Below are 54,676 nucleotides of genomic sequence, written 5' to 3'. Positions count from 1 at the left end.
CAAATACCTGACTGGCATCTGGGCATGCATGCATGGGGATAAGCCATTTGAAACGGCCAAGCTTTTCAGCGCTGAGCACCTCAGAAAAGCTTGACCGCGAACAGAGTATCTACAACGGATCGTATAAACCTATTTGGCCATGACGGCCTTGAACAGGTCCGAAGCCAACCAGCCCTGCAGCCAGCTCCGCAGCCGCGGATAAGCCGCCTCGGCGAACCACTGCGGTTCGACCCCGGCAAACTGGCGCATCAGGGGCAGCAGCGCGGCATCGGCAATGCTCGGGTGATCGGCCAGCAGGTAAGGCCGGCCGACGAGCAAGCCTTCAAGCTCCGCCAGCCAGGTTTCGGCCTGTTGCCGGTAATGTGCGCGTGAGTGCGCCGGGTAGCGCTCGGCGTACTTGTACAGGTTCACCTGCGCCTTGAACGTGCTGTCGTTGCGCGCAATCAGTGATTCAGCCTGCTGCGCCGCGGTAGTGTCGGCTTGCAGCTGCCAATCCTGCGGGTCGTTGCGTGCCAGCGCCCAGCGCATGATGTCCAGGCTCTCTTCCAGCACCTCGGTACCGGTATCCAGCACTGGCACCGTGCCCTTGGGTGACAAGGCCAGCAGTTCTGCCGGCTTGTTCTTCATCGCCACTTCGCGGATTTCCACCTCGCAACCGGCATAGCGCAGGGCCAGGCGCGCACGCATGGCCCAGGGGCAGCGGCGGAACGAGTAGAGAATCACCCGCACACCTCCACATCGCTAAGGCCGTTACCCTGCCGGCGCACCTGGATCTGCACCGGGATGCGTTCGTGCATTTCCTGCACGTGGGAAATCACCGCCACCTTGCGGCCCTGGGCTTGCAGGCCGTCGAGGGCATCCATGGCCAGTTGCAGCGATTCCGGGTCGAGGCTGCCGAAGCCCTCGTCGATGAACAGCGATTCGATGCGCAGGGTACTGGAGGCCATCGAGGCCAGGCCCAGGGCCAGGGCCAGCGACACGAGGAAGGTTTCCCCGCCCGACAGCGAGTGCACCGAACGCAGCTCGTCGCCCATCTCGGTATCCAGCACCAGCAGGCCAAGGGCGCTGCCGCCGCGCTTGAGGCGGTAGCGACGGGCCAGCTGGCGCAGCTGGGCGTTGGCGTGGTGCAGCAACAGGTCGAGGTTGTAGCCCTGGGCGATCTTGCGGAACACGTCGCCCGAGGCCGAGCCGATCAGGGCGTTCAGGCGGGCCCAGCGCTGCCATTGCTGGTGGGCCTGCTCGATTTCTGCCGCCAGCGCCTGGTGCGCCTGTTGGCGACGCTGGTCGTCGGCCTGCTGGGCGCGCAGTTCGGCACACTGCTGCTCATGCCCGACCAGGCGTTCACGCAATTCGGCCAAGGCCTGTTCCACGGTTTCGACCGAGGTCTCCACGGCCATCTGCGCAGCATGCTGCTGCAAGCGTTGCTCACGTTCCTGCAGCAGCACGCGGCCTTGTTCAATGGCTTTTTCGGCGCCTTGCAGGCGCTGGCGCAGTTCATTCACCTGGGCCTCGTCGATGCCCAGCAGGCGATCCAGGCCGGCATCATCGAGTTCCGGGTGTGCGCTGCGCCATTGCGCGATCTGCGCCTGCAACTGCTGGCGCTCGGCATCCAGTGCCTGCTGCTGGCGGACGTTGGCATTGAGTTCGCTGGCCAGCTGCACGCCCTGGTTGCGCAGCTCCTGCAGGCGCTGGACAGTGTCCGCTTCAAAGGCACGGGCCTGTTCCAGCGTGGCGTCCATGTGCTGTTGCCAGGCTTCGGCGCTGGCGTGTTCGCCCAGCAGTTCGCCGAGCGAGGCCCGGGCGTGCTGGCGCTGTGCGTCGAGGGCGGCGAGCTGTTGCTGCAACTGCTGCTGGGTTTGCACGCGCGCCTGGTGCTGGTCGCGCAGCTTGTCCAGCTGGGCCTGGCGGGCTTGCTGTTCCTGATGTTCGTCCTTGCGTTGCTCGAGCAGCTGCAGGCGCTGGGCGATCTGTTGGTCCAAGGCCAGGAAGGCATTGGCCGGGTCGTCGCTGAGGGCCTTGAGAACCTCGTCGGGCAACACGCTGGCCAGGTCATTCAGGCTCTGCTGCAATTGCTGCTCGTCGCTGGCCAGGGCCTGGTGCTGGTGTTCGAGGTGGCGCTGGGCTTGCTGTTGCGCCTCGTGGGCGGCCTGCAGTTGCTGGCTGCGGCGGGCGGCCTCCTTCTGCAAGGCGAGCAGGGCGCTCTGGCGCTGCTCGTCGTGGCCGATTTCCTGCTCCAGGCGCCGCAGCTGACCGTCCAGCCAGGCGCTGCGGGCCTTGTCGTCCTGCGGCGCCATGGCCGGCCACAGGCTGTGCGCCTGCACCTGGGCCACCTGGGCTTGCAGCTGCTCGCCCAATTGCTGCTGTTGCTGCTGATAGTCCTTGAGCTGGGCGTTGACCACGCCCAGCTCGGTGCGCAATTCCACCAGCTTGCTGTTGAAGGTATCGACCTGCTGCTGTGCGGCGTCTTCTTCGGCCTGGTCATGCCGGCCCAGGCTCTGCAGCAACGCTTCCGGGTGATGGAACGGATGCTCGACGCTGCCGCACACCGGGCAGGGTTCGCCGTCGCGCAGTTGCTCGCGCAGTGCTTCGACGCTGGTGTTGCGCGCCAGGCGCTGGCGCTCCAGCAACTGCCGGGTGAGGTTGAGCGCCTGCTCGGCAGCTTGCAGCTCGGCCTTGGCGGCGGTGCCCTCGGTAATCAGTTGCTGGCGCTGTTGCATGGCCTGCTGTTGCCGCTCGCGCACAAGCGCCAGCTGCTCGCGCAGTTCCAGTTCACGACCATGCAGGCGCGACAGCTCTTCCACGGCACGCTGCTGCTTGCGGTTGTCCTGCAGCATGCCGCCCAGCAGGTCGATCTGCTCCGCCAGCGCCTGTGGCTCGGCCTTGGCTTCGCGGAACAGCAGGTCGAAGGCATCGCGCTCGGCCTGCAGGTGAGCGTTGGCCTGGCTGGCCTGGGCCTGCAGGCCGGGCAGTTCCTCGCGACCTTTGGCCAGACGGGCACCGGTGAGCATCACCTGCTTCAATTGCGGCAGGTAGGCATGCCAGGCGTCGGCCAGGCCCGCCAGGTGCTGGCTGTCAGCGAGGGCAGTGTCGATCTGCGTCAATTGCTGCAGGCTGCGCTGCTGGTGCTCCTCCAGCTGCTGTACCTGCTGCTGGCCTTCGGCAACCTGCTGGTCGGCCTGCTGGCTGGCGCTGCGCTGTGCCGTCAGCTCCTGATCCAGGCGGGCCAGTTTGTCTTGGGCGGCGAACGCCTGGCGCAGGCGTGGGGCGTTTTCGCCGTGTTGTGTCTGGCTGTCGGCCAGTGCCTGGCGTGCCGCCTGCAGAGCCTGTTCGAGCTCGCCGGTACGGCTCTGCAGCTCAGCTTGCTGGCGCTGTTGGCTGGCAATGCTTTCTGCCAGCGGCAGCAGTTGCGCATCCAGCATCTGCTGGCGATGGAACTGGTGCCGCTGCGGCGCCAGGCGCTCCAGGCGCACGAGGTCCAGACGCTGCTCGGCCAGTTGCTGCCAGCCCTGTTCGGCAGCCTGCAGGGCGCTGCTGGCTTCGGCGTGCTGGGCTTGCAACTGGCATTGTTCATTCAGCCAGTTGCGTTGCTGTTCCAGCTGGCGCTCGGCGGCCTGGTCGGCCTTGAACTGCTGCTGTGCCAGCTCCAGGCGCTGGTCGAGTTCGGCACGGGCTTCGGCGGCCATCGGCAGCAGGTGGCTGGCACGCTCCTTGAGGGCGTTGTGGGCTTCGCCGGCCTCGCGCGCCTTGCTGAAGGCGCGTTGGCCCAGGCGGGTATAGATGGCGGTGTTGGTGAGCTTTTCCAGCAGCTCGCTGCGCTCTTTGTCGTCGGCCTTGAGGAAGGCGCCGAACTCGCTCTGGGCCAGCATCACCGCGCGGGTGAACTGCTCGAAGTTCAGGCCCAGGCGGGCTTCGACCAGTTGCTTGTATTCGTTCTTGCCGCTGGCCAGCACCTGCTCGCTGTCCAGGTCGTAGAAGCTCTGGCGGCTGGGCTGCAGCTTGCCGTTGGCCTTGTCGCGGGCGCGGTTGGCTTCCCAGCGGGCCCGGTAGCGGCGGCCATCGATACCGACGAAGTCGACTTCGGCAAAGCCGCTGCCGGTACCCCGGCGCAGCAGGTTGCGCGGGTCGGAGGTGGGGATGTCGCCGTCGGCGTCCGGCACCTTGGCCTCGCGGCCGATGTCGTTGAGCCGCGGCACGCTGCCGAACAGGGCCAGGCACAGGGCGTCGAGCAGGGTACTCTTGCCGGCACCGGTGGGGCCGGTGATGGCGAACAGGCCGGCGCTGGCCAGCGGCTCGGCGGTGAAGTCGATGTCGATCGGGCCGGCCAGCGATGCCAGGTTCTTCAGGCGGATGGCGAGAATCTTCATGGCTGTTCCTCTTCCTGCTGCACGTCCTGCAACAGCAGGGCAAAGTCGGCCAGCGCCTGCTCGTCGACCGGATTGCCGTAGGCCTGCTCCCAGGCGCGGCTGAACAGATCCTGCGGGGTCATCCGGGCCAGTTCGACGAAGGCCAGGCCATCGTCTTCGGCGTTGTTGCGGCCGGCGTATTCGGCACTGATGCGCACCAGGCGCACGGCCTTGCCTTGCAGGGCGCCTTCGATCTGCTGGCGCAGGTCGGGTTGCGGCTCGTCGAGGATCACCCGCACTTCCAGCCAGGGCTGGCGGTTGGGGTCTTCGAGCAGGTCGATCACCGGCAGGTCGCCGAGTTGCGCCAGCAGTTCGCCCAGCGGTGCCGGGCCAACCCGTTGCAGGGCCACCGCGCGCGGTACCGGGCGCGGCTCGACGCTGACCAGGCCGCTGCCATCCAGCTCCACTTCCAGTACCTGGTGCGGGTAGTTGATTTCGGCGAACGACAGCGGGATCGGCGAGCCGCTGTAGCGAATGCGTTCTTCGCGGTTGACCTTCTGCGGCTTGTGCAGGTGGCCCAGGGCGACGTAGCTGATGGCCTTGTCGAACAGCCTGGCCGGCAGCGCCTCGGCGTTGCCGATGATCAGGCTGCGTTCGGAGTCCTCCGACACTGCGCCACCGGCCATGTGCGCGTGGCTGATGGCGATCAGCGCCTGGTCTTTCTTGCGCTTCTTCTGCGCAGCGGCGATCAGTTGCTGGTGTACCTGGGTGATGCCTTGCAGGTAATCGTCGCCCAGTTGCGGGCCGGTCACCTCGGCCGGGCGCAGGAAGGGCAGGGCCAGGCACCAGGCGGCGACCTTGCCGCGGCCATTGGTCAGCGGGATCAGCAGGCGCTCGGCGTCCAGCTGGCCCTCGTCCAGCCAGTGCACGCGGCCCAGGGCATGGGTACGCAGGCGGCGCATGAGGGCGGCGGGCAACTCGATGCGCGAGCCGGAGTCGTGGTTGCCGGCGATCATCACGATGTCCAGCTTGGGCAGCTGCTCATGGGCCTGGACGATGAAGTCGTAGAGGCGCTCCTGGGCTTTGACCGGCGGGTTGACCGTGTCGAAGATATCCCCGGCGATCAGCAGCGCATCCGGCTGGCGCAGGCGCAGCTGGCCGAGCAGCCATTCGAGGAAGCAGGCGTGTTCGAAATCGCGTTCCTGGCCGTGCAGGCTTTGGCCCAGGTGCCAGTCGGAGGTATGAAACAGACGCATGGATGACCTGTTGGTGTCGAGTCGAGCAAGCGAGGGCTTGGCTTGGGTGATGGGCGTTGCGCAAGGGCGGTATGGTAACCCAAGCGTGGGGCCGCTGGGCGGCCCGATCGCCGGCAAGCCTCAAGGCCGCTCCTTCAATGATTGTGCTGCCCTTGGGCAGGCAGCCGCTTACTTGGGATAGAGCGGCGGCAGGCTGCCGTTCTCGCCAGCCGGCAACAACACCTGCTCAGCCGGCGGAATGGTCCCGATCGCCCGCCACAAATCCTCACCCTGCCAATACTGCCCGCTCTCGCTGTACAACGCCCCGTTCAAGCCATCCAGCGCATCCGACAGCGGTACGAAGCGCGCCGCCATCTCGGCCAGGGTTTCCGGCTGCTGCCGGGCCCAGGCGTCCAGTGCCTGGCGAGTGGCCTGCGGATCGTTGGCCTGGCAGGCGCGCTTGAGGTCATCCAGCAAGGTACGTGGGCTCGGCCCGCTCTGTGCGGCGCGCAGCACGGCCGGTTGCGAACGCGCGCGCCACCACAGGGCGAAGCCCAGCACGCTGGTCAGGGCAAACAGCAGGGTGGCCAGCTGCCATGGCCATAGCAGGCTGCTGGCGCTGCTGCTGTCGCCCACCGGGGTGTCGGCGCTCAGTGCCGGGTTGTCCTGCACGTTCAGCGTGCGCGCCGGCAGGCTGCTGTGCTCCAGGTGGTCTTCGCGGGTGTTCCACCAGGCCACCTCCAGCACCGGCAACGCCAGCGCGCCACTGTGGGTCGGCACCAGCGCTTCGCGCTCTTCGCGGTTGGCGGTCATGCCACGCTCGCCGATCTCGTTGCGCAGCAGCGGCTGGTCGGGGTAGCGGCGCAGCCCGGTGATTTCGGTGGCTGGCAGCGGCGGCAACTGGGTGCTGGACAAGCCTTCGGCACGCAAGGTGATGTTGCGGGTCAGTGAGTCGCCAATCTGTACCTGCTGGCTGCCGGGGTCGGGGTTCCAGTGCTCTTCCAGGCTCAGGCTGCGGGCCGGCAGCCACGCCAGGCCAGCCGGCCAGGCAGGTGGGATCGGCCGCACGGCCAGGCGCAGTGGCAGCGAGCTGACCTGCACCTGGCGGCCGGCCCGGGCCGTACCGTTGGCGGCCGCGGCGTCGTCCGGGCTGGCGACCGCGGTGGCGGTGAATGTCAGCGACGGAATATCGAGGGTGCCGCTTTGCTGGGCATAGATGGCATAGCGGGTTTCGATCACGCCATGGCGAACACCGTTGATTTCCTTTTCATAGGTGCGTGATTCACCCAGCGGTTCGACCTTGGCATTCTCCAGTTGCAGCGGGCTCAGGCTGCTGTCGTCGTACAGTGCCACCGAGTGGTAGATGCGCAGGGTCAGCACGGCCTGGGCCTGGACATAGACGTCGGCAGTGTCGAGGCTCGCTTCGATGAACACCTGGGAAGCGCTGTCCTGGCGGCTGGCGTCGGCTTGCAGGACTTGCAGGTCGATGGCCTGGCTGTGCGACTGGCCCAGTTGCAGTTCGGGGATGCGCAGGCTGCCACTGCGCCGTGGCAACAGGGTGATGATCCAGCGGGTGCTGGCGCGGGTTTCGCCATCCAGGCTGTGCAGGCTGTTCAGCTGGCGCGTGCCGCGCACCTCGAAGTCGTTTTCCAGCGCGCGCAGGTCGGGCTTGCCAAACTCGGTGACGTCCTGGCTTTCCAGGGTCAGCTCGAGGCTTTCGCCGGCCTCCACGCGGGTACGGTCAACGCTGGCGCGCAGCAGCGGTTCGGCCTGGGCCAGCACGGCCCATAGCAGGCAGAGTAGAAAGACGCCGAAGCGACTCATTGGGGGTTTTCCTGTTGCAATTGCTGTTCATACCAGAATTTGCGCCGCAGCAGCTCGGCCGGGTTGTCGGGGATCTCCCGCAGCCATTGTTCCAGGGCCTGGCGTTGCTCGGCATCGAGGCTGGTCGACAGCGGGCGCTGCGGCGGCTGGATCACGCCGTCATCTGCGCCCGCCTGGTTGCCCGACGCGGCCTGGCTGTTGCCGCTGCCTTCCCCGGGCTGTTCGCTGCCAGGCTGTTCATCAGCGCCGGGTGCGCCCTGGGCCGGGCTGCTGGCCGAGCTGCTGTTGCCTTCGGTTTCGCTGCCGGGGGTGCCCTGGGCATCGCTGTTGGCCGGTTGCTGGTCGGCCTTGGCCGTCCGCTGTTGCAGCAGTTGCTGCACCAGCGCCTGGTTGTCCAGCGCTGCTTGCAGGTCGGGCTGGCGTTCCAGGGCTTGTTCATAGGCGTCCAGCGCAGCCTCCAGTTCGCCGCTGCGGGCCAGCGCATTGCCTCGATTGTAGTGGGCTGCGGCCGTATCGCCCTGGGAAAACGCTTCGGCGGCAGCGGCATAGTCGCCGGCCTGGTACAAGGCCATGCCGCGCCATTGTGGGTCGTGGAAGTGGCGCGCGGCGCTGGCCGGGCGGTTCTGCTCGAGCAGGCGCTGGCCTTGCTGGTCGGGGCGCAGCCACAGGTCATTGAATTCGAAGGCGTGGCTTGGCTGTGGCAGGGCCAGGAGCAAGGGCAGGCAGAACAGCCAGCCGCGGCGGCCGGCACAGGCGGCCAGCAGCAACAGTGGCAGCAACAGCCAGTACCCTTGGTCGGCCCAGCTGTCCAGTTGCAAGGTCTGGCCGTCATTGCGCCCGCTGCGCGGGCTGTCGAACAGGCCCAGGCCGCGCAGGTCGAGGTCGTCGATCCGGGCATGCCGGTAGCGCCCGCCGGTGCCGCTGATGAAGCCCTTGAGGCTGGCGCTGTCCAACCGTGGCAGGAGGATGCCGCCTTGGTCGTCCTTGAGGTATTCACCGTTGGCCTGGCGCACCGGCGCACCCTCGCGGCTGCCGATGCCCAGCATCAGCAAGCTCGGGCCCTGGCGGCCAAGGGCCTGGGCGATACCCTGGCGCTCCGGCGCACTCAGCGCAGAACCGATCAGCAGCAGGCGGCCTTGGCCGAGGCCGCTCTGGGCCAGCAAGGCCAGGCCTTTCTGCACGGCGAGATCGGCGCGTTGGCCGGGCTTGGGCATGATCGACGGGTCGAGCGCCTCCAGCAGGTTGCGGGTGGTCGCCAGGTCGTCGGACAGCGGGACCAGGGTATGCGCCGAGCCGGCATAGACCACCAGTGCGGTCTGGCTGTCGCGGCGGTGCTCCAGCAGGTCGAGGATCTTGCGCCGCGCCTGCTCCAGGCGGTTGGGGGGGCTGTCCTCGGCGAGCATCTGCGGGGTCAGTTCGAGCAGGATCACCAGCGGGTCGGCCGGGCGCTGGCGGCTTTCTTCCACGCGCTGCCAGCTGGGCCCGAGCAGGGCCAGGATCACCAGCGCCCAGGCCAGGCCCAGCGCTACCCAGGGCAGCTTGCTGGTGCTGCCACTGCCACCGCCGAGCAGCACGCCATGGAACGCCGGTGGCAGAATCATCTGCCAGCGCCCGGCGCGCTTGCGCCGGTGCCACAGCTTGTATAGCAGCCAGCCGAGCAATGGCACGGCCAGCAGCCACAGCGGGCGCAACCACTCAGGCCACAGTTCGCTCATCGCCGCCTCCTCAGGCGCAGGCGCTTCAGGCGTTGGCGCCACTCCGGGTGCGGCTGCAGGAAGCGCGGCTTGCGCAACACCCGCTGCAGCAGGTTGTCGGGCCATTGCACGGCGACCACCAACAGCACGCTCAACAACAGCGCCAGGGCCAGCGGCCAGGCATAAAGGGCTTGCGCGGTGCGCGACTGGGTCGGTTGCTGGGCCACCGGTTCAAGCTGGTCGAGGGTGTCGCCAATGGCGTCCAGTTCGGCGCCGTCATGCGCGCGGAAGTAGCTGCCATGGGTGATCTCGGCGATTTCCTTGAGCGAGGCTTCGTCCAGGTCGAGGCTCGGGTTGAGGCCGAGCAGGCCCGGGGTGCCACTGGCTTCGGGGTTGGCGCCGATGCCGATGGTGTAGATCCGCACGCCTTCCTGGGCGGCCAGGCGGGCAGCGGTCAGCGGGTGGATCTGCCCGCCGTTGTTGGCGCCGTCGGTAATCAGCACCAGCACCCGGCTTTGTGCCGGGCGCTGGCGCAGGCGCTTGACCGCCAGGCCAATGGCGTCGCCGATCGCGGTGTTCTTGCCGGCGATGCCGATCTGGGCTTCGTCGAGGAAGGTGCGCACGGTGCGCCGGTCGAAGGTGAGCGGAGCCTGCAGATAAGCCTGGCTGCCGAACAGGATCAGGCCCACGCGGTCGCCTTCACGGTCCTGCAGGAAGTCGCCGAGCAGCGCCTTGACCAGGTCGAGGCGGCTGATGTCTTCGTTTTGCCACTGCATGTCGGGGAAGTCCATCGACCCGGACACGTCCACTGCCACCAGCAGGTCGCGGCCGCTGGCGGCCACCGGGACCGGGTCCCCCAGCCACTGCGGGCGGGCGGCGGCGCACAGCAACAGCAGCCAGATGACGACGAACGGCGCCTGCTGGCGCCAGGTCGGCAGGTTCAGCCGCGCGCGGCGCCCGGCCAGGCTTTCCAGTTCGTTGAGGAAGCCGACCTTGAGCACCGGTTCGCCGCTGTCGGCAGCCGGCAACACCAGGCGCGCCAGCCACGGCAACGGCAACAGGGCGAAGACCCACGGCCAGGCCAGTTCAAACATGCTTGCGAATCCAGGTTTCGACGGCTTGGCTGAGCCCGGCGATGGCCTTGTCGTCGAGCTTGCACTCGGGTTTGTAGGCGCCTTCGACCAGCACCATCCAGCGGGTCAGGCCGGCGGCCGGGCAGCGGTTGTCGAGAAACGCCAGCCACTGGCGGCCATTGAGGGTATGGCTGTTGGCCCCCGGGTAGTGGCTGCGGCACAGGCGCTTGAGCAGCGCATTGATCTGTTGCAGCCAGGCACCCGCCGGGGCGCCGTCATAGGGGCGTGGCAGGCGGGCCAGCTCGGCCAGGGCCTCTGCGCGTACCGGGTCCAGCGGTTGCTCGGCGCGCACCACGCGGCGTTTGCCCGGGCGCCAGCGGCGTAGCCGCCACAGGCCCCAGGCCAGCAGCGGCAGCACGGCCAGCAACACCCACCAGCCTGGGGCCGGCGGCCACAGGCCGATCGGCGCCGGGGCGATCAGCGGTTGCAATTGGTCAAGCGGGTTCATTGGCCGCAGCTCTTCATGACGCGCTCCGTGGCCGCTGGGCATTCAGGTATTCGCGCAGTTGCTCGATCATTTCGCTTTGGGTGCTCAGTGGCATCAGCAGCACGCGCAGCTTCTGCGCCATCAGTTCCCAGCGCTCGATGCGCGCTTCGGCCTGCTGGCGGTAGGCCTGGCGCAGGTTGGCGTCGAGGGTGTCGAGCTCCAGTTGCGCACTGCGCTGGGCAAAACGCAACAGGCCGGCGGCGGGCAGGGCGTGGTCGAGCGGGTCGGATACCGGCATCAGCAGCAGGTCGCAATGGCGCGAGAGCATGGCCAGGTGCTGTTCCACCTGGGCGGTGAGCGAGCGCTCGTCACAGATGATGATAGCCAGGCTGCCGGGGCGCAGTACCTCGCGGGCGCGGCGCAGGGCCAGGCCCAGGCTGTCCGTGCCGGGGGTGGCCTCGGTGTGCAGGGCCTGGTTGACCTTGGCCAGGCGGTTGAGCAGTTGCAGCAGGCTCTGCTTGCTGCGTCGCGGCTTGATTTCGTGGTGCTCGTTGTCGCCGAACACCAGCCCGCCAATTCGGTCGTTGTGGCCCAGCGCGGCCCAGCCGAACAGCGCCGCAGCCTGGGCGGCCAGCACCGACTTGAACATCAGCCCCGAGCCGAAGAACAGCCGTTGGCTCTGTTCGACGAGGATGAAGATCGGCCGTTCGCGCTCTTCGTGGAACAGCTTGGTGTGCGGCTCCTGGGTGCGCGCGGTGACGCGCCAGTCGATGTTGCGCACATCGTCGCCGGCCTGGTACACGCGCACCTGGTCGAAGTCCACGCCGCGCCCGCGCAGCTTGGAATGGTGCAGGCCCACCAGCGGGCTGCGCTGGCCAGGCCGGGAAAACAGCTGGATTTCGCGCACGCGGTGGCGCATGTCGATCAGCTCGGCAAGGCCGATGCGGATGCCGGGCTCGGCCAGCGACGTGGTGGGCATGGGCTCAGGCAACGGCGACGACGTCAAGGATGCGCTGGACCACGCGGTCCTGGTCGATCCCGGCGGCCTCGGCCTCGAAGGAAAGGATGATGCGGTGGCGCAGGACGTCGAACAGCACCGCCTGGATGTCTTCGGGGCTGACGAAGTCGCGCCCGGCCAGCCAGGCATGCGCGCGCGCGCAGCGGTCCAGCGAAATGGAACCGCGCGGGCTGGCACCGTAGGCGATCCAGTCGGCCAGCTCGGTGTCGAACTTGGCCGGGGTGCGGGTGGCCATCACCAGTTGCACCAGGTATTCCTCCACCGCGTCGGCCATGTACAGGCCGAGGATTTCCTTGCGGGCGGCAAAGATCGCCTGCTGGCTGACCCGTCGCTCGGGCTTGGTCTCGCCGCCCAGGGCTTCGCCACGGGCCTGCAACAGGATGCGCCGCTCTACCGCAGCGTCAGGGAAGCCGATTTTCACATGCATCAGGAAACGGTCGAGCTGGGCTTCGGGCAGCGGATAGGTGCCTTCCTGCTCGATCGGGTTCTGCGTGGCCATGACCAGGAACAGCGGCGACAGGTCGTAGGTGCTGCGGCCCACACTGACCTGGCGCTCGGCCATGGCTTCGAGCAGCGCCGACTGCACCTTGGCCGGCGCGCGATTGATTTCGTCGGCCAGCACCAGGTTGTGGAAGATCGGGCCTTGCTGGAACACGAAGCTGCCGGTTTCCGGACGGTAGATCTCGGTGCCAGTGATGTCGGCCGGGAGCAGGTCGGGGGTGAACTGGATGCGATGGAACTGCGCCTCGATGCCTTCGGCGAGCTCTTTGATGGCCTTGGTCTTGGCCAGGCCCGGGGCACCCTCGACCAGCATGTGGCCATCGGCCAGGAGCACGATCAACAGTCGCTCGACCAGTTTTTCCTGGCCCAGGATCTGGGAAGAAAGAAAAGTGCGCAGCGCGATCAGCGCTTCACGGTGTTCCATCGGCGACGTTTCCTGGTAGGGGGCCGCAGGCGGCTGACAGTAGCTGCTTCGGCAAGGGCTGATACTTTAATCCATCCGGGGGGGCGGCGACCAATGGCGGCAGGGAAATTTATCCTTGCCGGGGCCATGCATGCGCGGAATTTTCCTGAGCATGGCTGGCCATTGGCTGATGTTCCGTCGCGGCGCGCTGGCGCTTGCTTGTGCTTCTTCAACAAGCAGGAAGCACGCTGATGGTACCGAATAGCTGCAACAATGAATGTATGTCCCCGGTCGCCCTGCGTTTCGGGGTGTTCATCGATGGCACCGGCAACAACCAGAACAATGCGGCACAGCTGGGCGCGCCAGCGCGCATGGGGGCCAGTTATGCCAACGCCTTGAGCAATGTGGCCCTGTTGCATGACCTGTATCCGGGGCAGGGGGCCGATGCCGAGGGCCGCATGGCGTTTCTGAAACGTTATGTCGAAGGCGTGGGGACCTTGGCGGGCGAGGCGGACCAGGTATACGCATCTGCCACCGGGTGCGGGTCGACGGGGGTGGAGGCGCGGGTTGCCGAGGCGCTGGCCGCGATAGCCGAGCAATTGCGCGGCTGGTGCCAGGCGCATCCCCAGGCCAGGCCCGAGCGCGTCGAGTTCGATCTGTTCGGCTTCAGCCGGGGGGCGGCGGCAGCACGGCATCTGGCCAACCTGCTGCACGATGGCTGCGACCTGCTGTTACCTGGGCCTTGTGCCGTCGTGATCAATTTCATCGGCCTGTTCGACACCGTGGCGGCAATCGTCGCACCGTTGCAGGGTGACTTCGACCCGGCGGACGAACGCTACGCCGGCTTGCGCCTGGGGCTGGCCCCCGGCCTTGCCCAGCAAACGGTGCAACTGGTAGCGCGGGACGAGCAGCGGCACAACTACCCGCTGGTGTGCAGCGGCCATGACATCGTGCTACCAGGCGTGCACTCGAACATCGGCGGAGGCTATCCGGCGACCACGCTGGAACAGGTACTGCTGTGCAAACCGCAATCACAGCGCGTGCCGCAGGGTATGCGTGCCGAGCAGACACGCGTATATGCCACGATGGACGCCTTGCTCGCCTCGATGCCGGACTCAGCGGGAGGGCAGGTGCTGGCCTGGGAGGTACCGGTTGCCGGTGGCCGGTCGGATGAGGCGCAAAAGCAGGTGTATGCGGCGGTATACCGTGAACGCGAAGTCGCCGGGCAGCTATCGCGGGTGTACCTGAGCATCATGCGTGAACTGGCGGTGCGGGCGAGGGTGCCGTTCGCGGCGTTGGGCGGGCAGGCCGAGCATCGGTTGCCGGCGGAGTTGCTGGCGATCAGCCGCAAGTTGCATGCCTTCGCCTTCGGCGACCGGCAGCAGCCGGGGTTGACCGGGGAGGAGGAGCAGCTGTTGCGCCACAAGTACATACATACGTCAGCAAACTGGAATGCCTTGAAGGGGTTGCGTAACAGTGTGCTGGATAGGTTGTTCGTCAATCGGCCCGGGGCGCAGGGGCGGGTGATGCATGCCAATCCGGCCGCATGAATGGCCTGTGGGAATGGGCTTGCGTGGCACCGGCCATGCCGGTGCCCGCAGGTAGACCCACTCCCACAGGGCCTGCGCCAGCTGGGCAGCGCGCTAACCGTGGGAGGGGCAGATAGCGGGTCAGTGGCCCGCGCCGAGTTCCTCCAGCAAGCCTTTCAGGTAGGCGCTGCCCTGCGCATCCAGTGGTTGCAGCGGAAGGCGGGGGGCGCCGACCTGCTGGCCGAGCATCTGCAAACCGGCCTTGATGGTGGTGGGCAGGCCGCGGCGGGTGATGTACTCCAGCAATTGGTACTGGCGATAGAACAGCGCACGGGCCTCGCCCAGGTCGCCTTGCTGCACCGCGTCCCACAGCGCCAGGTTCAGTGCCGGGATCAGGTTGGGCGCGGCAGTGCACCAGCCGCTGGCACCGGCCACCAGGGCTTCCAGGGCGAGCGGGTTGCAACCGTTGTAGAACGCCACCTGACCCTCGGTGGCCTTGAACAGGCGGTGCATGCGCTGGATGTCACCGGTGCTTTCCTTGACCATGGTCACGCTGGGCACTTCATCGAGGATGCGCAGGATCAGTTCCACCGACAGGTCGGTGCCACTGGTCCCCGGGTTGTTGTAGAGCATGATCGGGATGTCGATCGCCGCGCCCACCGCCCGGTAGTGGGCGAGCACTTCGGCTTCGGTGAGCTTCCAGTAGGAAATCGGCAGCACCATCACTGCACTGGCGCCGCAGGCCTGGGCCAGGCGAGCGCGCTGCACGGTGCGTGCGGTGGTCAGGTCGGAGACGCTGACCACGGTTGGCACACGGCCGGCGATGCGCGCCTGGCTGAAGCGCACCACCGTTTCCCATTCGCTGTCGGACAGGTAGGCGCCCTCGCCGGTGCTGCCCAGCGGGGCGATGGCATGCACGCCGTCGGCGATCAGGCGCTCGATGGACAGGCCCAGGGCATCCAGGTCAAGCGTGCCGTCTGCCGTGAAAGGAGTGATGGTGTAGCCGATAACGCCGCGAATTACAGGTGTAGACATGAGCAGGCACCTCTGCCGTTGTAGGGGTTGGGGAGCAACATCGTCGATCAGCCCAGGCAGTCGCCGTGGGCACGCAAGGCACGGCGTGCGTAGTAGCTGAACGCAGCGCCATGACGTTTCGGGGTGGAGATCCAGTCATGGGCTTCCTTGCCCAGTGCCTCGGGGATGGGGCGGATGTCGCCGGCACCCATGGCCAGCAGCTGCATCCGGGCCGCGCGCTCGAACAGCATGGCGAGCACACAGGCTTCATCGATCGAGCGGCCGGCGATCAGCAGGCCGTGGTGGGAAAGCAGGATCGCGCGCTTGTCGCCGATCGCCCGGGCAATGATCTCGCCTTCTTCATTGCCCACCGGTACGCCGGGCCATTCCTTGAGAAACGCGCAGTCATCGAACAGCGGGCACAGGTCCATGTGCGAGATGGCCAGCGGCACCTCCAGCATCGAAAGGGCGGCACTGTGCAGCGGGTGGGTGTGGATGATGCAGTTGACGTCGGCGCGTGCGCGGTACAGCCAACTGTGGAAGCGGTTGGCCGGGTTGGCCATGCCGCGGCCTTGCAGCACGTTGAGGTCTTCGTCCACCAGCAGCAGGTTGGAAGCGGCGATTTCGTCGAAGCCCAGGCCGAGTTGCTGGGTGTAGTAGGTGCCGGGTTGCTCGGCGCGCGCGGTGATCTGCCCGGCCAGGCCGGAGTCGTGGCCAGCGTCGAACAGGATGCGGCAGGTGAGGGCAAGTTTTTGCCGTGGGGTGTAGGTGTTGTCGGCCAGCGCCGACAGCATCTGCTGCTGGGCGAGTTTGACGAGCTGGTCCTTGGGGGTGTGCATGGTTGTCATGGGCGGTACCTGCAAGGGGAGGGGCGACGAATTGCTGATCGGCGAGGACGCCGTCAGGACACAAGGGTGATATTAATGACACAAAGTGTCATATGCAAGCGATGTGTCATTGCCCATCAGTTCAGCCAATCAGACCCAGTGCAAACTGCTATGGCCCGCATACGTAACTGGTATTACTTGCTCCGCCTGCACGCTGTTTAGCATCGACCGGGTCTTAACCGCGACGAGAACAACAACGTGAACCTCGCAACCCTAACCAGTCGAAGTGCCAGATATTGGCCGGAAAGTCTGGCGGTGATCGACCGCCGCACCCGGCTCACCTTTGCCCAGCTTGAACAGCGGACCAATCAATTGGCCTCGGCCTTGTTGGCCCATGGCATCGCCACCGGCGAACATGTTGCGATCCTGGCGCCCAACCGGGTCGAGCTGGTGGAGGCGGAGGTGGCTTTCTACAAGGCCGGCCTGGTCAAGGTCCCGGTCAATGCGCGTCTGGCGCTGGATGAAGTGATCCAGGTACTGAACGACGCCTGCAGCGTCGCGCTGATCGCCGACCCGCAGGCTGCCGAGGCCTTGCTGGCGCGCAGGCAGGAGGTGCCTGCGCTGCGCCTGATCGTTACCCTCGGCGAGCAGGGCGGCGACATCGACTATGCCGCACTACTGGCCCAGGGCAGCAGCCAGCCATTCAGTTGCGACCTGCCTGACGAAGCACTGGCCGTGTTGCACTACACCTCAGGCAGTTCCGGCGTGCTCAAGGCGGCAATGCTCAGTGTCGGCAACCGCAAGGCGCTGATCCGCAAGAGCATCGCCAGCCCCACGCGGCGTGCCGGCCCAGGCGACATCATGGCCCATGTCGGCCCCATCACCCATGCCAGTGGCATGCAACTGATGCCGCTGCTGACGGTGGGCGCCTGCAACCTGTTGCTGGAGCGCTACGATGACCAGTTGCTGCTCGAAACCATCCAGCGCGAGGGCGTGACCCGGTTGTTCCTGGTACCGGCCATGATCAACCGTCTGGTCAATTTCCCCGGGGTCGAGCGCTATGACCTGAGCAGCCTGCGCCTGGTGATGTATGGCGCAGCGCCAATGGCGCCAGCGCTCGTCAAACGGGCCATCGAGGTGTTCGGGCCGATCCTGGCCCAAGGCTACGGCGCTGGCGAAACCTGCTCGCTGGTGACAGTGCTGACAGAGCAGGACCACCTGTGCGAAAGCGGCGACTACCACCGGCTGGCCTCATGCGGACGATGCTACTTCGAGACCGACCTGCGTGTAGTGGACGACGCTTTCCGCGACGTCCAGCCAGGCGAGGTGGGCGAGATCGTGGTCAAGGGCCCGGACATCATGCAGGGCTACTGGCGCGCACCACACCTCACCGCCGAGGTGATGCGTGACGGCTACTACCTCACCGGCGACCTGGCCACAGTGGACCAACAGGGCTACGTGTTCATCGTCGACCGCAAGAAGGAAATGATCATTTCCGGCGGCTTCAACATCTACCCCAGCGAAGTCGAGCAGGTGCTCTACAGCCTGCCGCAGGTGTTCGAAGCTGCCGTGGTGGGGGTGCCCGACGAGCAGTGGGGTGAAGCGGTGCGGGCAGTGATCGTGCTCAAGCCTGGCATGCAGCTGCAGGAACACGAGGTGATCGAACATTGTGCCCAGGCCCTTGCCGGGTTCAAGAAACCGCGTGGGGTGGACTTCGTCAGCGAGCTGCCGAAGAACCCCAACGGCAAGGTGGTGCGCCGCCTGATTCGAGACGCCTACTGGCAAAACAGTGAACGCCGCATCTGACCTGAGGAATTGCCATGTACCAGCCAAGCGAAAAGGCCAAACAGATCATCGAGGCCATCGGCGGCTTCGTTCGCAACGAGATCCTGCCCCTGGAACAAAACGCCGGCCTCAGCTGGGCAGAGCCCCACCCGCGCGAGGTGCTGCAGCAGGTGTGGCAGCGCTCGTGCGAGCAAGGCTTCTACAACATCATGCTGCCTGAAACGATCGGTGGTGCAGGATTGACCGTGTCCGACCTGTGTGCGGTGAAAGAAGCCACGGTGCTGACTGGCTCCATGCTGGCACCGCACATTCTCGGCGAGCTTTCCGGGCCGCCACGTGTCGGCCACCTGTTCAAGGTGGCCAGCCCAACCCAGGTCGAGGCGTTCCTGCAGCCGGTGTGCCGGGCCGAAAAGGCCGTGTGCTTCGCGCTGACCGAAAGTGAAGCTGGGTCCGATGCCACGGCAATCAGGACTACCGCCCGGCGTGAAGGCGAGTACTACGTGCTGAGCGGGGCCAAGCGCTACATTTCCGGTGCACCTTATGCCGACATCGCGGTACTGCTCGCGGTCACCGGCCCCGGGCGTGGCGCCCAGGGCATCTCGGCATTCTTTGTCGAGCTGGATGCGCCAGGCGTGCGGGTGGAAAGCGATTACTCGGTCATGTCCGGCGGCGGCGCCCATGGCGACATCCTTCTCGATCAGGTACGGGTGCCGGTGGCCAACCGCATTGGCGAGGAAGGGCAGGGCTTCAAGCTGGCAATGGGGCGCATCACCCTCAATCGTCTGCTGCATTGCCCAACCATGCTGGGCCTGGCGGGACTGGCGCTGAACCTGTCGGTTGACTACGCCCGCACGCGCAAGCAGTTTGGCCAGCCTATCGCGATGTTCCAGTCGATCAATCACATGATTGCCGACATGGCCACCGAACTGCATGCGGCACGCAGCATGGTCTATGCCACTGCCGCGCTGAATGACGCCGGTGGTGATATCCGTACCCAGGCGCCGATGTGCAAGCTGTTCGTATCGGAAACGGCCTTCCGTATCGCCGACCGTGCTGTGCAGATTCATGGCGGAGCCGGGCTGTTGCAGGGCAACCCGGTGGAATGGATTTTCCGTGCCACGCGCATGATGCGCATTCTTACCGGGACCAGCGAAATCCAGCGCAACACCATTGCCAAGGGCGTGCTCATGCCCGAGCAGTGAACTGCACACCCGGCCTCGAGTGGCCGGGCTCTCCCACAAGAACAATAAAAGAGATCGACATGACTCATACTGACTCCCCCGCGCGTACAGGCACGGCCTGGATGATTGCGGTACTGCTGGCGATGCTGATGTTGGTGAACTTCCTGGACAAGGTGGTCATCGGCCTTGTAGCGGTACCCATGTCCAGGGAACTGGGTTTGTCCCCGGCCGAGTTCGGCCTGGTAGGCGGCGCGTTGCACTGGTTCTTCGCCCTCTCTGCGGTTGTCGGTGGCTTCATGGCCAACCGCCGGCCGACCCGCACCCTGCTGTTGGGCATGGGCGCATTCTGGGCGCTGATCCAGTTGCCCATGCTGTTCGTCACTTCCCTGTGGGCGATTGTCGCTTGCCGGGTGCTGCTGGGTATCGGCGAAGGGCCGGCCTCACCGGTGGCAACCCATGCCTTGTACAAGTGGTTCCCCAACGACCGGCGCAACCTGCCGGTGGCGCTGTTGCATACCGGCAGTGCACTGGGGCTGCTGGTGGCAGGCGCAATGATTCCATGGATCAGCGTGCACTATGGCTGGCGCATGAACTTCATCGTGCTGGCTCTGATCGGCGCGGCGTGGTGCGGGCTGTGGTGGGCATTGGGGCGCGAGGGTACGCTTGACCGCATCCGCCCCGGGCAGTTCAGGGAAGAACAGGCGCACATCGCCTACCGCCGTCTGCTCGGCGACCGCACGGTGCTGGGCAATTACCTGTGCCACTTCGCCGCCAATTGGTCGCTGGCCCTGACCTTGACCTGGGTGCCGAGCTACCTGGAAACCGGTCTGGGCATCGACCCGATCATGACTGGCCGGGTGTTCGTGCTGTTCGTGGTGGTGACTACGCCACTGAGCCTGTTCATGGCGTGGCTGTCGCAGCGCCTGATGCGCGCCGGGGTGGCGACGCGCTGGTCGCGCGGAGCCTTCGTTTCTCTGTGCCTGATTGCCAGCGGGTTGCTCTCGGCGGCGTTGTTCCTGCCGGGTTTGAGCAATGTCGAGCGCATCATGAGCCTGACCTTCAGTGGCGGGCTGGCGCTGGTCATGTACTCGGTGGGGCCAGCCATGCTGGCGGAGTTCACGCCTAGCGGGCAGCGTGGCGGCATTCTGGCTATCGGCAATGGTATTGCTTCGCTGGCCGGGCTGGCGGCACCCGTAGTCACGGGGTTGCTGGTGCAGGGCGCCGGAGCCGATCACCCGGCAGGTTATGGCCAGGGCTTCCTGGTGTGCGGGGCGGTGCTGGTGATCGCCGGGTTGACCGGGCTGGTGTGGATGGACCCGCAGAAAACCCGCCAACGGCTGCTGCAGGTGAACACGGCTGCGCTGGCCCGGGCCTGACCTGCGCTGCGTTCAGAGGCTCTGCTGCGGCAGGGGGACCCGCTCGATCAGGGTGCCTTTCCAGCGCTCGCTGCGCACCGCATCCACCAACAGCCCGCGCACCAGGTCGCGCATGCAGGCGGCGGCGAATGACAGTGGCTTGTGCTGCGAATGGGCCAGGGCAATAGTACGGGTGATGCGCGGTTCCACGATCAGCCGCGCACTGGCCGGGGCGGCCAGGTCCAGCAAGGGCGGCCAGTTGCTGATGGTCGCCGCCAGGCCGGCACGTACCAGGCTGGTTATGCCGGGTGCCGATTGCTGCTCATAGCTTGAATCCAGCGCCACGCCGGTTTCCATGGCTGCCTGCTCGATGCGCCTGCGCAGGTGCAGGCTGCGTGGTGGCATCACCAGCCGGCTCGACGCTGCCTCGGCCAGGGTGATTGGCGAATCGTCCGGACCATGCGCAGGCAGGCCTACCCAGTACAGGTCTTCGGAGAACACGGGCTCGGCGACCACGTGTGCCAGCTCCTCGGCATTGGGCACCACCCCGAAATCCACCTTGCCCAACTCGATCGCCTGGCCGCCTTCGCGGCTAAGGCCGTCCCATACGGTGAGCTTGATACCAGGAAAGCGCGCCTGTGCCTGGGTGATGATGGCCGGCAACAGTAGCGCCGAAGCTGTGGCCGGAATCGATATCGCCACGTGGCCCTTGGGGTTGCCGCGGCTGGATTTGAGTTCGTCCTTGACCGAATCGAGCTTCTGTACCACCGAGCGTGCCACTTCATACAGCTGGCGCCCTGCATCGGTCAGCTCGATGCCGTCATGCTGGCGCGCCAGCAACTGCATTTCCAGTTCGCTTTCCAGCAGGCCTATCTGACGGCTCAATGCTGGCTGGGCAATAAACGCGTGCCGCGCCGCATTGGAGAAACTGCCGGCTTCGACAATGGCAATCAGGTAACGCAGCTGTTTCAAAGTCATGGCGATTCTCAGGCTATGCCGAAGTGGTATGGCAACTATCGGGAGACGTTATTTGTTCCGGTCGGGTGGCCTACTTAGTATCAGGGAACACCGAATCGAGGATAACAGAAACGTTCGCTTATTTACCCAAGCCCTTTCACACAAGCCTTTGCGCCGTGTTTCGGCGCTAACTCGCAACTCACTCTCGAATAAACACAATAAGAGGTTAAGAGTGATGGCATTCCGTACTTCTGGTCTTTCGGGGCCGTTGTCGCTGCTTGCGTCATCTGCACTTTTTTCTGTGCCTGCCATGGCTGTGCAATTTAATCTTGGCGCGTTGGAAGGACAGTTTGATTCAGCGCTTTCGTTTGGTACCAGCATTTCCACTGCCAACCCCGACCCGGCTTTGCACAACAGTGCAAACAGTGATGATGGCCGCCTGAACTTTGCCTCGGGTGATGTGTTTTCGGCAGTCTTCAAAGGTACCCATGACCTCGAGCTCAAACATGCCAACCTGGGTGTGTTCCTGCGTGGCACCTACTGGTACGACACAGCGCTGCGCGACCATGACCAGCGCTTCAAGCCAGTCGAGGACAACAACCGCAAGCGCTCGGCCAAGACCGCAGGTACACAGTTGCTCGACGCCTTCGGCTACTACCTCTACGACATCGATGGCCAGCCAGGCTCGGCAAGGCTGGGCAAGCAGGTGGTGAACTGGGGCGAGAGCACCTTCATCCAGGGCGGGCTGAACGTCATCAATCCCTTCAACCTGGCGGCGTTGCGCCGCCCAGGTTCGGAGGTGAAGGACGCGCTGGTCCCGGTGAACCTGTTCTATGTCACCCAGAACCTGACCGAGGCTTTGTCGGTCGATGGCTTCTACCAGCTGGACTGGGACCAGACCCAGCTCGACAACTGCGGCACGTTCTTCTCCAACAACGACTTCCTGCCCGATGGTTGCGATGGCCTGGACGTGGGAGCCAGGTTGCTTGGCAACCCGGCTGCCGTGGCCGGCCTTGCACCGTTTGGCGTCAACCTGACCAGCGAAGGCGTGCGCATACCCCGCGGCAGTGACCAGGATGCCCGCGACGGCGGGCAGTGGGGCGTTTCGCTGCGCTGGTACGTGGCGGCGCTGGACACCGAGTTCGGTGCATACGCTGCCAACTATCACAGCCGCACGCCTTATCTGGGGACGGTCAGCAGCCCGTATTTCGACAACAGCCGCTTCGCCCCACAGTTGTGCGCCAATCTGGGCATCGGCCCGGCCGGCTGTGCCGGGTTCCTCGGTTCCGCTGCCGGTCAGTCGCTGGTCGGCGCATTGCGCCTGGGGACCTCCCGGTACCGCGTGCAGTACCCCGAGGACATCCGCATGTACGGTTTGTCGTTCGCCACCACCCTGCGCAGCGGTACGGCTCTGCAGGGGGAACTGAGTTACCGGCCGAATATGCCCATGCAGCTCAACGGTACCGACATCATCCAGTCGCTGCTCAATGTAGAGGGCCGTTCGCCTTTGCTGGCCGACGGTTTGCGGCCAGACAGCGCCAGCACGCTGTTCGACGGCTACCGGCGCAAGGAGGTGACCCAGCTTCAGGTGACCGCCGTACATGCCTTCAGCCAGGTACTTGGGGCCAACCAGATGCTGCTGGTGGGCGAGGCCGGTGCCACCTACGTCGGCGGGCTGGAGGGCGGTGCAGGCCCACGTTACGGCCGCTCGGGTACCTTCAACAGTGGCGAACTGGCGGACAACAGCGTATGTCGGGCGATTTCCAGGACGCCAGAGCACTGCAACGACAAAGGCTTCATGACCCCATTCTCCTGGGGCTACCGGTTACGTGCCACCTTGACCTACCCCAACGTGATCGCCGGCTTCGACCTGCGGCCGAACCTGTCCTGGTCGCACGATGTGCACGGTACAGGCCCGGTGGAGGGCTCGGCTTTCAGCGAAGGCTCCAGGGCCATTAGCGTCGGGCTGGATGCGACACTTGCCAGCACCTACAGCCTGAGCCTGTCGTACACCGACTTTATCGATGGCGACTACGGCACCCGTGGCGACCGGGACTTTGTCTCGCTGAGCCTGGGTGTCACCTTCTGAGGGCGTGATGATGAAAATGCGAATGCTGATGATCGGCCTGTTCTGGGCCAGCGCCGGGTTGGCTGCAGCAGGCCTGCCTGACAACCTGACCCCTGTGGGCGCTGAACGTGCGGCCAGCCCGGATGGCCGTATCCCGGCCTGGCAAGGCGGGTTGACCGTAGCCCAGCAGCGTCTGGGCGACAACGGCACGCCGCTGGATCCATATGCCGCCGAGCAGCCGCTGTACCGGATCACGGCGGCCAACTATCGGCGTTACCAGGGCCAGCTTTCCGATGGCCAGGTAGCTTTGCTCAAGCGCTTCCCACAAACCTTCGAACTGCCGGTCTACCCCACTCATCGCAGCGTGGCGGTGCCTGCAGCCGTCGTCGCCTCGGCTGCCCGCAACGCAGGGCAGGTGCAGCTGGATGACCACGGCAACGGTCTGCGCGGGTTCAGTGGCGTGATTGCGTTTCCTCGGCCGGGCAATGGCCTGGAGGTAATCTGGAACCACCTGACCCGGCACCGCAATGCCAGCTATATTCAGATGTCCGATAGCGTCACACCGCTCAAGAACGGCCGCTTCGTACTGATGAGTGCGCGCCAGGACTTAGCCCGCCCGGAAGGCCTGAGTGGGCTGGGTGCTAGCAATGTGCTGTATTACTTCACCTACCGCATGATCGCACCATCACGGCTTGCCGGTGATGCCATGGTGGTGCATGAAACCCTTGACCAGGTAGCCGAACCCCGCTTGTCCTGGGTCTACAGTGCCAGTCAGCGGCGTGTGCGGCGCGCGCCGAGCATCGCCTACGATACCACCGGGCCAGGCACTGCCGGCCTGCGTACTGCCGACAGCCGCGACATGTTCAATGGTGCCCCCGACCGTTACCAGTGGAAGTTGCTGGGCAAGCAGACCCTGCATGTACCCTACAACAGCTACCGCCTGGCATCGCCCGAGCTGAGCTATGCCGAGCTGATCAAGCCTGGCCATGTCAATCCGGCGCCGACCCGCTACGAGCTGCATCGGGTGTGGGTGGTGGAGGCGACCCTAAAGCCCGGTGCACAGCACATCTACGCCAAGCGGCGCTTCTATGTGGACGAAGATACCTGGGCCATTCTCGAAACCGACAGCTACGATGCTGGCGGCCAGCTGTGGCGCACGTCACAGGCTCACAGCTTTTACCACCCAGGCGGCGAAGTGGCGGTCAACGCAATGGAGGTCACCTATGACCTCAAGAGCGGCCGCTACCATGCGTCAGGGCTGATCAACGAGCAGCGTCGCCCGTTTGACTTCAATGTTCGCACCAGCCTTTCGTATTTCTCTCCCGGCGCCTTGCGCAGCTTTGGTGTGCGCTGATGGACGTGTTTGAACCACGGCCGGACTGGGCTCGGCGTCTGCTGGGGCAGGGCGAGGCGCCCGACCCTCGCTTCACCTTGGCCAACGAGCGCACGTTCCTGGCCTGGATCCGAACCGCGCTGGCGTTGCTGGGGGGGGGTATTGCCATCGAGACCTTTGCCGGCCAGGCCCTGCAGGCGCCGCTTCGGCTTTGGCTGGTCGGCGGCCTGATGGTGTTGAGCACGCTGCTGAGCGCCGGCGCCTGCCTGCGCTGGCTGCGGGTGGAGCGTGCCTTGCGCCAGCGCCGGCCATTGCCGCTGCCGGCGCTGGTGCCGCTGTTGGCACTGGGTTGTCTGGTCGCGGCAGTGCTGGCCGCTGCCGTGTTGTGGCCGCGCTGGCATGCTTGATCCGGGTTTGCAGGCCGAACGCACCGAACTGGCCTGGCGGCGTACCTGGCTGGCGCTGGTAGTAGTCGTGGGGCTGGCTTTGCGACAGGGCGACCTGCTGCTGGCCGCACTGGTGGGCGTCGCGACGCTGATGCTGTTGGCCCGCCAGGGGCGGCGCTACAGCGAGGGCCTGGCGATGTTGCGCGCCGAGCGCGGTCAGCCTGCGATTCTGCCGGTAGTGGCGCTGGCTAGCGCGGTGTGCCTGATGGCGCTGGCAGGGTTGCACCGGTTGGCGAACGGGGGCTGAAACCCCTCCCAGGTACCCTGTGAGAGGGTACCGGTGGGAGCGGGCTTGCCGGCGAAGACGCCGGGGCTCAAGGGGTCACGATGTTGAAACGGGAATCGGTGTTCTCCAGGCCGCCCATGAAGCGCAGGAACTTCAGCCGCTCCCCTTCGATGGAGATTTCGCCCAGGGTGGCCTCCTTGAGGAACCCGGTCTGCTTCAGGGCAATGCGGTCCAGTGTCCGTTTGATCATGCTCACCTGCACATCGGCCTGGGGGTGACGAGTCAGGTCGCGATGGGTGAGCACGCCGTTGCGCAGGGTAAGGGCGTAGTCTTCACCCAGGTCGGTGAAGCGCCAGTTGATGCTGAGGTCGCTATCTGCCGCCTTGAAGGCATCCACCCGTACGCCAAGGTAATCGAAGAACAGGCTGGGTGTCAGAGCCCGCACCATATCGTCGGCATTGCCGCCACTGCCGGTGCTGGCGGCTACGCCGCCGCGCAGCTCCTGGGCGCCGCTGAGGTAGGCATTGCGCCAGGTGGCGTTCTCGCTCTGGTAACCCAGCTGCTCCAGCGCATCGGCTTGCAGTTCACGCGCTGCGGTATTGCCTGGTTCGGCGAATACCAGATGGTTCACCAGTTGCGCCACCCAGCGGTAGTCACCTTCGGCAAAGGCCTGGCGTGCCTGGGCCAGCACCCGATCGGCACCACCCATGGCTGCCACGTAGCGCTTGCCGGCAGCTTGTGGCGGCAGTGGATCCAGGTTGGCCGGGTTGCCGTCGTAAAAGCCCATATAGCGTTGGTAGACAGCACGTACGTTATGGCTGAGCGAGCCATAGTAGTCGCGGCTGTACCATTTGCTGGCCAGGCGCGGCGGAAGGCTGGCCAGGCTCTGGGCGATTTCCATCGGTGTCTGGCCCTGGTTGATCAGGCGCAAGGTCTGGCTATCGATGAAGGCATACATGTCACGCTGGTCGGCCAGGTATTCGCGGATTGCCGGCCCGCCCCAGGTCGGCCAGTGATGCTGGGCGAAGACTACCTCGGCCTGGGCGCCGTAACGCAACAGCGATTGGTCCAGGTAGTGCGCCCATATTTTTGGGTCGCGCACCAGCGCACCGCGCAGGGTCAGCACATTGTGCTGCACGTGGGTGGCGTTCTCGGCCATGCACAATGCCTTGAGCCCAGGGAAGTAGATGTTCATCTCTGCTGGCGCTTCGGTGCCCGGGGTCAACTGGAACTCTACCTCCACGCCGCTGAGGGTCATGCGTTGCAGCGGCTGGCTGATTTCCAGCGTCGGTGCTATCAGGCTGACGGTGGCATTGGCCGGCACGCCTTTGCCCAGGCCGGCATCCACCTGGCCGCGTGGCCCGCGGGGCAGTGGTGCGCCGTACATGTACTGGGCGCGACGTTTCATGGCCGGACCGGCCAGCACGTTTTCGCCGACGGCATGCTCGAAGAAGCCTTCAGGTGCAATGACCTGGACCTTGCCGGCCTTGACGTCCGCCTCGTCGATCACCCCGCGCACGCCGCCGAAGTGGTCGATGTGCGGGTGGGTGTAGATGACCGTGGTCACCGGCTTGCGCGGGCGGTGCCGGAAATACAATTCAAGGCCGGCCCTGGCGGTTTCGACGGCCAGCAGCGGGTCCAGCACGATCAGCCCGTCCTGGCCTTCAACGATGGTCATGTTGGCCAGGTCCAGGCCGCGGACCTGGTAGATACCTTCGGTGACCTTGAACAGCCCGGCGATAGTGTTCAGCTGGGCGATGCGCCACAAGCTCGGGTTGACCGTGGCCGGGGCCTGCGCCGGGGCGAGAAAACGGTACTGACCCAGGTCCCACACTGTCTTGCCATCGGCGGTCGTGACCGGCCCGTCGAAGCGTTCGAGCAGCCCGCGACGGGCCGCCTCGAAATCCCCGTGGTCATCGAAGGGCAGGCGTTGCAGCCATTGCTGATTGCTGGCCTGGGTGGCCGGCGTGGCGTCCTTTGCCGCCGTAGTGGCCAGGCTTGGCAGGGGCACCAGCAGGGCGAGCGCCAGCATCGACAGTGGGAAGCGCATGGTGTGTCCTTGTTGTTATCGTGGCGGACCACTGTAGGGGACCGGCTCGGGCATCAGCCAATACCAGAGCGGCATGGGTGCCATTGCATTTTCTGATGGCCTCAGGCAGGCGCAAGCCCCAGGATCTGTTCCACCAGCCAGGCAAGGGCGGGGTCGTGCCGGCGATGGGTCAGGTGCACCAGTTCCAGCTCGAACGGCTCCAGGGCAAAGGGCAGTTCGTGCACCGTCAGGGGCAGCAACTTCGCGAACTGCTGTGCAAGTTGCCGCGGCAGCACCACGCACATCTCGGTGGCGGCGGCCAGATGCGCGGCTTGCAGGTAGTTGGGCGTGGTGTACGCAATCTGCCGGGTCAGGCCTTGTTCGGCCAGCCATTGGTCGACCATGCCTCGGGTCTGGCCACCGTGTACCCAGATGTGCCGCAAGCCGAGGAACGCCTGAAGGTCCAGCGCCTGGTCCGGCGCCAGTTGCGGATGCTTCTGGCGCAGCGCGACTTGCAGGGTTTCGCGCCTCCAAGGGTGGCGGCTGAAGCGTGCCGGCACCTCATCGAAGCGCCCCAGCACCAGATCGAGGTCGCCGCGGTCCAGCGCTTCGGCCGGCAGGTTGGGGGCCAGGTGCAGCACATCGATGCGCAAGTGTGGGGCCAGTACCTGCAAGCGTGCCAGCAGCGGTGGCATGCACAGCTGTTCGACGAAGTCGGTGAGGGCGATGCGCAGCTGACGGTGGCTGCGCTGTGGCTCGAAGGCATCACCGGTGGCCAGGGTCTGCTCGATCTGTTGCAACGCTGCTCGAATCGGCCCCTCCAGTGCCAGTGCCCGCGGCGTAGGGCGCATGCGCCGGCCCACACGAACCAGCAGCGGGTCGCCAAGCTGGTCGCGCAGCCGCGCCAGGGCGTTGCTGACCGTGGGCTGGGTCAGGGCCAATCGTTCCGCCGCCCGTGAGACGTTCTGCTCGCGCAGCAGCATGTCGAAGACCCGCAACAGGTTCAGATCGAAGTTTGAAATATTCATGGCCAGAATATATGGCATATGAAATTGAAATTTCAAAAATACCTGCGGCCTGCTTAGGGTGATGCCTGTCCTCATACCTACAACAAGCAGGAGCGTTGCGCGTGAATACCCCCTTTGCGATCAATCAGGTGGCCGTGATAGGCGCAGGTACCATGGGCCGCGGCATTGTCATCAGCCTCGCCAGTGCCGGCCTGTCGGTGCTGTGGCTCGACAGCAACGCATCAGCCCTGGACGCTGGCCTGAGCATGGTCAGCCAGACTTGGGCCCAGCAGGTGGAAAAGCAGCGTGTCACCCAGGCCGAGGCCGAAGCCTGCCTGGCGCGTGTGCAGACGGTGGATGGCTATGCCGCGCTGGCCCAGGCCGATCTGGTGATCGAGGCGGTGTATGAAAGCCTTGAACTCAAGCAGGAAATCTTCCGCGCCCTGGATCAGCACCTCAAGCCTGGGGCGATTCTGGCCAGCAATACCTCGGCGCTGGACATCGACGCGATCGCGATGGTGACCCGGCGGCCGGCGCAGGTACTGGGCCTGCATTTCTTCAGCCCCGCGCATGTCATGAAGCTGCTCGAGATTGTGCGCGGCGCGCACACCGACCAGGCGGTGCTCGATACCGCCCTGGCGCTGGGCGAACGCCTGGGCAAAGTGGTAGTAGTGGCCGGCAACTGCCCGGGTTTCATCGGCAACCGCATGCTGCGCAGTTATGTGGCCGAAGCACGCAAGTTGCTGCTCGAAGGCGCGCTGCCGCACCAGGTGGATGCGGTGCTGCAACAGTTCGGTTTTGCCATGGGCCCGTTCCGCATGTACGACGTGGTAGGCATCGACCTGGAATGGCGCGCCCGTCAGCTGGCCAGGCAGGGCATGCACGATCCGCTGGTGCAAGTGGACAATGCGCTGTGCGATCTGGGCCGGCTGGGTCAGAAGACCGGGAAGGGCTACTACCGTTATGTACCTGGCAGCCGCCAGGCCGAGCATGACCCCGAGGTCGACGCCCTGGTGCTCAAGGTTTCCAACGACCTGGGTTACCGTCGCCGTGGCATCAGCGCGGAGGAAATCGTCGAGCGCTGCCTGCTGGCGCTGGTCAACGAGGGGGCAAAGATCCTGCAGGAAGGCATCGCTGCCAGCAGCACCGACATCGACCGGGTGTGGCTCAACGGCTATGGCTTCCCGGCGGCCACAGGTGGCCCGATGCGCTGGGCCGATGACCACGGTACAGCATTCATCCTGGCCCGGCTGGAGTACCTGCAAAGCGTATTGGGCGAGCATTGGCGCCCGGCCGGCATGCTCTACCCGATGGTGGCCAAGGGCAAGCGCTTCGACCAGCTGGCGGAGGCTCAGGCATGAATTACCAGGCGCCCTTGCGCGACATGCGCTTCGTGCTGCACGAGCTGTTCGACGTTGCCGGCCATTGTCAGCAGTTGGGCATCGAGCTGGACCGCGACACCCTCGACGGCATTCTGGAAGAGGCCGCGCGCTTTACCGGCGAAGTCGTCGCTCCTCTCAACCGCAACAGTGACGAGCAGGGCTGCCAGTTGGCCGGGGGAGAAGTCACCACGCCCGACGGTTTTCGCGATGCCTACCGGCAATACGTCGCCCATGGCTGGGCCAGCATGACCGGGCCGCAGGCTTACGGCGGACAAGGACTGCCGCAAATGGCCTCGGCCAGCTTCCACGAAATGCTGATGGCCGCGTCGTTGTCGTTCCGCATCTATTCCGGCCTCACCGAAGGCGCCGTGCTGGCCCTGCATCGTCATGGCAGTCCGGCGCTGCGGCAGGCCTATCTGGCGCCCATGGTCAGTGGCGAGTGGGCCGGTACCATGTGCCTCACCGAGCCGCAGGCCGGCACTGACCTGGCCTTGCTGCGTACCCGCGCCCAGCCGCAGGCCGACGGCTCCTATTGCATCACCGGCAGCAAGATCTTCATCAGTGGTGGCGAACAGGACCTGACCGACAACATCATTCATCTGGTGCTTGCCCGCTTGCCCGATGCGCCGGCCGGGGTGCGCGGCATCAGCCTGTTTCTGGTGCCCAAGCTGCTGCCGGGTGGCGAGCGCAACACGCTGGGCTGTGGTGCGCTTGAGCACAAGATGGGCATCAAGGGCGCCTCGACTTGCGTGATGAATTTCGACGGTGCCCTGGGATGGCTGGTGGGTGAGGCCAACCAGGGCCTGGCGTGCATGTTCACCATGATGAACGACGCCCGTTTCCAGGTCGGCCTGCAGGGGCTGGGCATTGCCGAGGCGGCTTTCCAGGGTGGCCTGGCCTATGCTCGCGAACGCTTGCAATCGCGCGCCCTGACCGGCCCGGTTGCGGCGGACAGGCCGGCTGATCCGATCATCGTCCACCCCGATGTGCGACGCATGCTGTTGACCCAGAAGGCCCTCACCGAGGGCTGCCGCATGCTGGCCATCTACACCGCCCGGCAGCTCGACCTGGAGCACGCAGCGGCGGCTGATCAGGCACGCCAGGGCGCAGCCCGGCGGGCGGCGCTGCTGATCCCGATCGTCAAGGCGTTCTTCACCGATGTCGGGCAGGAGGTCGCCAGCCTGGGCGTGCAACTGTACGGCGGGCACGGCTATATCCGCGAGTGGGGCATGGAGCAGTTGATGCGTGATAGCCGCATCACCCAGCTCTATGAAGGCACTAACGGCATCCAGGCCCTCGACCTGGTGCGCCGCAAGCTGCTGGGCGATGGCGGGGCCGAGCTGAACTTGCTGGTCGATGAACTGGCCCTGCATGTCGAGGCGGCTGGTGCCGGTGGCGGTCTGCATGCCATGGCGGCAGCAGTCGGGCAGCGCCTGGAGGAATGGCGCGCACTGGCCGGCCATGTCGTCGAGGCTTGCCAGCGTGACCCTCAGGAAATGGGCGCGGTCTCGGTGGACTTCCTGGCCTACTCGGCCTACGTGCTGCTTGCCGCATTGTGGCTGCAGGCGGCCGTGCGCGCCGAGGCGGCACTGGCTGGTGGCAGTGCCGAAACGGGTTTCTACCGGGCCAAGCTGCACGCGGCGCAGTTCTACTGGCGACGTGTCCTGCCCCGCGCTACCGCGCACCGTGAAGCCCTGCTGGGCGGTGCAGATTGCCTCATGGCGCTGGCAGCGAGCGACTTTGCCTTTTAGCGCTCGGCCAACGATGACACAAGGAGAGCCAGATGCAGCCTTTCAATTTCGCGACTACCGGGCAGATTCTCTGCGAAGCGGGCGCGGTGCAGCGCCTTGCCACGCTGTGCCGCGAGCGCGGCGCACGGCGCGTGCTGATCGTCAGTGACCCCGGTATCGCCCGCCTGGGCATGCTCGATGACCTGCTGCCGGGGTTCACGACGGCGAAGGTCGGCGTGGCAATCTTCAGCGAGGTCAGCGCCGACCCCAGCGAAGCCTGTGTGCTGGCTGCCACCCAGCGGGCCCGGCATATCGGCGCTGACCTGGTGGTAGGCTTTGGCGGCGGCAGTTCGATGGATGTCGCCAAGCTGGTCGCGCTGCTGGCCCACCGCGACTGCACCCAGCCGCTTGCCGAACTCTATGGCATAGACAAGGCCAAGGGCCGGCGCTTGGCGTTGATCCAGGTGCCGACCACGGCCGGCACCGGTTCGGAGGTGACGCCAATCGCCATCGTCACCACCGGCGCCACCAGCAAGATGGGCATCGTCTCGCCTCTGCTGTTGCCGGACCTGGCAGTACTCGATGCCGTGTGCACCCTCGGCCTGCCCCCGGCGGTAACCGCCGCGACCGGCATCGATGCGATGGTGCATGCCATCGAAGCCTATACCAGCCGTCTCAAGCGCAACCCGCTGTCGAGCCTGCTGGCCCGCGAGGCGCTGCGGCTGCTGGCGGAGAACCTGGACCAGGCCGTGCACAACGGCGGCAACCTGGACGCGCGCCAGGCCATGCTGCTCGGCGCCTGCCTGGCCGGCCAGGCGTTTGCCAATGCCCCGGTGGCGGCGGTACATGCGCTGGCTTATCCGTTGGGTGGGCACTTCCATATTGCCCATGGCCTGTCCAACGCGTTGGTGTTGCCACATGTGCTGCGCTTCAACCTGCCCGTCGCGGTGGCGGACTATGCCCAACTGGCGGTGCCCTTGTTGGGCCCGCGATTGCAGCCTGGCGACCTGCACCGGCAGGCTGATCAGTTCGTCGAGGAGCTGGCTGTGCTGGGCGCCCGCTGCGGTTTGCCTGGGCGACTGCGCGACGCCGATGTTCCGCGCCATCGCCTGCCGCAACTGGCAGAAGATGCGATGCAACAGCAGCGCCTGCTGGTCAACAACCCGCGTGAAGTCACCCAGGCCGATGCATTGGCCATCTACGAGGCGGCCTACTGATGAGCGTGCATCGGCAACGTGACTATTATCGGCACTACACGCTGATCGCCACCCGCTGGCATGACAACGACGCCTATGGGCACGTGAACAACGTGGTCTATTACGGTTTTTTCGACAGCGCCGTGAACCGCCTGCTGATCGAGCAGGGCGGACTGGATATCCACCATGGCGCGGCGATTGCGCTGGTGGTCAGCTCGGCCTGCGACTACCAGTCGCCTGTAGCGTTTCCGCAGGACATCGAGGTGGGCCTGGCGGTCAGCCGGCTGGGCAACACCTCGGTGCAGTACCAGTTGGCCGTATTCATCCAGGGCCAAGCCCTGGCCTGCGCCACCGGACGCTTCGTCCATGTGTTCGTCGACCGGCAGGGGCGACGCCCGGTTCCGGTGCCTGCCCGCTTGCGGCGGGTTTTGAGCGAATTGCAGCCCTTGTCCGCTGAGGAATCCTGACAATGATAGACGCGGTGATCGTCTCCACTGCCCGTACACCCATCGGCAAAGCCATGCGTGGCGCCTTCAACGACCTGAAAACCCCTGGCATGACAGCCGTCGCGATTCGCGCAGCCGTCGAGCGGGCAGGTATCGAGCCGGCGCAGGTGGAGGACCTGGTACTGGGTACCGCCATGCAGAGCGGTACTGCCGCTATCAACCCTGGGCGTCTTTCGGCGCTGGCAGCTGGTTTGCCGCAATCGGTCAGCGGGCAAACCCTCGACCGCCAGTGTGCTTCGGGCCTGATGGCCATCGCCACGGCGGCCAAGCAGATCATTGTCGATGGTATGCAAGTGACCATCGGCGCCGGGCAGGAGCAGATCAGCCTGGTGCAGCAGGTGCACAACCAGCTTGCCATCGAGGCCTGTGACCCTGCCGTGCTGCGCATGAGCGAACACGCCTACATGCCGATGCTGCAAACCGCCGAGTTCGTCGCCCGCCGCTATGGCATCAGCCGGGAGGCGCAGGATGCCTATGCCTTGCAGTCGCAGCAACGCACTGCAGCGGCGCAGGCGGCGGGGTTGTTTGCCGATGAAATCGTACCCGTCACGGCACGCAGGAAGGTGGTCGACAAGCTGACCGGTGCAGTGAGCCATGAGCAGGTCTGCCTCAGCCAGGACGAAGGCAACCGGCCGGCGACCACCCTGGCAGACCTGCAAGGGTTGAAGCCAGTTGTCGAAGGCGGCTGCGTGACGGCCGGCAACGCCAGCCAGCTGTCTGATGGCGCCAGTGCCTGCGTACTGATGGAAGGCGCTCTGGCAGCCAGGTCGGGCAGGGCGCCGCTGGGGCTGTATCGTGGCATGGCGGTGGCGGGTCTTGCTCCTGAAGAAATGGGTATCGGCCCGGTACTGGCGGTGCCCAGGTTGTTGCGCCAGCACGGCCTGAAGGTAGACGACATCGGCCTGTGGGAGCTGAACGAGGCGTTCGCCTGCCAGGTGCTGTACTGCGCCCAGCGTTTGCAGATAGACCCTGCGAAGCTGAACGTCAATGGCGGTGCCATTGCCATCGGCCACCCCTACGGCATGAGCGGGGCGCGGATGGTCGGGCATGCGCTTCTGGAGGGCAAGCGGCGTGGGGTGAAGTACGTGGTGGTGACCATGTGCGTCGGCGGCGGGATGGGCGCGGCGGGGCTGTTCGAAGTGCTGTAGCAAGGTCTGTCAGGCCAGCCCCCGAAGCCTGGGCCGGTCAAGGCGCGCCGAACAGCATCGTCCAGTAAACCCCGTCATCGCTACGCGAATTCTCGGCATAGGCCGCCCCCACCTGGGTAAACATCGGGTTCATCAGGTTGGCGCAATGCCCCGGGCTGGCCAGCCAGCCTGCCATCGCCTTGCTCGCTGAGCCCTGGCCGGCAGCGATGTTCTCGCCGATCTGGCGGCCGCGATAGCCGGCATCCCGCGCCCGGTCCGCCGGCAGGTCACCGTCGAGGTCGCGGTGGGCGAAAAAGTTTTCGTTGGCCATCGCCCGGCTGTGGCGCTGTGCGGCCGCGCCCAAGGCGGCGTTCCAAGCCAACGGGCGTGCGGCAGCAAAGCGCTGGCGCCCGCACAGGCGCGGTTTGGCCCGGGCCGCGTTGACCTGGGCCAGCAACGCCTGGCCCGTGCCGCGCCGGTCGCCGAGTTGCGCCTCCAGCAACGGGCGCGCCAACACCACCTGCCATTCATTGCGGGCGCGGCGCACGCCAATATCGGCATACTGGCTATCGAGCAGCGCAGCGCAGTAGTCGCTGCGTAGCATGTCGAAGGCCTCCTCGGCATCGTGCGCGCCGACCAGGCGGATCGCCCGCACCTTCACTGCCTGGTAGCCAACCGCCTTCAAGCCGTCGCGCAAGCCACCCCCGTAGCCGATCGGCAGCGCCAGGTTCGCCTTCAGCGCCAGCGGCGTCGAGGCCCGAACCAGGCGCCGCTCGCAACGCTGTGGCTGGGCGCGGTAGTCGTTGATCGCCGCTACCAGCTGGCGCTCCCCGCTGGCATGGGCGGGGGCGGTCAACAGCGGCAGGAAAGGCAACAGGCAGAGCGAGACAAGGCGGGAGCAGCAGGCAGCGTGGCGCATGGGACAGACAGCTCGGCAGGAGGTTGGCAATGAGGGCCGGTCAAAGGGCCCGGCTATGACTGCGCCGCCCGACACTGGTTCACCAACGAACCGTACATTTTTATTCGCTGGGAAACTGCCAGACGGTAGCGCTACAAGCGCCACAAAGGTGGCGCCCGGCTCGAAAACCGGGCTTTGCAGCGCTACGCTTATGCCACCCAATCGAAAACTGCCCTGGTCAAGCAGCGGAGGAATGACTGCATGCGGTTGTCTACGTTCATCATTGAGCAGATGGAAAGCATCCTCCAGGCTTGGGAGGACTTCGCCCGAAAGGTTGACCTGCCCAGGGAAGCACTGAGCACATCGGGCCTGAGAAACCACGCTGCGCACATTCTTCTGGCCGTGGCGCGGGACATGCAAACCCAGCAGACCGTACAGCAGGCAATAGACAAATCCCAGGGCCTCGCTCCGGTGTCGGCACGCGAAAGTGCGGCAGAAACCCACGCAGTCATGCGCCTGATGGACGGCTTCAGCATGGACCAGATGGTGTCGGAGTACCGCGCCCTTCGCTCAAGCGTGTTGCGCCTGTGGCTCGCTCAGGAAACGTCGATCGACCAGCCCGAGCGGGTGGCGGAGATCATCCGCTTCAACGAAGCCATCGATCAGGCCCTGGTCGAATCCATTGCTTCGTATTGCAAGGCCGTCGAGACCACACGCAAGATGGTGCTGGGTGTACTCGGCCATGACCTTCGCTCGCCACTGACAGCGATCACCATGGGCGCCGGTATGCTTGCCAAGAGCCAACAGCTGGGGCCCCGGGACCAGACCGTGGTCACCCAGATCTACGCGAGCGTCGGGCGTGCCAACGACCTGGTGAACGATTTGCTCGACCTGGCCCGATGCAATCTGAGCCTGGGCATACCCATACAGCGTGAGCCGAATGAGCTCAGCGCTCTGTGTAACGCTATCGTCAACGAAGTCAGCCTGGCCTATCCGCAGATCGACCTGCGTTTGCAGCAGGTAGCGCCATTGCCGGCCAGCTTCGACCTGCCACGCATGTCCCAGGCGGTGTCGAACCTGATCAACAATGCCATACGCCACGGCGATACCCGCTTGCCGATCCAGGTGCGGCTTGCGACCGAGAACGATTGCGCAGTGATCGAGATTCACAACTGGGGCAATCCCATTGCGCCAGAACGCATGATGTACCTGTTCAATCCCGAGGCACGCTTGGCCCGGGCGGGCCATGCCGAGGGTGGAAAACCGCATGGGCTGGGGCTTGGCTTGTTCATTGCCAACGAGATTGTCACCAGCCATGGTGGCACGATCGAGGTCGTTTCCAGTGCAGAACGAGGTACGACCTTCAGGGTTGTTTTTCCGCTTGAAGCTGCTACGTCTGCCGTTTGACCGGGCGGTGCCTGGCACCGGCTGCGCCGGTGTTCGCGGCTGAAGCCGCTCCTACAGGGGGCGTGTCAGGGCATTGGATGGGGACAATTTCGCAGGCGCTGGGAGCGGGTGTGCCCGTTCGCACAAGGTCCCGGCTTGCAATAGCTTCACCCAAGCAGCAGCGGCCTTGTATCGCTGCCTGGCAGTTGCGCGATGACCTCACGCAGCAAGGTTGTTATCAGGCGAATCGCGGGGTCGCGAGCATTGTCGATGCGCCAGCCCAGTTCTATCGAATACCGTGGCAAGTGGATCGGGCAAGGCTGGCACACGACATGGCTCACCATAGCCAGCGCCTTGGCCGCATGCGTCGGCAGGGTGGCCACGCCGACAACGCGATTGATGTGCGCGGCGCGGAAACCGATGAACTGTGAAGCGGGGCTGTTGACCGCGGATATCGACCTGGAGGAGCTGGTGCGCGCTCGCTACGATTTCGATGTGGTGGGCCATTATTCGCGGCCCAACGTGTTTTCGTTGAGCGTCGATGAGCGCGCCAGGCGCGGTGTCGACTTTCAAAACTGACTCATTGCCGAGGCGATACGGGAGCGCAAGCATGGATGGCCTTGCTACCTTGTTCACAGAGCGTCTGCTGCTGACGCCGCTGCGCTTGGAGAATGCCCAGGCGATACAGGCGCTGTTCCCGCAATGGGAGGTGGTGCGCTACCTCGACCGTCGCGTGCCATGGCCGTATCCGCCAGACGGGGCGCTGACCTATGTGCGTGATATCGCCCTGCCTGCGATGGCCGCCGGCCGAGAGTGGCACTGGATGATCCGCCTGCGCGACGAAGATGAGCGCATCATCGGCAGCATCAGCCTGTATGACCAGGCTGGAAACAACCGTGGATTCTGGCTGGCGCCGCAGTGGTGGGGCCAAGGCTATATGCGCGAAGCATGCCGGGCCATCAATGCTTATTGGTTCGAGACCTTGTCGCGCCCCGTCATGCGGGTTCCCAAGGCGGTTGCCAACAAAGCGTCGCGCAAGGTGTCGGAACACGAAGGCATGCGCCTGGTCGATGTGCGCGATGGCGATTTCGTTGCCGGGCCAATGCGCGTCGAGATCTGGGAGATGACCCGTAGCGACTGGCTGGGCAGGGTGAACCCAGGCCGCTAGTGGCTCGTGCCTGGCCGGCGGTTTGCTGGTCAGGCTGGCAAACCGGCCAGTTGCAGGCCCTCGGCCAGCCGGGCCAAGTCCTCGTCGCGATGGATCGGCAACCATTCACGCAAGGTCGATACACGCAGCCCCGGGTCTTGCTCGCGCAAGCGCGCCATGGCCCGGTAGGCGCTGTCCATCCGCCCGCTCAGGGCATGGCTGGCGGCGACCAGGGCTACCGCGACCAGCAAGTTCGGCAGGTTGCCCAACGATTTTTCCGCACACTCCAGCGCTTGCTCCAGGCGCCCGGCGAAGAAGTGCGCCAACGCCATGCCCACCTGCATGCGGAACATCTCCGGGTCCAGTGGGCTCAGCCGGGTGGCATGGCTGAGGTTGTCGATGGCGGCCTGGGTCTCGCCACGCAACGCCCGCAGCACCCCGCCCAGGTACCAGGCCGGCGCCAGGTTGGGGTTGAGCAGGCGTGCCCGGTCGAGCAAGGCGATGGCACCGTCCAGGTCGCCGGTCAGATGGCCAAGGGCATGGCCACTGCGGGTCAGGGCCACCGCATCGTCACGCCCCAGCGTCACGGCGAGGCGCGCGAGCCGGGCGCCCTCGGCGATTTCCTCGGCGCGGTTGTCCATCCAGCCATTGAGCTTGCGCCAGAAGTAGCACCATGCCGCCATGCCATAGGCCGAAGCGAACTCCGGATCGCGCTCGATGGCGTGGTAATACAGCGTCAACGCCTCGGCGATCGCCTCGCGGGTGCCGTGGTGCAGCTTGGCCGTGCCGCGCAGGTAGAAATCGTAGGCGCCAAGGTCGGCGGTGGGCTTGCGCTTGGCCCGCTCGATCTCGGCCCGCTCCAGCTGCGGCGCGATCGCCCCTACCACGCTTTCAGTGACTTGGTCCTGAAGCTCGAATACATCATCCAGCGACCCTTCGAAGCGCTCGGCCCACAGGTGTTCGCCGCTGCTGGCGTCGATCAGCTGGCCGGTGATGCGCAGCCGCTGGCCAGCCCGGCGCACGCTGCCTTCGAGTACATAGCGCACGCCCAGCGCCTGGCCGACCTGCTGCACGTCGATGGGCTGGCCCTTGAAGGTGAAGCTGGAGTTGCGGGCGATGACGAACAGCCAGCGGATGCGTGACAGCGCGGCAATGATGTCCTCGACAATACCGTCAGCGAAATAGTCCTGCTCGGGGTCTCCGCTGAGGTTCTGGAACGGCAGCACGGTGATCGACGGCTTGTCCGGCAGCGGGGGCCCGCTGGGTGCTGGCGCCGTTTCGGCTGCGGCTGGCGCCGGGCTGCTGGCGGGTTCGCGGACCTCGCCGACGAAGCGATAGCCCTTGCGCGCCACGGTGCGCAGCAACCGTTGTTCCTCGCCGGAGTCGCCGATGGCTTTGCGCACGGCGTTGATGTGGCTGGTGATGGTCGATTCGGAGACCACCTTGCCGTTCCACACCCGTGCCAGCAATTCGTCGCGGCCCAGCACCCGGTCGCGGTGGCTGACCAGTTCTACCAGCAGGTCGAACACCTGCGGGCCGATGGCCACGGCCTGGCCCTGGCGGGTCAGTTCCCGGCGCTGCTCGTCGAGCAGACAGTCGTCAAACACGAATGGCACGTGGCATCCCTCGCACGCCGTGGGCCCGGTGGCCGAGGCGCCTGGTTTCAGGTATCGGTCGATGATACGACAGCAGCCCAGGCGGCAGTACTGGCCTGCGCCCGGCTTGAACAGTTTGGACGCAAATTAAAGCCTGCGTGGAGGCAAATCCAGCCCGCGAACAAGGACTGGCTGCGCCAGGCGGCGCATGCTGCAGCCAGACGACGGCAATGGTTGCGGTCGTGCATGCGGAGACAGCCCAATGAAAATCGTGGTCATCGGAGGCACCGGCCTCATTGGTTCGAAGCTGGTCAACGGGCTGCGTGAGCGCGGCCACCAGGCCGTCGCGGCAGCGCCGAGCACCGGGATCAACAGCATCACCCGCGAGGGCCTGGCCGAGGCGATGGATGGCGCGGATGTGGTGGTGGACGTGGCCAATGCCCCGTCCTGGGAGGACCAGGCGGTGCTGGACTTCTTCGAGACGTCCACGCGCAACCTGCTGGCGGCCGGGAAAGCCGCTGGGGTGAAGCATCATGTGGCGTTGTCGATCGTCGGTACCGAGCGCCTGCCGGACAACGGCTATTTCCGCGCCAAGGTCGCCCAGGAGGCGTTGATCAAGGACTCGGGACTGCCGTACACCGTGTTGCGGGCCACGCAGTTCTTCGAATTCGTCGAGGGCATCGCCCAGGCGGGTACTGTTGGCGACGAAGTCCACCTGTCGCCAGCGCTGTTCCAGCCGCTGGCTTCGGATGACGTGGTGGCGGCGCTGATCGACGTGGCCCTGGCACCCGCAGCCAACGCTACGCTGGAGGTGGCCGGGCCAGAGGCACTGCCGATGGACGAGCTGGTGCGCCGCTTCCTGCGCCTGCGTGGCGACAAGCGCAAGGTGGTGGCCGACGTGCACACCCGCTATTTCGGCGCCGAGCTCGACGACAAGGCACTCACCCCCGGCAGCGGCGCACGGCTTGGCGCCACCCGTTTCGAAGACTGGCTGGCGCGCCAGTGAGTCGCCAGCCCCCAACCGTTAACCCAAGGAGCATCAGCATGTTCAATCGCACCCTCCTGGCCGCCGCGTTCAGCGTGCTGGCCATCACCCCGGCAATCGCCGCCGAACGCCCGCTGAGCAAGGTCACCGTGGTGTTCGACAAGCCACTGCCGAACGTGCCGGGCAAGAGCATGCGCGGGGTCATCGTCGACTACGCGCCGGGTGCTGCGTCACCCGCGCACCGTCACCCGAGTTCCGCGTTCATCTACGCCACCGTGCTCGAAGGTGAAGTACGCAGCAGCGTCAACGGCGAGCCGGCCAAGGTCTACAAGCCCGGCGAGAACTGGTACGAGGCCCCGGGCGCGTTCCACGGCGTCAGCGCCAACGCCAGCGACAGCAAGCCGGCCAAGCTGATGGCGGTGTTCGTGCTCGACAGCAACGAGACGGTACTGGTTACCCCGAGCGACAAGTAGGCCGCGAACAGCCACCGATCCTGCGTACAATGCGGGCAGGGCAGGGGATCGCGAGGTCAATGTGGAGTTACGCCAGTTTCGCTACTTTTTGAGTGTGCTGGAGCACGGCAGCCTGGGCAGGGCCGCGCTCGAGCTCGGGGTGGGCGCGTCCGCCCTGAGCCAGCAGTTGTCGAAGCTGGAAAGCGAGCTGAGCACCCGCCTGCTGACCCGCTCGAGTACCGGTGTTATGCCGACAGCGGCGGGTCTGGCCTTCGAGTACCATGCGCGGCTGGCGCTGCGCCAGGCCGAGCACGCCATGCTGGCGGCGCAGAGCGGGCGCATGAGCGGCTACGTCAGCGTCGGCCTGGCGCCGACCACCGCATCGGTCCTGGGCCTGGCCCTGATCGAGCGGATGTGCCAGCGCTATCCGGACATCCACCTGCACCTGGTGGAAATGCTCTCGGGCTATCTGCTAAGCCAGCTCAACGCCCGATACCTGGACCTGGCGGTATTGTTCCAGGCGGAAGCGGGGGCGCGGCTGGAGGTGCGCCCGCTGCTGCAGGAGCGCTTGTTCGCCCTGGTGCCGCAGCGCCTGGTGCAGGAGGGCTGGGGCGAAGCGCTGAGCTTGCAGCAGATCGCCAGGCTGCCGCTGGTGATGCCCAGTACCCAGCATGGCCTGCGTTCGACCTTGCAGGCGATCCTGGCCCGGGCCGGGCTGGAAGCGCATATCGTCATGGAGGTCGACGGCTTGTCGCTGCTCATGGATTGCGTGGCCGCCGGCCACGCCGCCACCCTGCAACCCGGTGCCGCGGTAGCCCGGGCAGCCCAGGCCGGCGTGCGGGTATTCGCCATCGACGATGCCCAGGCGCAGCGCCGCAACCTGGTGGTGAGCCTGAGTGAAGACGAGCTCTCGCCAGCTGCGCTGGCGACCCGGATCGTGCTGCATGAGGTAGCCCGCGACCTGGTCGCCCAGGGGCAATGGCCAGGGGCGCACCTGCTCTGATCGGCGCGTGCGGCGCCGCCACCCTTTAGCAAAACTGAACACCTGCCCCCGCTGATCGCGTTTCGTCACCCGCACGGGGTCATTAGATTCCGTGGTCCGCGAGGAGCACACCGACCGTTCTGGCTCCTCGAGACCTGGAGGCAAAATGATCGATGTGCTTGTCATTGGCGGTGGCAACGCCGCCCTGTGCGCTGCGTTGATGGCGCGTGAGGCCGGCGCCAGTGTGCTGCTGCTGGAAGCCGCGCCGCGTGCCTGGCGAGGTGGCAACTCGCAACACACCCGCAACCTGCGCTGCATGCACGATGCACCGCAGGATGTGCTGGTCGATGCATACCCGGAAGAAGAGTTCTGGCAAGACCTGCTCAAGGTCACCGACGGCCAGACCAACGAAAAACTGGCGCGGCTGGTGATCAGGGCGTCGTCCGACTGCCGCGACTGGATGCGGCGCCACGGTGTGCACTTCCAGCCGTCGTTGTCCGGGGCCTTGCACACGGCGCGTACCAATGCGTTTTTCATGGGCGGCGGCAAGGCGTTGGTCAATGCCTATTTCCGCAGCGCCGAACACCTGGGCGTGCAGGTTCGCTACGACACCCCGGTGTGCGACATCGAGCTGCACGGCGACCGTTTCGTCGCCGCCCATGTAGCGGCACGCGAGGTAGGTGGGCGGCAGTTGCCGGCCGAACGTATCCAGGCACGCAGCTGCGTGCTGGCCGCCGGTGGCTTCGAATCCAACCGCAGCTGGCTGCGTGAGGCCTGGGGGCAGAACCAACGCGGCGAATGGCCGGCGGACAACTTCCTGGTGCGGGGTACCCGCTTCAATGACGGTGTGCTGCTGCGACGCATGATCGACCTGGGCGCCGATACCATCGGTGACCCGACCCAGGCGCACATGGTTGCCATCGATGCCCGCGCGCCGCTTTACGACGGCGGCATCTGCACCCGCATCGACTGCGTGTCGCTGGGGGTGGTGGTCAATCGCGAAGGGCGGCGCTTCTACGATGAAGGTGAAGATTTCTGGCCCAAGCGCTACGCGATCTGGGGGCGCCTGGTGGCCCACCAGCCGGGCCAGGTGGGCTTTTCCATCATCGACCAGAAAGCCCTGGGCCGCTTCATGCCGCCGGTGTTTCCAGGCACCACGGCCAACACCCTCGAAGAACTGGCGGGCCTGCTTGGGTTGCCGCCGGCGGCCTTCGTCGACAGCGTGCAGGCCTTCAACCGCGCCTGCCAGCCCGGCACCTTCGACCATACCCGGCTGGACGACTGCCACACCGTCGGTATCACCCCGGCCAAGAGCCACTGGGCCCTGCCCATCGATACGCCGCCTTTCTACGGCTACCCGCTACGCCCCGGCGTCACCTTCACCTACCTGGGCCTGCGCACCGACGAGACCGCCGCCGTGCACTTCGCTGGCCGGCGCAGCCCGAACCTGTTCGTGGCCGGTGAAATGATGGCCGGCAACGTGCTGGGCAAGGGCTACACCGCCGGGGTCGGCATGTCCATCGGCACCGCCTTCGGGCGTATTGCCGGCACCCGCGCCGCTGCCGCCGCTGCGCGCACTCCATCCCCTGACGAGGCCCGCCATGACCGCGCAACTGCCTGAACCCCGCCAGTACCAGCCTGCCGCAAGCGGCCCCGAACTGATCCCGTTGCTGAACCTGGACGAACAGGAAGTACAGCGGCAGATGAGCATCTGCAACGCCTGTCGCTACTGTGAAGGGTTCTGCGCCGTGTTCCCGGCGATGACCCGCCGGCTGACCTTCGGCAAGGCCGATATCCATTACCTGGCCAACCTCTGTCACAACTGCGGCGCCTGCCTGCACGCCTGCCAGTACGCCGCGCCCCACGAGTTCGCCGTCAATGTGCCGCAGGCGATGGCCAAGGTGCGCGGCCAGACCTACGCCGACTATGCCTGGCCGGCGGCGTTCGGCCGGCTGTACCGGCACAATGGCGGCTATGTCGCCGGCGCGCTGGCCCTGGCGCTGTCGCTGTTCCTGTTGCTGGCCCTGGCGGTCAACGGCACCTTGCTGCCCGGGCGGCTGGCGGGCGATTTCTATGCGGTGTTCCCGCACAACACCCTGGCGCTGTTGTTCGGCAGCGTCTTCAGCCTTGCCGGTGTGGCGCTGGCACTGGCGGTGCGACGCTTCTGGCGCCAGGTCTCGCCCGCCGGGCAGCAGGCAGCGCCGGCCGATGGCGCGGTGCTCGAGGCATCGGCGGCGGTACTGACGCTGAAGTACCTCGACGGCGGGCATGGCCAGGGCTGCAACAATGCCGACGACCGCTACACGCTGTGGCGGCGCCGCTTCCATCACCTGACCTTCTACGGCTTCCTGCTGTGCTTTGCGGCCACGCTGGTCGCCACCGGTTATCACTACCTGCTCGGCCTGGCAGCGCCTTACCCGCTGCTGAGCCTGCCGGTGTTGCTGGGCACGGTCGGTGGGGTTGGCCTGGTCATCGGCCCGCTCGGGCTGCTGGCGCTGAACCTGCGCCGGGCACCGGAGCACGGCGATGCCCGGCAAAGGCCGATGGACCGGGCATTCATCCTGCTGCTGTTGCTGGTCAGCGTCAGCGGGCTGGCACTGCTGGCGCTGCGTGACAGCGGCGCCATGGCCGTGCTGCTGGCCATCCACCTGGGCACGGTGATGGCGCTGTTCCTCACGCTGCCCTATGGGAAGTTCGCCCATGGCCTGTTCCGCAGTGCCGCGTTGCTGAAGTTCGCCATCGAGAAGCGCCGGCCGGACCCGCATGGCCTGGGTGGGGACTGACGCATGGGCGCGGCGCTGCTGGTTGCCTGGGCCAGGCATCGGCCTGGCGGCTCCAGCCGTTCAGCGGTTGGGCCACTTCTGCAGCAGGATCGAAACGAACTTTTCCGCGGCAGGCGACAGCGATGCACCGCGCCGGTACACCAGGCCCAGGGTGCGCGTCACCTGGGGTTCGATCAGCGGCACGCTGACCAGCGTCGGGTGGTCGGCGCTGGGCATGGCCAAGCTGGGCATGGCGGATACCCCCAGCCCGGCCTCGACCATCCCCAGCGAGGTGGACAGGTGCTGCACCTCGTAGAACCACTTGGGGCGCAGGTTGAGGCCGGAGAGGGCATGGTCGAGCAGCATGCGGTTGCCGCTCAGGCGGCCAACGCCGATCAGCCGGTAGTCGGCAAGCTCGGCCCAGGTCACGGCCTCACGCCCCGCCAGTTTGTGGTCGCGCCGGCAGGCCAGGACAAAGTGTTCCTGCACCAGCGAGACGAATTCGATGTCCGGGTGCTGCCCGCTCATCATGTTGATGCCGAAGTCGGCTTCGCCGCGCAGCACGGCTTCCAGCCCGTCATTGGCGCTGAGGTCGAGCAGGCGGATACGGATTTTCGGGTACTGCTCGTTGTAGTCGCGAATCACCGACGGCAGGAAGTAGAACGCGGCGGTGGGAATGCAGGCGAGGGTGACCTGGCCGGTCTGCCGCTCGGCCAGTTCACGGATGCTGAGGATCGAGTCCTCGAAATCATCCAGCAGCCGCCTGGCCTTGGGCAGGAAGTCGCGCCCGACACTGGTCAGGCTGACCCGACGGGTGGTGCGTTCGAGCAACGAGGTGCCTAGCCCTTCTTCCAGCTTCTTGATCCGCCGGCTCAGTGCCGGCTGCGACAGATGCAGGGCTTCGGCGGCTTCATGGAAGCTGCCGAGTTCGGCGATTTTCACGAAAGATCGGATGTCTTGCAGCTCATATTCCATAAATAAACCACAGCCCGTTTGACGGAGAATTATTTTGTGAAAAGCAATAATGGCTACGATATTTGCATTGGATTGATTTATCCATCCCTGTCACTCTTTTGCTCACAGCATCAATGATGTCCATTGATCAACCAGAGTGCGAAATCATGCAACGAATTCCTTGCGTACTCATGCGCGGTGGCACCTCCAAGGGGCCGTTCTTCCACGCCTGGGACCTGCCTGCCAATGTGGTCGAGCGCGACGAATTGCTGATCAACCTGATGGGCTCCGGCCATGAGCTGGAAATCGACGGCATCGGTGGCGGCAGCCCGCAGACCAGCAAGGTGGCCATCATCAGCCCGTCGTTGCATGCCGACGCCGACGTCGACTACCTGTTCGTCCAGGTCATGGTTGCCCAGCGCCGGGTCGACACAGCCCCGAACTGCGGCAACATGCTGTGCGCCGTCGGCCCGTTCGCCATCGAGCAGGGCCTGGTCAAGGGCCAGGACGGCAAGACGTTGGTGCGTATTCGCAACCTCAACACTGGCACCTTCGTCAATTCGCTGGTGGAAACCCCCGGCGGCATCGTGCGTTACGAAGGCCGTACGGCGATCGATGGTGTACCGGGCACTGCCGCCCCGGTGCACCTGACCTTCCTCGATGCGGTCGGCAGCAAGACCGGCAAGCTGTTCCCCACCGGCCAGGCCAAGGATGTGATCGATGGTGTGCCTGTCAGCTGCATCGACATGGCCATGCCAATGATGGTGGTGCAGGCCAGCGAACTGGGGGTCAGCGGCGCGGAAACCCCGGCTGAACTCGACGCCAACGGCGCGTTGCTCGCACGCCTCGAGGCATTGCGCCTGAAGGCCGGCAAGGCCATGGGCCTGGGTGATGTCAGTGGCATGGTCATTCCCAAGCCGGTGCTGGTGTCCAAACCACGCTACGACGGCACCGTGCAGGTTCGCTACTTCATGCCGCACAACTGCCATCGCGCCCTGGCCATCACCGGCGCGGTAGGGCTGGCGACCGCCTGCGTCAGCCCCGGTACGGTGATCGGCGACCTGCTGGGCGAGGGTGCCGAGCAACTCACCGAGGTGCGCCTGGAACACCCGAGCGGCGGCATCGATGTCGCGCTGTCGCGCAGCGGCGCCGACGGCAAGACGATCCAGGCCTCGGTGGTGCGAACCGCCCGGCGGCTCTTCTCAGGGTTCGTCTACGCCCCTACATTCCGCAGGTTGGCGGGGTAAGCCCGGGCGTTATCCAGACCTGCACAATCGCAACCAGCGCATCCGCACAATTTCAACAATGGGTGATGCCACATGAAACTCGCCAAATCGCTGTATTTCCAGATCCTCTGCGCCGTCCTGCTGGGCGTGGTGGTCGGTCATTTCTGGGCGCAACAGGCGGTGGCCCTGAAGCCGCTGGGTGATGCGTTCATCAAGCTGATCAAGATGATGATTGCCCCGGTGGTGTTCTGCACCATCGTCACCGGCATTGCCGGCATGACCGACAAGCGCTCCCTGGGGCGCCTGATGAGCAAGACCCTGCTGCTGTTCCTGGGCCTGACCGTGGTCAGCCTGGTGATCGGCCTGGCGGCGGTGTACCTGTTCAAGCCCGGCGTCGGCATGAACATCGACCCGGCCACCCTGAGCACCGCAGGCCTGAGCCAGTACACCGCGTCGGCGGCCAAACTGAGCGTGGTGGACTTCTTCATGCACATCATCCCGGACACCTTCATCGGTGCCTTCAACAAGGGTGAAGTGCTGCCGGTGCTGTTCATTGCCGTGCTCAGCGGTTTCGCCCTGTCGTCGATGGGCGAGAAGGGCAAGCCGGTACTGGACGTGCTGGAGTCGGCCTCGACCATGGTGTTCCGTATCTTCGGCTACCTGATGCGGTTCGCCCCGGTCGGTGCCTTCGGTGCGCTGGCGTTCACCGTCGGCCAGTACGGCATCACCTCGCTCGGTTCGCTGGCCAAGCTGGTGGGCACGCTGTACATCGCCTGCGCGTTCTTCGTGCTGGTCGTGCTGGGCGGCATCTGCCGTGCCCATGGCTTCAGCCTGTGGAAGCTGCTGCGCTACTTCCGCGAAGAGTTCCTGGTGGTGCTGGGCACGTCCTCGACCGAGCCGGTGCTGCCGCGCATGCTCGAGAAACTCGAGAAGCTGGGCTGCAAGAAGGGCGTGGTCGGCCTGGTGTTGCCCACCGGCTACTCGTTCAACCTGGACGGTACCGCCATCTACCTGTCGCTGGCCGCAGTGTTCATCGCCCAGGCCTGCAACATCGACCTGAGCCTGGGCCAGGTGGTCACCATGCTGGCGATCATGCTGCTGTCGTCCAAGGGTGCCGCCGGCGTGACCGGCAGCGGCTTCGTGGCGCTGGCCTCGACCCTGACCGTGATCCACGACATCCCCCTGGCCGGCCTGGCCCTGCTGATCGGCATCGACCGCTTCATGTCGGAAGCCCGTGCCCTGACCAGCCTTGCCAGCAACGCGGTGGCAACGGTGGTGGTGTCGCTGTCGGAAAACGCCTGCGATCGCCAGACCCTGCTCAGTCGCCTGAACGGCGAACCACTGTCCGGCCCGGCCGCGCAGACGCCTGAATGGACTGCCGAGCCGCATCGTCACGGCTGAACTGCGGTGCCCTGAACCCTTGTCGACCAAGCCCCCCACCCGCTTTTGCCGGGTGGGGTAGGGGGCCGTCTGCGTTGCACTCGGCCACACTGAAAAATAACAACAAGAGAACAAACCATGCTCGCACTTCTGGGCCTGATCATGGTGGTGACCTTCACCTACCTGATCATGAGTAAGCGGCTGTCCCCGATCGTTGCACTGACCGTCGTGCCGATCGTCTTCGCCCTGATCGGCGGCTTTGCCCCCGAGCTGGGCAAGATGATGCTCGACGGGTTGAAAATGGTCGCGCCGTCTGCTGCATTGCTGCTGTTCGCCATCCTGTTTTTCGGCCTGATGATCGACGCCGGCCTGTTCGACCCGCTGATCCGCAAGATCCTCAAGCGGGTGAACGGCGACCCGGTCAAGATCGCCATCGGCACCGCGCTGCTGTCGCTGCTGGTGGCGCTGGACGGTGATGGCACCACCACCTACATGATCACCTGTGCCGCCATGCTGCCGCTGTACAAGCGCATCGGCATGAACCCGATGATCCTGGCCACCGTGTCGATGCTGTCGCTGAGCATCATGAGCGGCATGAGCCCCTGGGGCGGCCCGGCCACGCGTGCCATTGCCGCGCTGGGGCTGGATGCCACCGAGTACTTCATCCCGCTGTTGCCCACCGTCATCGGTGGCGCCGCGTGGGTAGTGTTCACCGCCTTCCTGCTGGGCCGCGCCGAACGCCGGCGTATCGGCAACATCGCGCTGGAGTCCGGTGGTGGCAATTGCTACATCAAGGAAATTCTCGGCGACAGCCCGCACAAGCGCCCGCGCCTTGCCTATGTGAACCTGGTGCTGGTGATTGCCGTGATGACTGCCCTGGTGCTGGGGCTGATGCATGCCGCCATCCTGTTCATGATCGGTTTCGTCGCCGCGCTGATGATCAACTATCCGCAGCTGGAGCTGCAGAAGGAGCGCATCCTCGCTCATTCTGGCAATGCGATGACCGTGGTGCTGCTGGTATTCGCCGCGGGCATCTTCGCCGGTATTTTCTCCGGCACGAAGATGGTCGATGCGCTGGCGCAAACCCTGGTGGACTGGATTCCGGAAGCCTGGAGCCACTGGTTCCCGCTGGTGGTGGCGCTGACCAGCATGCCGCTGACCTTCGTGCTGTCGAACGATGCCTACTACTTCGGCGTGGTGCCGATCCTGGCCAATGCTGCGGCGGCGTATGGCATCGACCCGGTGGAAATCGCCCGCGCCTCGGTGCTGGGCCAGCCGGTGCACCTGATGAGCCCACTGGTGGCGTCGACCCTGCTGCTGGTGGGCATGGTCGACCGCGATATCGGTGACTTCCAGAAAGCCACGGTGAAATGGGCGGTGCTCACCTCGCTGGTCATCACCGCGCTGGCATTGCTGACCGGGGCCTTGTCCTTCTTCGTCTAAGCGTTACCGGGCGCTGCCAGGCGCCCGCCATTACTCATTCTGAAAACAACAACAGAGTACCGATCATGTCCCGAGCTGTGTTCCGTGGGGCCACCTGTGGCCTGCTGTGCGGCTGGCTGCCCGTTGCCGGCGCCGCTGGTTTCGTCGATGACAGCAAGCTCAAGCTGCAACTGCGCAATGTTTATTTCAACGAGAACTTCCGTGACGAGCAGGGCATGAGCGCCCGGGCCGCAGCCAACGCCAAGAGCGAGCGGGTGGAGTGGGCGCAGGGCTTTCTGCTCGACTACCAGTCGGGCTTTACCAACGGCACCTTGGGCGTGGGGCTGGATGCCCTTGGCCTGTGGGGGGTACGCCTCGATTCCGGCCGTGGGCGCAGTGGCACGGGGCTGCTGCCGGTGCATGGCGACGGCCGCGCTGCGGACGAGTTCGCCAGCGCCGGGGTGACCGCCAAGGCACGCCTCGGCCAGACGGTGGTCAAGCACGGCACCTTGCTGCCGAAGACACCGTTGCTGGTGTACAACGATGCGCGGTTGTTGCCGCAGACCTACCAGGGCACGCAGCTAACCAGTACCGACATCGACGGGCTGGCCTTGACTGCCGCCCACCTGGACCGCTTCAAGCAGCGTGACTCCTCCGACAGCACCGGCCTTTACCTGGATGGCTATGGGGGCGACAAGTCGGGTGATTTCAACTTCGCCGGTGCTGATTATGCGGTGAACAAACAACTGCGGCTGAGCTACTACCATGGTCAGCTCGAGGATTTCTATCGCCAGGATTTCGCCGGGCTGGTCCACGACCTGCCATTGGCCGGCGGGGTGCTGACTACCGACCTGCGCTATTTCAAGAGCCGCGACAGCGGGGCGGCCTATGGTGGCGCCATCGACAACGACATGTTCAGCGGGCAGCTGGCCTATGCCCATTCCGGCCATACCGTTGGTGCGGGCTACCAGGTGCTCGATGGCGACGCGGGGTTGCCGTATATCAGCGGGGCGACGGTGTATTCGTTCAGCAACGTCGGTATCGGCAAGTTCATCGAGGAAGAGGAGAAGACCTGGATGGCCAGCTACGCCTATAACTTTGCCGTCGCGGGTGTGCCTGGGTTGACCTTCATGGCGCGCTACCTGAGTGGCGACAATGGCCGCTCCGGTAGCGAGGGGATCAAGGAGTGGGAGCGTGACGCCGAGCTTGCCTATGTGGTGCAGGCCGGGCCGTTGAAAGGCCTGGGGGTGAAGTTGCGCAATTATGTCTACCGTTCGGACTTTGCCCGGGGGCGGGACAGCAATCGCCTCTATCTGACCTACGATATCGCCATCTGGTAAGGGCGCGTCCGGTTTCGGTGGTAGCTAAAGATCAAGGCCTGCGCCGCCCCTGTAGGCGCAACTGTCTTGCTCAGTTGCTAAAAGCTGGCGCGGTCCCTGTGGGAGCGGGCTTGCCCGCGATCACCGGCACAGCCGGTGCCACCAACCGCGTCGCCTGGGGGCGCATACCTCATTGGGCCTTGTTCTCCAGAATACGCCCGCCGGTGCCTTGCTTGCCCAGTACATCTTCAGGGTTGCGCAGCGGGCATTCTTCCAGCGACAGGCAACCGCAACCGATGCAGTTGTCCAGGCTGTCGCGCAACGCCTCCAGCGTGCGGATGCGCGCATTCAGGTCTTCGCGCCAGGCACTGGACATTTCCGCCCATTGCGCCGCCGTCAGCTTGCTGTTCGGCGGATACCGGCTGAACGCCTGCTTGATTTCCTCCAGGGGAATGCCGGTGCGCTGCGCCACCTTGATGATCGCCAAGGTCCGCAACACCAGCGCGGGATAGCGGCGCTGGTTGCCTGCCGTTCGGGTGCTGGCGATCAATCCCTTGGTTTCGTAGAAATGCAGTGCAGACACGGCCACGCCGCTGCGTCTGGACACTTCCCCTACCGTTAGCATTCGTGTGCTTTCTACTGCCATGCCTGTTGGCCTCACGTTAACCTGCAGAAGCTGACGGGTATTGTGCAAGAGCAGCGCGCTGATCGCTTCACCCCGCTGAACGATCCCGGCGCATCTGGCTGATCAGGATAAAGCGATCAGCCGGAAGCACCGTCTCGGCCACGGCCATCAGGTCGCCGTTTTCCTCGCGGTAATGGCGCAGGATGTTGAGCGCTGCGGCACCTGCCTCGGCTTTCAGCGCCTGGGCGGTTGGCGCTGTCAGCAAGACCGCCCGAACCTGCTGCTCGACCAACGCGATTGCCCGGCCGTAGCGTTGCTCGATCAGCCCTGCGATCACTTGGTCAGGGTGTTCGCGGGCCAGTTCGATGACCTCGGCATAGTCCCGCGGTACGTACACCTCGCTCCAGCACTGCGGCAAGCTACCGTGGCCGCGGTCGACACGAATGCTCGACACGCAGAGATAGTGCTCACCCGGTACCAGGCCCAACCGCTCGGCCTCGCTCAGGTCGGCGACGAATTGGCGCACGTCCTGTATCTGCCGCTGCTGGTTTTGCCCGAGTTGCGCCAGGTCCGCCACGCCGGCCAGTGACTGGGAATAGCCGCCACGCGGGCTGCTGGCCTCGACCCGGGTGCCCACGCGCTTGCGCCGCGACACCAGCCCCTGGTCGAGCAACTGGTCGATGGCCGCGCGCACCGTGTGCCGGCTGACACCGTACAGGTCGCATAGCTCGAGCTCGGTGGGCAGCAAGCTGCCCACCGGATAACGGCCGCTGGTGATGCCGTGCATCAGGTCCTTTGCCACACGGGCATAGCGCGTCGGGTTCATGCCTTGCCCTGTCGGCAAATGAAAGCTGGGCAGTTTAACAGAGCCCCCCGATGCTGCCTGTCACTCCAGGCCCAGCAAGTCCTGCACGGTCTGCCGGCGGCGAATCATGCGCAACGCGCCTTGCTCGATAAGGAATTCCGGCAGCAGTGGCCGGCTGTTGTAGTTCGACGACATCGATGCCCCGTAGGCGCCAGCGTCGTGGATCACCAACAGGTCGCCCACCTGTGCCTGGGGCAGGTCGTGCGGGGTCAGTTCCTGGTCATCCTGGGTGAACACGTCACCCGACTCGCACAGCGGCCCGGCGACCACGGTTGGCTGGCGCGGGCGCTCCACCGGCTGACCGTTGGCGTCGAGCAGGGTCATGCGGTGGTAGGCACCATACATGGCCGGGCGCATCAGGTCGTTGAAGCCGGCGTCGATCATGACGAAGTTATTGCGGCCGGCCTGCTTCACGGCACGCACTTCGGCCACCAGGTAGCCCGATTCCGCCACCAGGAAGCGCCCGGGCTCGATTTCCATGCGCACCGGGTGGCCCAGCATGGCTTCGATTTCCTGGCGCGCCACGGCCCAGGTGCGGGCGTAGCGCTGCAGGTCGACCGGCGTGTCGCTGCTGCGATACGGGGTGGAAAGCCCGCCGCCGATGGAGAAGGCCTCGATGTCCACGCCCAGGCGGCCAATCAGCTCGATCATCGCCCGGGCCACCTGCTCCAGGTGCTGGTAATCGACCCCGGAGCCGATGTGCATGTGCACACCCACCAGGTGCAGGCCATGGGCCTTCACGCAGGCCAGCGCCTCGTCCAGTTGCTCGTGCCAGATGCCGTGCTTGCTGTTCTCGCCACCCGTGTTGGTCTTGCGGCTGTGGCCATGGCCGAAACCAGGGTTGATGCGCAGCCACACGCGGTGGCCGGGGGAGCGTTCACCCAACTGGCGCAGCATGTCAATGGAGCCGGCGTTGACTTCGATCTTCGACGCCACCACCCGCTCAAGGGTCGGCCGGTCCAGCGCATCGCAGGTCAGCACCACGCCGGCGGGGTCGCCAGCCACGCTCGCACCGGCAGCGAAGGCCCGCTCCATCTCGCCCAGCGATACCGCGTCCAGCACCAGGCCATGGGCGCGCATCAGCCGCAGCACGTGCAGGTTGGGGTTGGCCTTCTGGGCGAAGCGCACGGTGTCGAATACCTTCAGTTGTTCGACCCGTTCGGCGATGGTGCTGGCATCGTAGGCCCACAGTGGCGTGCCGTGCTGGCGGGCCGCCTCGGCCAGGAGGGGGAAGGGTGCGGTCATGGTGGCGCTACTCATATAAGGAAGGGTTCGAGGATGAGCCAAAGTGCGAATTCAGAAAAATAGCTATTTTTCTGTTGGCCATTCATATTTGATATACCTTTGTGCTTTCCTGGGGCTGCCGTGAAACTGTCTGTTCGCCATATCGAAGTGTTCCGCGCCATCATGGCCGCTGGCAGTGTCACCGGTGCGGCGCGCCTGCTGTTCACCTCGCAGCCCACCGTCAGCCGTGAATTGGCGCGGCTGGAGCAGGTGACCGGCCTGAACCTGTTCGAGCGCGAGGCCGGGCGCCTGGTGGCGACCGCCCAGGCGCTGCTGCTGATCGAGGAGGTGGAGCGCGCCTACCTCGGGCTGGAGCGGATCGAGCGCTTTGCCCAGGCCATTCGCAATTTCGAGCAAGGCCGGCTGGCCATCACTTGCTTGCCGCTGTTTTCCCAGACCTTGCTGCCCAAGGCGTGCCAGCGCTTTCACCAGCAGCACCGGGGCGTGAGCGTGAGCATCCTGGCGCAGGAGTCGCCGTTGCTGGAGGAGTCGCTGGTCGCCCAGCAGCATGACCTGGGCCTGACCGAGGTCGAGCAGATACCACGCGGCGCGTACGGCGAATTGCTGTTCAGCGCCAACATGGTCTGCGTGCTGCCCGAGGGCCACCCGCTGCAGGCCAAGGCCGAACTGGAGCTGGGCGATTTCCACGAGGTCGACTTCATCAACCTGGCCAGCCTGGACACCTACCGGCAGCGCCTGGACCAGCACTTCCGAGCGGCGGGGGTGAACCGCCGCACGGTCATCGAGACCACCAGTGCCGCCTCGGTGTGCGCGATGGTCAGGCAAGGCCTCGGGGTGGCGATCATCAACCCGCTGAGCGGGCTGGAGGCCGCGCAGGGTGGCTTGTCGATCCGCCGCTTGCGGGTATCGGTGCCGTACCAGGTGATGTTGATACGCCCGGACCACCGGCCAGCGTCGGCGGCGGTGGAACCGTTCTGCGAGGCGCTGCGGGTGCAGGCGCAGGAAATGCAGGCGGCCTTGGCCTGACGCCAGGCTCGCTTTTCATGTAGATACTCTGTTCGCGGTCAAGCTTTTCTGAGGTGCTCAGCGCTGAAAAGCTTGGCCGTTTCAAATGGCTTATCCCCATGCATGCATGCCCAGATGCCAGTCAGGTATTT

45 protein-coding genes and 1 pseudogene are annotated in these 54,676 nt (G+C 65.5%); 26 read left to right on the top strand and 20 right to left on the bottom strand.

Annotation, left to right across the window (positions count from 1 at the left end; all coding sequences use genetic code 11):
* Positions 1-129: 129 nt before the first annotated feature.
* From QSV36_RS00230 to QSV36_RS00190, 9 genes are all read right to left on the bottom strand, one after another.
* Positions 130-723 (bottom strand): glutathione S-transferase, encoded by a 594-nt coding sequence (locus QSV36_RS00230; protein ID WP_289128775.1) that lies wholly within the window; start codon positions 721-723, stop codon positions 130-132.
* Positions 720-4,364, bottom strand: coding sequence for an AAA family ATPase (locus QSV36_RS00225; RefSeq protein WP_289128772.1), 3,645 nt, complete (start codon positions 4,362-4,364; stop codon positions 720-722). The genes QSV36_RS00230 and QSV36_RS00225 overlap by 4 nt, the downstream gene beginning before the upstream one ends.
* Positions 4,361-5,599 (bottom strand): exonuclease SbcCD subunit D C-terminal domain-containing protein, encoded by a 1,239-nt coding sequence (locus QSV36_RS00220; protein WP_289128770.1) that lies wholly within the window; start codon positions 5,597-5,599, stop codon positions 4,361-4,363. Before QSV36_RS00220 ends, QSV36_RS00225 begins: the two co-directional genes overlap by 4 nt.
* A 168-nt stretch (positions 5,600-5,767) precedes the next feature.
* Entirely contained in the window at positions 5,768-7,402 is a 1,635-nt protein-coding gene (locus QSV36_RS00215) for a BatD family protein (RefSeq protein ID WP_289128767.1), read from the bottom strand.
* A complete protein-coding gene (locus QSV36_RS00210) occupies positions 7,399-9,117 on the bottom strand; it encodes a tetratricopeptide repeat protein (protein WP_289128765.1) in 1,719 nt (572 codons plus the stop codon). Before QSV36_RS00210 ends, QSV36_RS00215 begins: the two co-directional genes overlap by 4 nt.
* Positions 9,114-10,190, bottom strand: a complete 1,077-nt coding sequence (locus tag QSV36_RS00205) for a vWA domain-containing protein (protein ID WP_289128763.1) — start codon at positions 10,188-10,190, stop codon at positions 9,114-9,116. Before QSV36_RS00205 ends, QSV36_RS00210 begins: the two co-directional genes overlap by 4 nt.
* Positions 10,183-10,677: a DUF4381 domain-containing protein gene (locus QSV36_RS00200; protein ID WP_289128760.1), complete on the bottom strand. Its 495-nt coding sequence runs from the start codon at positions 10,675-10,677 to the stop codon at positions 10,183-10,185. Before QSV36_RS00200 ends, QSV36_RS00205 begins: the two co-directional genes overlap by 8 nt.
* A gap of 13 nt (positions 10,678-10,690) precedes the next feature.
* On the bottom strand, positions 10,691-11,635 hold the full coding sequence (locus tag QSV36_RS00195) for a DUF58 domain-containing protein (protein WP_225776947.1): 945 nt from the start codon (positions 11,633-11,635) through the stop codon (positions 10,691-10,693).
* 4 nt (positions 11,636-11,639) lie between these two features.
* On the bottom strand, positions 11,640-12,599 hold the full coding sequence (locus tag QSV36_RS00190; protein ID WP_186679428.1) for an AAA family ATPase: 960 nt from the start codon (positions 12,597-12,599) through the stop codon (positions 11,640-11,642).
* A 230-nt stretch (positions 12,600-12,829) separates the two neighbouring features.
* Here QSV36_RS00190 and QSV36_RS00185 point away from each other — a divergent pair, with 230 nt between their 5' ends.
* On the top strand, positions 12,830-14,128 hold the full coding sequence (locus QSV36_RS00185; RefSeq protein ID WP_289128750.1) for a T6SS phospholipase effector Tle1-like catalytic domain-containing protein: 1,299 nt from the start codon (positions 12,830-12,832) through the stop codon (positions 14,126-14,128).
* Between the two features lie 120 nt (positions 14,129-14,248).
* Here the strand turns inward: QSV36_RS00185 and QSV36_RS00180 are convergent, their stop codons facing one another.
* Positions 14,249-15,142, bottom strand: coding sequence for a dihydrodipicolinate synthase family protein (locus tag QSV36_RS00180; RefSeq protein ID WP_289128748.1), 894 nt, complete (start codon positions 15,140-15,142; stop codon positions 14,249-14,251).
* 47 nt (positions 15,143-15,189) lie between these two features.
* Positions 15,190-15,969: an aldolase gene (locus QSV36_RS00175; protein WP_289128746.1), complete on the bottom strand. Its 780-nt coding sequence runs from the start codon at positions 15,967-15,969 to the stop codon at positions 15,190-15,192.
* Between the two features lie 237 nt (positions 15,970-16,206).
* Here QSV36_RS00175 and QSV36_RS00170 point away from each other — a divergent pair, with 237 nt between their 5' ends.
* The 3 genes from QSV36_RS00170 to QSV36_RS00160 all read left to right on the top strand — a co-directional run bounded on the left by QSV36_RS00170 (position 16,207) and on the right by QSV36_RS00160 (position 20,290).
* Entirely contained in the window at positions 16,207-17,754 is a 1,548-nt protein-coding gene (locus tag QSV36_RS00170; RefSeq protein WP_289128743.1) for an AMP-binding protein, read from the top strand.
* Positions 17,755-17,768: 14 nt separating this feature from the next.
* Positions 17,769-18,935: an acyl-CoA dehydrogenase family protein gene (locus tag QSV36_RS00165; RefSeq protein WP_289128741.1), complete on the top strand. Its 1,167-nt coding sequence runs from the start codon at positions 17,769-17,771 to the stop codon at positions 18,933-18,935.
* A 101-nt stretch (positions 18,936-19,036) separates the two neighbouring features.
* On the top strand, positions 19,037-20,290 hold the full coding sequence (locus QSV36_RS00160) for an MFS transporter (RefSeq protein ID WP_289128783.1): 1,254 nt from the start codon (positions 19,037-19,039) through the stop codon (positions 20,288-20,290).
* Between the two features lie 12 nt (positions 20,291-20,302).
* Here the strand turns inward: QSV36_RS00160 and QSV36_RS00155 are convergent, their stop codons facing one another.
* Positions 20,303-21,247, bottom strand: coding sequence for a LysR family transcriptional regulator (locus tag QSV36_RS00155; protein ID WP_289128738.1), 945 nt, complete (start codon positions 21,245-21,247; stop codon positions 20,303-20,305).
* Between the two features lie 214 nt (positions 21,248-21,461).
* Here QSV36_RS00155 and QSV36_RS00150 point away from each other — a divergent pair, with 214 nt between their 5' ends.
* The 4 genes from QSV36_RS00150 to QSV36_RS00135 are packed head-to-tail and all read left to right on the top strand — an operon-like array spanning position 21,462 to position 25,320.
* Entirely contained in the window at positions 21,462-23,315 is a 1,854-nt protein-coding gene (locus QSV36_RS00150) for a DUF1302 domain-containing protein (RefSeq protein WP_289128735.1), read from the top strand.
* A 22-nt stretch (positions 23,316-23,337) separates the two neighbouring features.
* A complete protein-coding gene (locus QSV36_RS00145) occupies positions 23,338-24,648 on the top strand; it encodes a DUF1329 domain-containing protein (protein WP_289128781.1) in 1,311 nt (436 codons plus the stop codon).
* Positions 24,648-25,034, top strand: a complete 387-nt coding sequence (locus QSV36_RS00140; RefSeq protein WP_289128732.1) for a YidH family protein — start codon at positions 24,648-24,650, stop codon at positions 25,032-25,034. Before QSV36_RS00145 ends, QSV36_RS00140 begins: the two co-directional genes overlap by 1 nt.
* Positions 25,027-25,320 (top strand): DUF202 domain-containing protein, encoded by a 294-nt coding sequence (locus tag QSV36_RS00135; RefSeq protein ID WP_289128729.1) that lies wholly within the window; start codon positions 25,027-25,029, stop codon positions 25,318-25,320. The genes QSV36_RS00140 and QSV36_RS00135 overlap by 8 nt, the downstream gene beginning before the upstream one ends.
* Before the next feature lie 67 nt (positions 25,321-25,387).
* Here QSV36_RS00135 and QSV36_RS00130 read toward each other — a convergent pair whose 3' ends face one another.
* Together QSV36_RS00130 and QSV36_RS00125 are read right to left on the bottom strand one after the other, a co-directional pair.
* Complete coding sequence (locus QSV36_RS00130; RefSeq protein WP_289128727.1) at positions 25,388-27,349, bottom strand: alkyl/aryl-sulfatase; 1,962 nt, start codon at positions 27,347-27,349, stop codon at positions 25,388-25,390.
* A 101-nt stretch (positions 27,350-27,450) separates the two neighbouring features.
* Positions 27,451-28,374: a LysR family transcriptional regulator gene (locus QSV36_RS00125; protein WP_289128725.1), complete on the bottom strand. Its 924-nt coding sequence runs from the start codon at positions 28,372-28,374 to the stop codon at positions 27,451-27,453.
* Positions 28,375-28,457: 83 nt separating this feature from the next.
* Here QSV36_RS00125 and QSV36_RS00120 point away from each other — a divergent pair, with 83 nt between their 5' ends.
* Genes QSV36_RS00120 through QSV36_RS00100 form a run of 5 tightly spaced genes read left to right on the top strand, consistent with a single transcriptional unit; the run spans position 28,458 to position 34,297 of the window.
* Positions 28,458-29,696 carry a 3-hydroxyacyl-CoA dehydrogenase gene (locus QSV36_RS00120; protein ID WP_289128722.1) on the top strand — a complete coding sequence of 413 codons (1,239 nt, stop codon included), beginning with the start codon at positions 28,458-28,460 and terminating at the stop codon, positions 29,694-29,696.
* The gene (locus QSV36_RS00115) at positions 29,693-31,468 is read left to right on the top strand and encodes an acyl-CoA dehydrogenase C-terminal domain-containing protein (protein ID WP_289128720.1); all 1,776 of its coding nucleotides are present in this window, start codon (positions 29,693-29,695) and stop codon (positions 31,466-31,468) included. The genes QSV36_RS00120 and QSV36_RS00115 overlap by 4 nt, the downstream gene beginning before the upstream one ends.
* 32 nt (positions 31,469-31,500) lie before the next feature.
* Entirely contained in the window at positions 31,501-32,664 is a 1,164-nt protein-coding gene (locus QSV36_RS00110; RefSeq protein WP_289128717.1) for an iron-containing alcohol dehydrogenase, read from the top strand.
* Positions 32,664-33,110 (top strand): acyl-CoA thioesterase, encoded by a 447-nt coding sequence (locus QSV36_RS00105; RefSeq protein WP_289128715.1) that lies wholly within the window; start codon positions 32,664-32,666, stop codon positions 33,108-33,110. Before QSV36_RS00110 ends, QSV36_RS00105 begins: the two co-directional genes overlap by 1 nt.
* Before the next feature lie 2 nt (positions 33,111-33,112).
* Positions 33,113-34,297 (top strand): acetyl-CoA C-acyltransferase, encoded by a 1,185-nt coding sequence (locus tag QSV36_RS00100; protein ID WP_289128712.1) that lies wholly within the window; start codon positions 33,113-33,115, stop codon positions 34,295-34,297.
* Between the two features lie 37 nt (positions 34,298-34,334).
* On the opposite strand, the gene QSV36_RS00095 is transcribed toward QSV36_RS00100, so the two are convergent.
* Positions 34,335-35,195, bottom strand: coding sequence for a CAP domain-containing protein (locus QSV36_RS00095; RefSeq protein WP_289128710.1), 861 nt, complete (start codon positions 35,193-35,195; stop codon positions 34,335-34,337).
* Between the two features lie 174 nt (positions 35,196-35,369).
* Between QSV36_RS00095 and QSV36_RS00090 the strand changes: the two genes are divergently transcribed.
* From QSV36_RS00090 to QSV36_RS00080, 3 genes and pseudogenes are all read left to right on the top strand, one after another.
* Positions 35,370-36,581, top strand: coding sequence for a sensor histidine kinase (locus tag QSV36_RS00090; protein WP_353853202.1), 1,212 nt, complete (start codon positions 35,370-35,372; stop codon positions 36,579-36,581).
* A gap of 396 nt (positions 36,582-36,977) precedes the next feature.
* Positions 36,978-37,139 (top strand): annotated as a pseudogene (locus tag QSV36_RS00085) (carbon-nitrogen hydrolase family protein); the annotation flags it as partial.
* 31 nt (positions 37,140-37,170) lie between these two features.
* Positions 37,171-37,728 carry a GNAT family N-acetyltransferase gene (locus QSV36_RS00080; protein ID WP_289128708.1) on the top strand — a complete coding sequence of 186 codons (558 nt, stop codon included), beginning with the start codon at positions 37,171-37,173 and terminating at the stop codon, positions 37,726-37,728.
* Between the two features lie 29 nt (positions 37,729-37,757).
* Here QSV36_RS00080 and QSV36_RS00075 read toward each other — a convergent pair whose 3' ends face one another.
* Complete coding sequence (locus tag QSV36_RS00075; protein WP_289128706.1) at positions 37,758-39,323, bottom strand: winged helix-turn-helix domain-containing protein; 1,566 nt, start codon at positions 39,321-39,323, stop codon at positions 37,758-37,760.
* Between the two features lie 241 nt (positions 39,324-39,564).
* On the opposite strand from QSV36_RS00075, the gene QSV36_RS00070 reads away from it, so the two are divergent.
* From QSV36_RS00070 to tcuB, 5 genes are all read left to right on the top strand, one after another.
* Positions 39,565-40,308 (top strand): SDR family oxidoreductase, encoded by a 744-nt coding sequence (locus QSV36_RS00070; RefSeq protein WP_289128703.1) that lies wholly within the window; start codon positions 39,565-39,567, stop codon positions 40,306-40,308.
* 38 nt (positions 40,309-40,346) lie between these two features.
* Complete coding sequence (locus QSV36_RS00065) at positions 40,347-40,760, top strand: cupin domain-containing protein (protein ID WP_289128701.1); 414 nt, start codon at positions 40,347-40,349, stop codon at positions 40,758-40,760.
* A gap of 61 nt (positions 40,761-40,821) precedes the next feature.
* Complete coding sequence (locus tag QSV36_RS00060; protein ID WP_289128699.1) at positions 40,822-41,742, top strand: LysR family transcriptional regulator; 921 nt, start codon at positions 40,822-40,824, stop codon at positions 41,740-41,742.
* A gap of 145 nt (positions 41,743-41,887) precedes the next feature.
* Entirely contained in the window at positions 41,888-43,342 is a 1,455-nt protein-coding gene (gene tcuA / locus QSV36_RS00055; RefSeq protein WP_289128697.1) for an FAD-dependent tricarballylate dehydrogenase TcuA, read from the top strand.
* Positions 43,323-44,504 (top strand): tricarballylate utilization 4Fe-4S protein TcuB, encoded by a 1,182-nt coding sequence (gene tcuB, locus QSV36_RS00050; protein WP_289128695.1) that lies wholly within the window; start codon positions 43,323-43,325, stop codon positions 44,502-44,504. The genes tcuA and tcuB overlap by 20 nt, the downstream gene beginning before the upstream one ends.
* A 60-nt stretch (positions 44,505-44,564) precedes the next feature.
* Here tcuB and QSV36_RS00045 read toward each other — a convergent pair whose 3' ends face one another.
* A complete protein-coding gene (locus QSV36_RS00045) occupies positions 44,565-45,458 on the bottom strand; it encodes a LysR family transcriptional regulator (RefSeq protein ID WP_289128691.1) in 894 nt (297 codons plus the stop codon).
* A gap of 146 nt (positions 45,459-45,604) precedes the next feature.
* On the opposite strand from QSV36_RS00045, the gene QSV36_RS00040 reads away from it, so the two are divergent.
* The 4 genes from QSV36_RS00040 to QSV36_RS00025 all read left to right on the top strand — a co-directional run bounded on the left by QSV36_RS00040 (position 45,605) and on the right by QSV36_RS00025 (position 50,805).
* Entirely contained in the window at positions 45,605-46,684 is a 1,080-nt protein-coding gene (locus tag QSV36_RS00040; protein WP_289128688.1) for a 4-oxalomesaconate tautomerase, read from the top strand.
* Between the two features lie 72 nt (positions 46,685-46,756).
* Positions 46,757-48,064: a dicarboxylate/amino acid:cation symporter gene (locus tag QSV36_RS00035; RefSeq protein ID WP_289128686.1), complete on the top strand. Its 1,308-nt coding sequence runs from the start codon at positions 46,757-46,759 to the stop codon at positions 48,062-48,064.
* Positions 48,065-48,181: 117 nt separating this feature from the next.
* On the top strand, positions 48,182-49,486 hold the full coding sequence (locus QSV36_RS00030) for a CitMHS family transporter (protein WP_289128685.1): 1,305 nt from the start codon (positions 48,182-48,184) through the stop codon (positions 49,484-49,486).
* 65 nt (positions 49,487-49,551) lie between these two features.
* Complete coding sequence (locus QSV36_RS00025) at positions 49,552-50,805, top strand: OprD family porin (protein ID WP_289128684.1); 1,254 nt, start codon at positions 49,552-49,554, stop codon at positions 50,803-50,805.
* Positions 50,806-50,974: 169 nt separating this feature from the next.
* On the opposite strand, the gene soxR is transcribed toward QSV36_RS00025, so the two are convergent.
* The 3 genes from soxR to lysA form a co-directional block, all read right to left on the bottom strand.
* Positions 50,975-51,430 (bottom strand): redox-sensitive transcriptional activator SoxR, encoded by a 456-nt coding sequence (gene soxR / locus QSV36_RS00020; protein ID WP_289128682.1) that lies wholly within the window; start codon positions 51,428-51,430, stop codon positions 50,975-50,977.
* Positions 51,431-51,497: 67 nt separating this feature from the next.
* Positions 51,498-52,235: a GntR family transcriptional regulator gene (locus tag QSV36_RS00015; RefSeq protein ID WP_289128680.1), complete on the bottom strand. Its 738-nt coding sequence runs from the start codon at positions 52,233-52,235 to the stop codon at positions 51,498-51,500.
* A gap of 60 nt (positions 52,236-52,295) precedes the next feature.
* The gene (lysA, locus tag QSV36_RS00010) at positions 52,296-53,519 is read right to left on the bottom strand and encodes a diaminopimelate decarboxylase (RefSeq protein WP_289128678.1); all 1,224 of its coding nucleotides are present in this window, start codon (positions 53,517-53,519) and stop codon (positions 52,296-52,298) included.
* A gap of 120 nt (positions 53,520-53,639) precedes the next feature.
* On the opposite strand from lysA, the gene QSV36_RS00005 reads away from it, so the two are divergent.
* Positions 53,640-54,545 (top strand): LysR family transcriptional regulator, encoded by a 906-nt coding sequence (locus QSV36_RS00005; protein WP_289128677.1) that lies wholly within the window; start codon positions 53,640-53,642, stop codon positions 54,543-54,545.
* Positions 54,546-54,676 lie beyond the last annotated feature (131 nt).

The sequence above is a fragment of the Pseudomonas sp. BCRC 81390 genome (assembly GCF_030341915.1).
Classification (GTDB): domain Bacteria; phylum Pseudomonadota; class Gammaproteobacteria; order Pseudomonadales; family Pseudomonadaceae; genus Aquipseudomonas.
The sequence above is the reverse complement of the archived record's forward strand: the minus strand, read 5'-3'. Positions and strand labels throughout refer to the sequence as shown.

Coding starts and splice junctions, on each gene's coding strand:
- QSV36_RS00145 (WP_289128781.1), top strand. CDS start 23,338: ATGCTGATGATCGGCCTGTTCTGGGCCAGCGCCGGGTTGGCTGCAGCA.
- QSV36_RS00065 (WP_289128701.1), top strand. CDS start 40,347: ATGTTCAATCGCACCCTCCTGGCCGCCGCGTTCAGCGTGCTGGCCATC.
- QSV36_RS00150 (WP_289128735.1), top strand. CDS start 21,462: ATGGCATTCCGTACTTCTGGTCTTTCGGGGCCGTTGTCGCTGCTTGCG.
- QSV36_RS00030 (WP_289128685.1), top strand. CDS start 48,182: ATGCTCGCACTTCTGGGCCTGATCATGGTGGTGACCTTCACCTACCTG.
- QSV36_RS00040 (WP_289128688.1), top strand. CDS start 45,605: ATGCAACGAATTCCTTGCGTACTCATGCGCGGTGGCACCTCCAAGGGG.
- QSV36_RS00200 (WP_289128760.1), bottom strand. CDS start 10,677: ATGAACCCGCTTGACCAATTGCAACCGCTGATCGCCCCGGCGCCGATC.
- QSV36_RS00180 (WP_289128748.1), bottom strand. CDS start 15,142: ATGTCTACACCTGTAATTCGCGGCGTTATCGGCTACACCATCACTCCT.
- QSV36_RS00190 (WP_186679428.1), bottom strand. CDS start 12,599: ATGGAACACCGTGAAGCGCTGATCGCGCTGCGCACTTTTCTTTCTTCC.
- QSV36_RS00110 (WP_289128717.1), top strand. CDS start 31,501: ATGCAGCCTTTCAATTTCGCGACTACCGGGCAGATTCTCTGCGAAGCG.
- QSV36_RS00195 (WP_225776947.1), bottom strand. CDS start 11,635: ATGCCCACCACGTCGCTGGCCGAGCCCGGCATCCGCATCGGCCTTGCC.
- QSV36_RS00165 (WP_289128741.1), top strand. CDS start 17,769: ATGTACCAGCCAAGCGAAAAGGCCAAACAGATCATCGAGGCCATCGGC.
- tcuA (WP_289128697.1), top strand. CDS start 41,888: ATGATCGATGTGCTTGTCATTGGCGGTGGCAACGCCGCCCTGTGCGCT.
- QSV36_RS00025 (WP_289128684.1), top strand. CDS start 49,552: ATGTCCCGAGCTGTGTTCCGTGGGGCCACCTGTGGCCTGCTGTGCGGC.
- QSV36_RS00095 (WP_289128710.1), bottom strand. CDS start 35,195: ATGCGCCACGCTGCCTGCTGCTCCCGCCTTGTCTCGCTCTGCCTGTTG.
- QSV36_RS00205 (WP_289128763.1), bottom strand. CDS start 10,190: ATGTTTGAACTGGCCTGGCCGTGGGTCTTCGCCCTGTTGCCGTTGCCG.
- QSV36_RS00155 (WP_289128738.1), bottom strand. CDS start 21,247: ATGACTTTGAAACAGCTGCGTTACCTGATTGCCATTGTCGAAGCCGGC.
- QSV36_RS00225 (WP_289128772.1), bottom strand. CDS start 4,364: ATGAAGATTCTCGCCATCCGCCTGAAGAACCTGGCATCGCTGGCCGGC.
- QSV36_RS00210 (WP_289128765.1), bottom strand. CDS start 9,117: ATGAGCGAACTGTGGCCTGAGTGGTTGCGCCCGCTGTGGCTGCTGGCC.
- QSV36_RS00035 (WP_289128686.1), top strand. CDS start 46,757: ATGAAACTCGCCAAATCGCTGTATTTCCAGATCCTCTGCGCCGTCCTG.
- lysA (WP_289128678.1), bottom strand. CDS start 53,519: ATGACCGCACCCTTCCCCCTCCTGGCCGAGGCGGCCCGCCAGCACGGC.
- QSV36_RS00175 (WP_289128746.1), bottom strand. CDS start 15,969: ATGACAACCATGCACACCCCCAAGGACCAGCTCGTCAAACTCGCCCAG.
- QSV36_RS00100 (WP_289128712.1), top strand. CDS start 33,113: ATGATAGACGCGGTGATCGTCTCCACTGCCCGTACACCCATCGGCAAA.
- QSV36_RS00125 (WP_289128725.1), bottom strand. CDS start 28,374: ATGCCATATATTCTGGCCATGAATATTTCAAACTTCGATCTGAACCTG.
- soxR (WP_289128682.1), bottom strand. CDS start 51,430: ATGGCAGTAGAAAGCACACGAATGCTAACGGTAGGGGAAGTGTCCAGA.
- QSV36_RS00105 (WP_289128715.1), top strand. CDS start 32,664: ATGAGCGTGCATCGGCAACGTGACTATTATCGGCACTACACGCTGATC.
- QSV36_RS00115 (WP_289128720.1), top strand. CDS start 29,693: ATGAATTACCAGGCGCCCTTGCGCGACATGCGCTTCGTGCTGCACGAG.
- QSV36_RS00080 (WP_289128708.1), top strand. CDS start 37,171: ATGGATGGCCTTGCTACCTTGTTCACAGAGCGTCTGCTGCTGACGCCG.
- QSV36_RS00220 (WP_289128770.1), bottom strand. CDS start 5,599: ATGCGTCTGTTTCATACCTCCGACTGGCACCTGGGCCAAAGCCTGCAC.
- tcuB (WP_289128695.1), top strand. CDS start 43,323: ATGACCGCGCAACTGCCTGAACCCCGCCAGTACCAGCCTGCCGCAAGC.
- QSV36_RS00070 (WP_289128703.1), top strand. CDS start 39,565: ATGAAAATCGTGGTCATCGGAGGCACCGGCCTCATTGGTTCGAAGCTG.
- QSV36_RS00135 (WP_289128729.1), top strand. CDS start 25,027: ATGCTTGATCCGGGTTTGCAGGCCGAACGCACCGAACTGGCCTGGCGG.
- QSV36_RS00045 (WP_289128691.1), bottom strand. CDS start 45,458: ATGGAATATGAGCTGCAAGACATCCGATCTTTCGTGAAAATCGCCGAA.
- QSV36_RS00015 (WP_289128680.1), bottom strand. CDS start 52,235: ATGAACCCGACGCGCTATGCCCGTGTGGCAAAGGACCTGATGCACGGC.
- QSV36_RS00130 (WP_289128727.1), bottom strand. CDS start 27,349: ATGCGCTTCCCACTGTCGATGCTGGCGCTCGCCCTGCTGGTGCCCCTG.
- QSV36_RS00215 (WP_289128767.1), bottom strand. CDS start 7,402: ATGAGTCGCTTCGGCGTCTTTCTACTCTGCCTGCTATGGGCCGTGCTG.
- QSV36_RS00185 (WP_289128750.1), top strand. CDS start 12,830: ATGGTACCGAATAGCTGCAACAATGAATGTATGTCCCCGGTCGCCCTG.
- QSV36_RS00140 (WP_289128732.1), top strand. CDS start 24,648: ATGGACGTGTTTGAACCACGGCCGGACTGGGCTCGGCGTCTGCTGGGG.
- QSV36_RS00160 (WP_289128783.1), top strand. CDS start 19,037: ATGATTGCGGTACTGCTGGCGATGCTGATGTTGGTGAACTTCCTGGAC.